General features: G+C 59.9%; 51 protein-coding genes. 23 read left to right on the top strand and 28 right to left on the bottom strand.

Features of this window, described 5'->3' with window-relative positions; all coding sequences use genetic code 11:
* Positions 1-19 precede the first annotated feature (19 nt).
* Positions 20-883 (bottom strand): translation elongation factor Ts, encoded by an 864-nt coding sequence (tsf, locus tag ACP7BN_RS22615; protein WP_420648333.1) that lies wholly within the window; start codon positions 881-883, stop codon positions 20-22.
* A gap of 191 nt (positions 884-1,074) precedes the next feature.
* Positions 1,075-1,812, bottom strand: coding sequence for a 30S ribosomal protein S2 (rpsB, locus tag ACP7BN_RS22610; RefSeq protein ID WP_426206161.1), 738 nt, complete (start codon positions 1,810-1,812; stop codon positions 1,075-1,077).
* A gap of 373 nt (positions 1,813-2,185) precedes the next feature.
* Here rpsB and map point away from each other — a divergent pair, with 373 nt between their 5' ends.
* The 4 genes from map to ACP7BN_RS22590 all read left to right on the top strand — a co-directional run bounded on the left by map (position 2,186) and on the right by ACP7BN_RS22590 (position 7,851).
* Positions 2,186-2,968, top strand: a complete 783-nt coding sequence (gene map, locus ACP7BN_RS22605; protein ID WP_426206160.1) for a type I methionyl aminopeptidase — start codon at positions 2,186-2,188, stop codon at positions 2,966-2,968.
* Between the two features lie 40 nt (positions 2,969-3,008).
* Positions 3,009-5,711, top strand: a complete 2,703-nt coding sequence (locus tag ACP7BN_RS22600; RefSeq protein WP_426206159.1) for a [protein-PII] uridylyltransferase — start codon at positions 3,009-3,011, stop codon at positions 5,709-5,711.
* A 42-nt stretch (positions 5,712-5,753) separates the two neighbouring features.
* The gene (dapC, locus tag ACP7BN_RS22595; RefSeq protein WP_426206158.1) at positions 5,754-6,953 is read left to right on the top strand and encodes a succinyldiaminopimelate transaminase; all 1,200 of its coding nucleotides are present in this window, start codon (positions 5,754-5,756) and stop codon (positions 6,951-6,953) included.
* Between the two features lie 169 nt (positions 6,954-7,122).
* Positions 7,123-7,851, top strand: a complete 729-nt coding sequence (locus ACP7BN_RS22590) for a matrixin family metalloprotease (protein ID WP_426206157.1) — start codon at positions 7,123-7,125, stop codon at positions 7,849-7,851.
* Between the two features lie 6 nt (positions 7,852-7,857).
* Here the strand turns inward: ACP7BN_RS22590 and ACP7BN_RS22585 are convergent, their stop codons facing one another.
* Positions 7,858-9,489, bottom strand: a complete 1,632-nt coding sequence (locus tag ACP7BN_RS22585; protein ID WP_426206155.1) for a Na+/H+ antiporter — start codon at positions 9,487-9,489, stop codon at positions 7,858-7,860.
* A 260-nt stretch (positions 9,490-9,749) separates the two neighbouring features.
* Here ACP7BN_RS22585 and ACP7BN_RS22580 point away from each other — a divergent pair, with 260 nt between their 5' ends.
* The 4 genes from ACP7BN_RS22580 to ACP7BN_RS22565 all read left to right on the top strand — a co-directional run bounded on the left by ACP7BN_RS22580 (position 9,750) and on the right by ACP7BN_RS22565 (position 12,861).
* Positions 9,750-10,058, top strand: coding sequence for an arsenate reductase (locus ACP7BN_RS22580; protein ID WP_426206221.1), 309 nt, complete (start codon positions 9,750-9,752; stop codon positions 10,056-10,058).
* Positions 10,059-10,089: 31 nt separating this feature from the next.
* A complete protein-coding gene (gene dapD, locus ACP7BN_RS22575) occupies positions 10,090-11,124 on the top strand; it encodes a 2,3,4,5-tetrahydropyridine-2,6-dicarboxylate N-succinyltransferase (protein WP_420648340.1) in 1,035 nt (344 codons plus the stop codon).
* Positions 11,125-11,254: 130 nt separating this feature from the next.
* Positions 11,255-12,460, top strand: a complete 1,206-nt coding sequence (locus ACP7BN_RS22570) for an aminotransferase class V-fold PLP-dependent enzyme (protein ID WP_426206154.1) — start codon at positions 11,255-11,257, stop codon at positions 12,458-12,460.
* The gene (locus tag ACP7BN_RS22565; RefSeq protein ID WP_426206153.1) at positions 12,457-12,861 is read left to right on the top strand and encodes a SufE family protein; all 405 of its coding nucleotides are present in this window, start codon (positions 12,457-12,459) and stop codon (positions 12,859-12,861) included. The genes ACP7BN_RS22570 and ACP7BN_RS22565 overlap by 4 nt, the downstream gene beginning before the upstream one ends.
* Positions 12,862-12,993: 132 nt before the next feature.
* Here ACP7BN_RS22565 and tcdA read toward each other — a convergent pair whose 3' ends face one another.
* Positions 12,994-13,812, bottom strand: a complete 819-nt coding sequence (gene tcdA, locus ACP7BN_RS22560; RefSeq protein ID WP_426206152.1) for a tRNA cyclic N6-threonylcarbamoyladenosine(37) synthase TcdA — start codon at positions 13,810-13,812, stop codon at positions 12,994-12,996.
* 214 nt (positions 13,813-14,026) lie between these two features.
* Between tcdA and ACP7BN_RS22555 the strand changes: the two genes are divergently transcribed.
* From ACP7BN_RS22555 to ACP7BN_RS22540, 4 genes are all read left to right on the top strand, one after another.
* Positions 14,027-16,618, top strand: coding sequence for a glycosyltransferase (locus ACP7BN_RS22555; RefSeq protein WP_420648344.1), 2,592 nt, complete (start codon positions 14,027-14,029; stop codon positions 16,616-16,618).
* Positions 16,619-16,715: 97 nt separating this feature from the next.
* Positions 16,716-17,867 (top strand): succinyl-diaminopimelate desuccinylase, encoded by a 1,152-nt coding sequence (gene dapE, locus ACP7BN_RS22550; RefSeq protein WP_426206150.1) that lies wholly within the window; start codon positions 16,716-16,718, stop codon positions 17,865-17,867.
* On the top strand, positions 17,867-18,676 hold the full coding sequence (locus tag ACP7BN_RS22545; RefSeq protein ID WP_426206149.1) for a putative RNA methyltransferase: 810 nt from the start codon (positions 17,867-17,869) through the stop codon (positions 18,674-18,676). The genes dapE and ACP7BN_RS22545 overlap by 1 nt, the downstream gene beginning before the upstream one ends.
* 75 nt (positions 18,677-18,751) lie before the next feature.
* Entirely contained in the window at positions 18,752-19,129 is a 378-nt protein-coding gene (locus tag ACP7BN_RS22540) for a hypothetical protein (RefSeq protein WP_426206148.1), read from the top strand.
* Positions 19,130-19,263: 134 nt separating this feature from the next.
* Here the strand turns inward: ACP7BN_RS22540 and ACP7BN_RS22535 are convergent, their stop codons facing one another.
* On the bottom strand, positions 19,264-19,473 hold the full coding sequence (locus tag ACP7BN_RS22535; protein ID WP_426206147.1) for a cold-shock protein: 210 nt from the start codon (positions 19,471-19,473) through the stop codon (positions 19,264-19,266).
* A 235-nt stretch (positions 19,474-19,708) separates the two neighbouring features.
* On the opposite strand from ACP7BN_RS22535, the gene plsB reads away from it, so the two are divergent.
* The 4 genes from plsB to ACP7BN_RS22515 all read left to right on the top strand — a co-directional run bounded on the left by plsB (position 19,709) and on the right by ACP7BN_RS22515 (position 23,921).
* Positions 19,709-22,198 carry a glycerol-3-phosphate 1-O-acyltransferase PlsB gene (plsB, locus tag ACP7BN_RS22530; protein ID WP_426206146.1) on the top strand — a complete coding sequence of 830 codons (2,490 nt, stop codon included), beginning with the start codon at positions 19,709-19,711 and terminating at the stop codon, positions 22,196-22,198.
* Positions 22,199-22,316: 118 nt separating this feature from the next.
* The gene (locus ACP7BN_RS22525) at positions 22,317-22,661 is read left to right on the top strand and encodes a hypothetical protein (RefSeq protein ID WP_420648349.1); all 345 of its coding nucleotides are present in this window, start codon (positions 22,317-22,319) and stop codon (positions 22,659-22,661) included.
* Positions 22,662-22,810: 149 nt separating this feature from the next.
* On the top strand, positions 22,811-23,209 hold the full coding sequence (locus ACP7BN_RS22520) for a YbaY family lipoprotein (protein WP_426206145.1): 399 nt from the start codon (positions 22,811-22,813) through the stop codon (positions 23,207-23,209).
* Between the two features lie 34 nt (positions 23,210-23,243).
* A complete protein-coding gene (locus ACP7BN_RS22515) occupies positions 23,244-23,921 on the top strand; it encodes a DUF4197 domain-containing protein (protein WP_426206220.1) in 678 nt (225 codons plus the stop codon).
* A 721-nt stretch (positions 23,922-24,642) separates the two neighbouring features.
* On the opposite strand, the gene ACP7BN_RS22510 is transcribed toward ACP7BN_RS22515, so the two are convergent.
* Entirely contained in the window at positions 24,643-27,711 is a 3,069-nt protein-coding gene (locus tag ACP7BN_RS22510) for an efflux RND transporter permease subunit (RefSeq protein ID WP_426206144.1), read from the bottom strand.
* A gap of 6 nt (positions 27,712-27,717) precedes the next feature.
* Entirely contained in the window at positions 27,718-28,818 is a 1,101-nt protein-coding gene (locus ACP7BN_RS22505) for an efflux RND transporter periplasmic adaptor subunit (protein ID WP_426206143.1), read from the bottom strand.
* 94 nt (positions 28,819-28,912) lie between these two features.
* Here ACP7BN_RS22505 and ACP7BN_RS22500 point away from each other — a divergent pair, with 94 nt between their 5' ends.
* Entirely contained in the window at positions 28,913-29,548 is a 636-nt protein-coding gene (locus ACP7BN_RS22500) for a TetR/AcrR family transcriptional regulator (RefSeq protein WP_426206142.1), read from the top strand.
* A 133-nt stretch (positions 29,549-29,681) separates the two neighbouring features.
* Here ACP7BN_RS22500 and ACP7BN_RS22495 read toward each other — a convergent pair whose 3' ends face one another.
* Complete coding sequence (locus ACP7BN_RS22495; protein WP_426206140.1) at positions 29,682-30,464, bottom strand: class I SAM-dependent methyltransferase; 783 nt, start codon at positions 30,462-30,464, stop codon at positions 29,682-29,684.
* 92 nt (positions 30,465-30,556) lie between these two features.
* Between ACP7BN_RS22495 and ACP7BN_RS22490 the strand changes: the two genes are divergently transcribed.
* Positions 30,557-31,177, top strand: coding sequence for an energy transducer TonB (locus tag ACP7BN_RS22490; protein WP_420648356.1), 621 nt, complete (start codon positions 30,557-30,559; stop codon positions 31,175-31,177).
* 4 nt (positions 31,178-31,181) lie between these two features.
* Here ACP7BN_RS22490 and ACP7BN_RS22485 read toward each other — a convergent pair whose 3' ends face one another.
* The 7 genes from ACP7BN_RS22485 to ppc all read right to left on the bottom strand — a co-directional run bounded on the left by ACP7BN_RS22485 (position 31,182) and on the right by ppc (position 38,585).
* Positions 31,182-31,874: an extensin family protein gene (locus ACP7BN_RS22485; protein WP_426206138.1), complete on the bottom strand. Its 693-nt coding sequence runs from the start codon at positions 31,872-31,874 to the stop codon at positions 31,182-31,184.
* A gap of 10 nt (positions 31,875-31,884) precedes the next feature.
* On the bottom strand, positions 31,885-32,736 hold the full coding sequence (locus ACP7BN_RS22480) for an isocitrate lyase/PEP mutase family protein (protein ID WP_426206136.1): 852 nt from the start codon (positions 32,734-32,736) through the stop codon (positions 31,885-31,887).
* A gap of 33 nt (positions 32,737-32,769) precedes the next feature.
* On the bottom strand, positions 32,770-33,630 hold the full coding sequence (locus tag ACP7BN_RS22475; protein WP_420648359.1) for a DUF72 domain-containing protein: 861 nt from the start codon (positions 33,628-33,630) through the stop codon (positions 32,770-32,772).
* Positions 33,630-33,941 (bottom strand): hypothetical protein, encoded by a 312-nt coding sequence (locus ACP7BN_RS22470; RefSeq protein WP_420648360.1) that lies wholly within the window; start codon positions 33,939-33,941, stop codon positions 33,630-33,632. Before ACP7BN_RS22470 ends, ACP7BN_RS22475 begins: the two co-directional genes overlap by 1 nt.
* A gap of 308 nt (positions 33,942-34,249) precedes the next feature.
* Entirely contained in the window at positions 34,250-34,924 is a 675-nt protein-coding gene (gene tsaB / locus ACP7BN_RS22465; RefSeq protein ID WP_426206134.1) for a tRNA (adenosine(37)-N6)-threonylcarbamoyltransferase complex dimerization subunit type 1 TsaB, read from the bottom strand.
* Positions 34,925-35,018: 94 nt separating this feature from the next.
* Complete coding sequence (gene adk / locus ACP7BN_RS22460) at positions 35,019-35,666, bottom strand: adenylate kinase (RefSeq protein WP_420648362.1); 648 nt, start codon at positions 35,664-35,666, stop codon at positions 35,019-35,021.
* Between the two features lie 288 nt (positions 35,667-35,954).
* Positions 35,955-38,585 (bottom strand): phosphoenolpyruvate carboxylase, encoded by a 2,631-nt coding sequence (ppc, locus tag ACP7BN_RS22455; RefSeq protein ID WP_426206133.1) that lies wholly within the window; start codon positions 38,583-38,585, stop codon positions 35,955-35,957.
* 216 nt (positions 38,586-38,801) lie between these two features.
* Between ppc and ACP7BN_RS22450 the strand changes: the two genes are divergently transcribed.
* The 3 genes from ACP7BN_RS22450 (at position 38,802) to ACP7BN_RS22440 (ending at position 40,668) form a co-directional block, all read left to right on the top strand.
* Positions 38,802-39,146: a pilin assembly protein gene (locus ACP7BN_RS22450; RefSeq protein ID WP_426206132.1), complete on the top strand. Its 345-nt coding sequence runs from the start codon at positions 38,802-38,804 to the stop codon at positions 39,144-39,146.
* A 273-nt stretch (positions 39,147-39,419) separates the two neighbouring features.
* Positions 39,420-39,824 carry a DUF4398 domain-containing protein gene (locus ACP7BN_RS22445; RefSeq protein ID WP_426206131.1) on the top strand — a complete coding sequence of 135 codons (405 nt, stop codon included), beginning with the start codon at positions 39,420-39,422 and terminating at the stop codon, positions 39,822-39,824.
* Between the two features lie 55 nt (positions 39,825-39,879).
* Entirely contained in the window at positions 39,880-40,668 is a 789-nt protein-coding gene (locus ACP7BN_RS22440) for an OmpA family protein (RefSeq protein WP_420648366.1), read from the top strand.
* A 305-nt stretch (positions 40,669-40,973) separates the two neighbouring features.
* Here the strand turns inward: ACP7BN_RS22440 and ACP7BN_RS22435 are convergent, their stop codons facing one another.
* From ACP7BN_RS22435 to ACP7BN_RS22375, 13 genes are all read right to left on the bottom strand, one after another.
* Entirely contained in the window at positions 40,974-41,303 is a 330-nt protein-coding gene (locus ACP7BN_RS22435; protein ID WP_420648367.1) for a hypothetical protein, read from the bottom strand.
* Complete coding sequence (locus ACP7BN_RS22430) at positions 41,300-42,205, bottom strand: alpha/beta hydrolase (RefSeq protein WP_426206130.1); 906 nt, start codon at positions 42,203-42,205, stop codon at positions 41,300-41,302. Before ACP7BN_RS22430 ends, ACP7BN_RS22435 begins: the two co-directional genes overlap by 4 nt.
* A 24-nt stretch (positions 42,206-42,229) precedes the next feature.
* Positions 42,230-43,507, bottom strand: a complete 1,278-nt coding sequence (locus ACP7BN_RS22425; protein WP_420648369.1) for a flavohemoglobin expression-modulating QEGLA motif protein — start codon at positions 43,505-43,507, stop codon at positions 42,230-42,232.
* A gap of 86 nt (positions 43,508-43,593) precedes the next feature.
* A complete protein-coding gene (locus ACP7BN_RS22420; protein WP_426206219.1) occupies positions 43,594-44,298 on the bottom strand; it encodes a TetR/AcrR family transcriptional regulator in 705 nt (234 codons plus the stop codon).
* A 114-nt stretch (positions 44,299-44,412) separates the two neighbouring features.
* Entirely contained in the window at positions 44,413-45,915 is a 1,503-nt protein-coding gene (lysS, locus tag ACP7BN_RS22415; RefSeq protein WP_426206129.1) for a lysine--tRNA ligase, read from the bottom strand.
* Between the two features lie 77 nt (positions 45,916-45,992).
* A protein-coding gene (prfB, locus tag ACP7BN_RS22410) for a peptide chain release factor 2 (protein ID WP_157214382.1) occupies positions 45,993-47,088 on the bottom strand; the annotation gives its coding sequence in 2 pieces (ribosomal slippage) (positions 45,993-47,015 and positions 47,017-47,088; 1,095 coding nt in all).
* Between the two features lie 313 nt (positions 47,089-47,401).
* Entirely contained in the window at positions 47,402-48,403 is a 1,002-nt protein-coding gene (locus tag ACP7BN_RS22405; RefSeq protein ID WP_420648371.1) for a diguanylate cyclase domain-containing protein, read from the bottom strand.
* Positions 48,404-48,451: 48 nt separating this feature from the next.
* Positions 48,452-49,462 carry a chemotaxis response regulator protein-glutamate methylesterase gene (locus ACP7BN_RS22400; RefSeq protein WP_426206127.1) on the bottom strand — a complete coding sequence of 337 codons (1,011 nt, stop codon included), beginning with the start codon at positions 49,460-49,462 and terminating at the stop codon, positions 48,452-48,454.
* On the bottom strand, positions 49,459-51,732 hold the full coding sequence (locus ACP7BN_RS22395; protein ID WP_426206126.1) for a hybrid sensor histidine kinase/response regulator: 2,274 nt from the start codon (positions 51,730-51,732) through the stop codon (positions 49,459-49,461). Before ACP7BN_RS22395 ends, ACP7BN_RS22400 begins: the two co-directional genes overlap by 4 nt.
* Positions 51,729-52,412 (bottom strand): chemotaxis protein CheW, encoded by a 684-nt coding sequence (locus tag ACP7BN_RS22390; RefSeq protein ID WP_426206125.1) that lies wholly within the window; start codon positions 52,410-52,412, stop codon positions 51,729-51,731. Before ACP7BN_RS22390 ends, ACP7BN_RS22395 begins: the two co-directional genes overlap by 4 nt.
* Complete coding sequence (locus tag ACP7BN_RS22385; protein WP_426206123.1) at positions 52,409-53,677, bottom strand: CheR family methyltransferase; 1,269 nt, start codon at positions 53,675-53,677, stop codon at positions 52,409-52,411. The genes ACP7BN_RS22390 and ACP7BN_RS22385 overlap by 4 nt, the downstream gene beginning before the upstream one ends.
* Positions 53,674-54,210, bottom strand: coding sequence for a chemotaxis protein CheW (locus ACP7BN_RS22380; RefSeq protein ID WP_426206122.1), 537 nt, complete (start codon positions 54,208-54,210; stop codon positions 53,674-53,676). The genes ACP7BN_RS22385 and ACP7BN_RS22380 overlap by 4 nt, the downstream gene beginning before the upstream one ends.
* Complete coding sequence (locus ACP7BN_RS22375) at positions 54,210-55,832, bottom strand: methyl-accepting chemotaxis protein (RefSeq protein WP_426206121.1); 1,623 nt, start codon at positions 55,830-55,832, stop codon at positions 54,210-54,212. Before ACP7BN_RS22375 ends, ACP7BN_RS22380 begins: the two co-directional genes overlap by 1 nt.
* A 423-nt stretch (positions 55,833-56,255) precedes the next feature.
* Between ACP7BN_RS22375 and ACP7BN_RS22370 the strand changes: the two genes are divergently transcribed.
* Together ACP7BN_RS22370 and ACP7BN_RS22365 are read left to right on the top strand one after the other, a co-directional pair.
* Entirely contained in the window at positions 56,256-56,771 is a 516-nt protein-coding gene (locus tag ACP7BN_RS22370) for an Hcp family type VI secretion system effector (protein ID WP_007919523.1), read from the top strand.
* A 132-nt stretch (positions 56,772-56,903) separates the two neighbouring features.
* Positions 56,904-57,349: contractile injection system protein, VgrG/Pvc8 family (locus tag ACP7BN_RS22365; protein WP_426206120.1), on the top strand; the 446-nt coding region annotated here is incomplete at its 3' end.

Here is a 57,349-nt window from a genome sequence, read left to right as displayed (position 1 = left end):
GCGACAGTTGAAAACTGTCTTATTGCTTGGCGGCAGCCAGCTGGGCAGCAACTTCTTCAGCGAAGTTGTCGACCGGCTTCTCGATGCCGTCGCCTACTTTGAAGTAGGTGAAGGAAACGATTTCAGCACCGGCTTTCTTGGCCAGGTCGCCGACCTTGATTTCAGGGTTCTTGACGAACGCCTGCTCAACCAGGCTCGCTTCAGCCAGGAATTTGGCGATACGACCTTTGACCATGTTTTCAACGATGTTTTCCGGCTTGCCGGCGATCTTGTCAGCGTTCAGGCTCAGGAAGACGCCTTTCTCACGCTCGACCGCTTCAGCGGAAACTTCCGATGGCAGCAGGAATTCAGGGTTGGTCGCCGCTACGTGCATAGCGATGTCCTTGGCCAGCTCAACGTCGCCGCCTTTCAGGACAACCGCAACACCGATCTTGTTGCCGTGCAGGTAACCACCGACAACATCACCTTCAACGCGCGCCAGACGACGGATGTTGACGTTTTCGCCAACTTTGCCGACCAGTACCAGGCGAGCAGCTTCTTGAGCTTCGATCAGCGGAGCAACGTCAGTCAGTTTGTCGGCGAACGCTTTTTCAACGCTTGCAGCAACAAAGGCCTTGAAGTCGTCCTGCAGAGCCAGGAAGTCGGTCTGCGAGTTCACTTCCAGCAGAACGGCAGATTTGCCGTCTTCTTTCAGAGCGATAGCGCCTTCAGCAGCTACGTTGCCGGCTTTCTTGGCAGCCTTGATGGCGCCCGAAGCACGCATGTCGTCGATGGCTTTTTCGATGTCGCCGTCAGCCTTTTCCAGGGCTTTCTTGCAATCCATCATGCCTTCGCCGGTACGCTCACGCAGTTCTTTGACCAGCGCTGCAGTAATTGCTGCCATTTTCAAATTCCTCTTGGATAGGTTTTCAACCATTCCACCCGATCTATCGGGCGTTCAATTCTTCTCGACCCCATCTTGTAGCCGCTGCAGGTTACAAATACTGCAACTGCGCTGCCGACAATTGGTTTTCGAGGTGGCAAAAAGGGGGCCAAGCCCCCTTTTTGCTTACTGAGTCAACGCCAGGGCGTCAATTACTCAGCTGCAGCTGCCGGAGCTTCTTCGGCGAACTGCTCGGTGCCACCAGCAACGTGGTTGCGACCGCGGATTACAGCGTCAGCCATCGAACCCATGTACAGCTGGATAGCGCGGATGGCGTCATCGTTGCCTGGGATGATGTAGTCAACGCCTTCCGGGCTGCTGTTGGTATCGACTACGCCGATAACCGGGATGCCCAGCTTGTTGGCTTCGGTGATAGCGATGCGCTCGTGGTCAACGTCGATCACGAACAGTGCGTCTGGCAGACCGCCCATGTCCTTGATACCGCCCAGCGAACGATCCAGCTTCTCAAGATCACGAGTGCGCATCAGCGCTTCTTTCTTGGTCAGCTTGGTGAAAGTACCGTCTTCGGCTTGCACTTCAAGGTCACGCAGACGCTTGATGGAAGCACGAATGGTTTTGAAGTTGGTCAGCATGCCGCCCAACCAGCGGTGATCGACGTACGGCGAACCGCAACGTGCTGCTTCTTCAGCAACGATCTTGCCAGCGGAACGCTTGGTGCCGACGAACAGAATCTTGTTTTTGCCCTGGGCCAGACGCTCTACGAAAGTCAGAGCTTCGTTGAACATTGGCAGGGTTTTTTCAAGGTTGATGATGTGAATCTTGTTACGCGCGCCGAAAATGTATTTACCCATTTTCGGGTTCCAGTAACGGGTTTGGTGACCGAAGTGCACACCGGCCTTCAGCATATCGCGCATATTGACTTGGGACATGATAGTTCCTTGATAAGTCGGGTTGGGCCTCCACGCATCCCAATGACCAACCAGTGATCCGAAGATCAAAGGCACCCAGGCCATCGTGTCGACACGTGTGTGGGTTAGTGCTCTCGGAGGTATCCCCGGAAAGCGGCGCATTTTATACCACAGCGATGGCAGAAACGGAACACGGAATCTGCATTCGCGTCAGGCACATGCGCGCCGGCCCCTTGGAATCGGCACAAGGCGCACCATTGTATAGGGACAAGCGATGCACGCAGGGGCGGATTTGCCCCTTTGGTCTGTTAGAATCGCGTTTTTCAGGGTCGCAAAATGCACACCCGCACCCTATCCGTATCAGCCAGCGCCGCCGAGCGCAGAGAGAGCCTGTATGACCGTCACCCTCAAAACCCCCGAGGACATCGCTGCCATGCGTGTCGCCGGCAAACTGGCCGCCGAAGTGCTGGAAATGATTGCCGAACACGTCAAACCGGGCATTACCACCGATGAGCTGAACCAGATCTGCCACGACTACATTGTCAATGTGCAGCAGGCCATCCCTGCCCCGCTCAACTACAAGGGTTATCCGAAGTCCATTTGCACCTCGATCAACCACGTGGTCTGCCACGGCATTCCGAATGACAAACCGCTGAAAAACGGCGACACACTGAACATCGACGTGACCGTGATCAAGGACGGCTACCACGGCGACACCAGCCGCATGTTCCACGTCGGCACTGTCCCGGTGTGGGCCGAGCGTCTGTCGCAAGTGACTCAGGAATGCATGTACAAGGCGATCGAAATCGTCAAACCCGGCTGCCGCCTCGGCGACATCGGTGAAGTGATCCAGAAACACGCGGAAAAAAACGGTTTCTCGGTGGTGCGCGAGTTCTGCGGCCACGGCATCGGCAAGGTGTTTCACGAAGAACCGCAGATCCTGCACTACGGCCGCGCCGGCACCGGCATGGAACTGAAGGCCGGCATGACCTTCACCATCGAGCCGATGATCAACCAGGGCAAGGCCGACACCAAAGTGCTGGGCGACGGCTGGACCGCGATCACCAAGGATCGCAAGCTGTCGGCGCAGTGGGAACACACCCTGGTGGTGACTGACACTGGCTACGAGATCTTCACCTTGCGCAGCGATGACACCATCCCGCGCGTATCGGCCTGATCCACACACCGCTCCCAGCCTATAGAAGGAAAGCCAATCGATGCCGCAGGTGGATCCCGAACTCTTCGACCGCGGCCAGTTCCAGGCTGAACTGGCCCTGAAAGCGAGCCCCATCGCGGCGTTCAAGAAGGCTATCCGCCAGGCCCGCGAAGTGCTCGACGCACGTTTTCGCAGCGGCCGTGACATTCGCCGGCTGATCGAAGACCGCGCTTGGTTCGTCGATAACATCCTGCAAAAGGCCTGGAGCCAATTCGACTGGAGCGAAGACGCCGACATCGCGCTGGTCGCGGTCGGCGGCTATGGCCGTGGCGAGTTGCACCCGTATTCCGACATCGACTTGCTGATCCTGCTGGACAGTGCCGACCACGAAGTTTTTCGTGATTCCATCGAGCGTTTTCTGACGCTGCTGTGGGACATAGGCCTGGAAGTCGGTCAGAGCGTTCGTTCGGTGGATGAATGCGCCGTTGAGGCCCGCGCCGACCTGACGGTGGTCACCAACCTGATGGAAAGCCGCACCATCTGCGGCCCCGAGCGCTTGCGTCAGCGCATGCTCGATGTCACCAGCACCGCACATATGTGGCCGGCCAAGGAATTCTTCCTGGCCAAACGCGCCGAGCAAAAAGCCCGCCACCACAAGTACAACGACACCGAATACAACCTCGAACCCAACGTCAAAGGCTCGCCCGGTGGACTACGCGATATTCAGACGATTCTCTGGGTCGCGCGGCGTCAGTACGGAACCTTGAACCTGCGCGCACTGGCCGGCGAAGGCTTTCTGGTCGAGAGCGAAAACGCTCTGCTCGCCTCCTCCCAGGAATTTCTGTGGAAAGTGCGCTACGCCCTGCACATGCTCGCAGGGCGTTCCGAAGATCGGCTGCTGTTCGATCATCAGCGCTCGATCGCTACGCTGCTCGGCTTTGAAGGCGATGACGCCAAGCAAGCCATCGAAAACTTCATGCAGCAGTACTACCGGGTGGTGATGAGCATCGCCCAGCTCAGCGACCTGATCATCCAGCACTTCGAGGAAGTCATTCTCGCGCCGGAAGACGAAGCGCCGCCGCAGCCGATCAATTCGCGTTTCCAGTTGCATGACGGTTACATCGAGGCACGCAACGACTACGTGTTCCGCCGCACCCCGTTCGCCATGCTCGAGATTTTCGTGCTGATGGCGCAGCAGCCGGAAATCAAAGGCGTGCGCGCCGATACCATCCGTTTGCTGCGCGAAAACCGCCATCTGATCGATGACGATTTTCGTAATGACATCCGTAATACCAGCCTGTTTATCGAACTGTTCAAATGCAAGATCGGCATTCACCGCAATCTGCGGCGGATGAACCGCTACGGCATTCTCGGGCGCTACCTGCCGGAGTTCGGCTTTATTGTCGGGCAGATGCAGCACGACCTGTTCCACATCTATACCGTCGATGCGCACACGCTGAATCTGATCAAGCACCTGCGCAAGTTGCAGTACACACAGGTCTCGGAGAAATTCCCGCTGGCCAGCAAGCTGATGGGCAAACTGCCGAAACCCGAGCTGATCTATCTGGCCGGCCTGTATCACGACATCGGCAAGGGCCGGCATGGTGATCACTCGGAAATCGGCGCAGTCGATGCCGAGGCGTTCTGCCAGCGCCATCAGTTGCCGTTGTGGGACAGTCGCCTGATTGTGTGGCTGGTGCAAAACCATCTGGTGATGTCGACCACCGCTCAGCGCAAGGACCTGTCCGACCCGCAGGTGATTCACGATTTCGCCCTGGCGGTGGGCGACGAAACGCGCCTCGACTACCTGTACGTGCTGACCGTCGCCGACATCAACGCGACCAACCCGACGCTGTGGAACTCGTGGCGCGCCAGCCTGTTGCGCCAGCTCTACACCGAGACCAAGCGTGCCTTGCGTCGCGGTCTGGAGAACCCGGTGGATCGCGAAGAGCAGATCCGCCAGACCCAGAGCGCAGCGCTGGATATTCTGGTACGCGGCGGCACCGATCCGGACGATGTCGAGCAGTTGTGGTCGCAGTTGGGCGATGACTACTTCCTGCGCCACACCGCTGGCGACGTGGCCTGGCACAGTGACGCAATTTTGCAGCAACCGGCCGACGGCGGGCCGCTGGTGCTGATCAAGGAAACCACCCAACGCGAATTCGAAGGCGGCACGCAGATCTTCATCTACGCCCCGGATCAGCACGACTTCTTCGCCGTGACCGTGGCGGCGATGGATCAGCTCAACCTGAACATTCATGACGCGCGCGTCATTACTTCCAGCAGCAAGTTCACCCTCGACACCTACATCGTGCTCGACACCGAAGGCGAATCGATCGGCGACAACCCGACACGGGTCAAACAGATCCGCGAAGGTCTGACCGAAGCGCTGCGCAATCCGGATGACTACCCGACAATTATCCAGCGCCGCGTGCCGCGCCAGCTCAAGCATTTCGCGTTCGCACCGCAGGTGACAATCCACAACGACGCGCAACGCCCAGTGACAGTTCTGGAACTGACTGCGCCTGATCGTCCTGGCCTGTTGGCGCGGATCGGCGGGATTTTCCTTGAGTTCGATCTGTCGCTGCAAAACGCCAAGATCGCCACGCTGGGCGAACGGGTGGAAGACGTGTTCTTCATCACCGACGCGCACAACCAGCCGCTGTCCGACCCACTGCTGTGCAGCCGTTTGCAGGATGCGATCGTCGACCAGTTGAGCGTCAATCAGGAACCCGATATCAAACTGTCGCGCATCAGTATCTGACTGCGCGCCCGGATTAACCGCTTTGCACGAGACCCCGCACCGATGAACAACGCTCTGAACCAGTTGCAGCCCTACCCGTTCGAAAAGCTCCGCGCCCTGCTCGGTACCGTCACGCCAAACCCGGACCAGCGCCCGATCGCGCTGTCCATCGGTGAGCCGAAACACCGCTCGCCAAGCTTTGTCGCCGAGGCGCTGGCGAGCAATCTGGATCAGATGGCCGTGTACCCGACCACGCTGGGCGTTCCAGCCCTGCGCGAAGCCATCGCCGGATGGTGCGAACGTCGCTTCAACGTGCCAGACGGCTGGCTCGACCCGGCACGCAATGTACTGCCGGTCAACGGCACCCGCGAAGCGCTGTTCGCCTTCACCCAGACCGTGGTCAACCGTGGCGACGACGCGCTGGTGGTCAGCCCGAACCCGTTCTATCAGATCTACGAAGGTGCAGCGTTCCTCGCCGGGGCCAAGCCGCATTATCTGCCGTGCCTGGATGAAAACGGCTTCAACCCGGATTTCGATGCAGTCTCGCCAGACATCTGGAAACGCTGCCAGATCCTGTTCCTGTGCTCGCCGGGCAACCCGACCGGCGCGCTGATTCCGGTCGATGTGCTGAAGAAACTCATCGCGCTGGCTGACGAATACGACTTCGTGATCGCCGCCGACGAGTGCTACAGCGAACTGTATTTCGACGAGCAAACTCCGCCGCCGGGCCTGCTCACCGCGTGCGTTGAACTGGGCCGTACAGACTTCAAGCGCTGCGTGGTGTTCCACAGCCTGTCCAAGCGCTCGAACCTGCCGGGCCTGCGTTCGGGTTTCGTTGCCGGTGATGCCGACATCCTCAAGGGTTTCCTGCTGTACCGCACTTACCACGGCTGCGCGATGCCGGTGCAAACGCAACTGGCCAGCGTTGCCGCGTGGAATGACGAAGCCCACGTTCGTGCCAACCGTTCGCTGTATCGCGAGAAGTTCGACGCGGTGCTGGCGATTCTCAGCCCGGTGCTGGATGTTCAGCGTCCAGACGGCAGTTTCTATCTGTGGCCGAACGTACAGGGCGACGATGCAGCGTTCTGTCGCGACCTGTTCGAGCAAGAACACGTGACCGTGGTGCCGGGCTCGTACCTGTCGCGCGATGTCGATGGCGTCAATCCGGGCGCCGGGCGCGTGCGCATGGCACTGGTTGCGCCGCTGGCCGAGTGTGTTGAAGCGGCCGAGCGCATCCGCGATTTCATTCTGCGTCGCAAGTAATCCGCTTAAATCCCATGCCGGACAATCCGGCATGGGATGTTCAAATATGACGTAACAGTTCACACAACTTTGCATTGCACTTCCCTGTCGGCCAGACGTTAGTCTTGAGCCGCGCAGTATGCTGCGCCTGAAAAACGACTGACCCTCAACTTCAAGGATGAAGTTCACCATGTCCAAATTAACAGACTGCCAACTCATTCAATGGCCGGACGATCAAGCGGCTTACATGGCCGCCGTAAATGAAAACCCGGCCAATGCCGGAATAACCAGCGGCACCCGGCGTAAACGCTCGGTATTCAATTATTCAAAACTATGGGCGAATGGTCGGACGTTGAAGATTGCCTTCATGGACGAGCCAGAAGCAGATCTTAAAAACAAGATCATCTCGGCGGCCAGTCAATGGTTGCCGTATATCAACCTCAAATTCGAGTTCGTCGACGACCTCAAGGGCGACATCCGCATTGCCACCCGAAACAATGACAACAGCTCAATGCTCGGTACTGACGCACTGCTGATTCACCCGGACTACCCAACCATGAACCTTGGTGTAAAACCGGAGCACGCAGACTTTGAAGTCATCGTGATCCATGAGTTTGGTCATGCACTGGGCGCGATGCATGAGCACCAGCACCCGCAGGCGAACATTCCATGGGATAAGCCCAAAGTTTACGAGTTCTATCAGAATCGCGAGATGAATCCACTGACGCCGGAGCAAGTCGACAGAAATCTGTTTGCCTCTTTCGACACACTGGACGCGATCTACACTTCTTATGATCGCAGGTCGATCATGCACCACCCAGTGGCGAATACATTGACACTCGGGGACTGGGAAGTGCCGATCAACCGCAAGATCAGCAAGAAAGACAAGCGCCTGATGAAGTTGCTCTACCCGAGATAACAGCCGCTATTTGACCTGTCCCAAGTTGGCCTCGCTCAGATCCAGCTCAGCCAAAACCTCCCGCAGCACATCATCGCCAATCTGGTGCTGGCGACTCAAGTTGTACAACTCAAGGCGCTGCGCCCGCAGCGCCTTGAGTCGCAAGCGGCGTTCCAGCAAATCCATCTGAAACGCCAGCGCCTGCGCTTCGTCCGAATCGTTGAAGACTTCGAGCTGATGACGGTATTCGGACATGATCCGCGCCTTGAGTTCAGCCGCCAGCGCCGCCTCAGCCGCATCTGCCGGCTTGGCTTCTTCGACTTCCAGCGCATGAATAGCCGCTTCGGCAGTCTTGCGCCAGGCGTCACGCACTTCCTGGTGGCGTTTGTCGTCCGGGCTTTTTTCGATGCCGCGCAGCAACAGCGGCAGTGCGATGCAGGCCGCCACCAGCGACAGCAGAATCACCCCGGCGGCGATGAAGATCAGCAGGTCACGCTCGGGAAATGCATCGCTGCCCATCAGCATCGGTACCGACATCACACCGGCCAGCGTCACCGCGCCGCGCACACCGCCAACGGTCAGCAGCCAGCAGGAACGCGCCGTCGGCACTTGCGTCAGATCGCCCTTGCCGCGCAATCGGCGCAACAGAACCGACAAGCGCCAGATGCTTTGCACCCAAATGAATCTCAGCAGCACCAGCGCCAGAAAGATCGCCACCACATCGAGGCAGCGATAGAACAACGTCGGCCACAGCGAGGTTTCGTGGCTGGCCACGGCTTTGATGATGTCCGGCAATTGCAGGCCGAGCAGCAGGAAGATCAGACCGTTGAAAGCAAATTCCAGCAGCGACCACACGCTGCGGTTGAGCAAGCGCGTGCTGGTCTGACGCGGCAGCAGATCAAGCCAGCTCTGCATCATCCCCGCCGCCACCGCTGAAAGAATCCCCGATGCGCCGAGCCGCTCGGCCAGCACATACGCGGCGAATGGCAGCAGCAACATGAACACCACGTGTGTCGCCGGGTCGTCCCAGCCACGAGCGATCATCCAGGCGCGCAGACGCCCGACCAGCCAGCTCAGGGCCACGCCGACCGCCAGTCCGCCGACCGCGACCAGCACAAAAGTCAGGCTGGCATTGGCCAGCGAGAAGGCGCCAGTGATCGCCGCCGCCAAAGCGAACTTGAACGTCACCAGGCCCGATGCGTCATTCATCAGCGCCTCGCCTTGCAACATGTGCATCAGCGGCGTCGGCAAGCGGTTTTGCGCGATGGCGGAAACTGCCACGGCATCCGTTGGCGAAAGCACGGCGGCCAAAGCGAACGCCACTGGCAGCGGAATCGTCGGCAATAACCAATGAATGAAATACCCGGCGCCCACCACCGTGAACAACACCAGCCCCACCGCCAGCGTCAGAATCGGCCCACGCAGCTTCCACAACTCGCGTTTGGGCATGCGCCAACCGTCGGAGAACAGCAGCGGCGGCAGGAACAGAAACAGAAACAACTCGGGATCGAGGGCCACGTGCAAGCCGAGGGTCGGCCAGGCCAGCAAGGCGCCGGCGGCGATTTGCACCAATGGCAGCGGCAGCGGGATAACGCGTCCAACCAGCCGCGAGACGCTGACCAGCATCAACAGGATCAGGACGGTATAAGCGGTTTGCATAAAGCGCAGATCTCAGACAATCGACAGCGTTGAACTGCCATATTAGCGGCTTAGGCTGTGGCTGGCCGTTGCACCTAGGTCGCACAATCGCGAGATCAGGCCGGCAACAACGGGACAAACCCCGGCCAGCGGCGACGCCGAAACCGTTTGGTCATGGCATAATCCGTCACCTTTTCTTTCCGACAACCTGTAAAGGGGGCAATTCCTTGACCGTTTCAAGCAAAACGTTGCACCTTTTCGGCATCAAAGCCTGCGACACCATGAAAAAGGCGCGCACCTGGCTCGATGATCACGCTGTCAGCTACGATTTCCACGATTACAAGACCGCCGGCATCGACCGTGAGCACCTGACCCAATGGTGTGACGAACATGGCTGGCAAACGGTGTTGAACCGCGCAGGCACGACCTTTCGCAAACTCGAAGACGAACGCAAAGCCGATCTCGACCAAGCCAAAGCCATCGAACTGATGCTCGCTCAACCCTCGATGATCAAGCGCCCGGTGCTCGATCTCGGTGACCGAACCCTGATTGGCTTCAAGCCAGATATCTACGCGGCCGCCCTCAAGTAAGCAGCCCGTCATTCTTTGTAGAGGTATTCACATGTCCAATTCCCTGTTCAGTATCGCTTTCGGCGTCGGCACCCAGAATCGTCAAGGCGCGTGGCTGGAAGTGTTTTACGCACAGCCGCTGTTGAATCCGTCGGCCGAGCTGGTTGCGGCTGTTGCGCCGATCCTCGGTTACACCGAAGGCAACCAGGCCATCACCTTCACCACCGCGCAGGCTGCGCAACTGGCTGAAGCGGTGAAGGGCATCGACGCAGTACAAGGCAAACTGCTGACCCGCCTGGCTGAAAGCCACAAGCCGTTGGTCGCCACCCTGCTGGCCGAAGACGCACAACTGACTTCCACGCCGGAGGCTTACCTCAAGCTGCACCTGCTGTCGCATCGTCTGGTCAAGCCGCACGGCGTAAGCCTGGCCGGGATCTTCCCGTTGTTGCCGAACGTAGCGTGGACCAGCCAGGGCGCGATCGACCTGGCCGAACTGGCTGAAATGCAACTCGAAGCGCGTCTGCGCGGCGAGCTGCTGGAAGTGTTCTCGGTGGACAAATTCCCGAAAATGACCGACTACGTGGTTCCGGCTGGCGTGCGTATCGCTGACGCCGCGCGTCTGCGCCTGGGCGCCTATGTCGGTGAAGGCACCACCGTGATGCACGAAGGTTTCATCAACTTCAACGCTGGCACCGAAGGCCCAGGCATGATCGAAGGCCGCGTATCCGCCGGCGTATTCGTCGGCAAGGGTTCGGACCTGGGCGGCGGCTGCTCGACCATGGGCACCCTGTCGGGCGGCGGCAATATCGTGATCAAGGTTGGCGAAGGCTGCCTGATCGGCGCCAACGCCGGTATCGGTATTCCGCTGGGCGACCGCAACACCGTCGAGTCGGGCCTGTACGTGACCGCCGGCACCAAAGTCGCGCTGCTGGACGAGAACAACAATCTGGTCAAAGTTGTAAAAGCACGTGATCTGGCTGGTCAGACCGACCTGCTGTTCCGTCGCAATTCGGAAACCGGTGCCGTGGAATGCAAAACCCACAAATCGGCCATCGAGCTGAACGAAGCGCTGCACGCTCACAACTAAGCAGCTGCGTTGCCTATGTAGAAGTGAGCTTGCTCGCGAATTTTCGGCGTCCTCAAGGACGCCATCGCGGGCAAGCCCGCTCCCACAGGGTTCGGCGTTAACCCGCCCATCTTCACAAGGGCTAGAAACCGTGATGATTCCCTCCCCGTGGCGCGCCGATTTCCCGGCCATCGCCGCTCTGCAACGGCAAGACCAGACCTATCTGGACAACGCCGCCACCACGCAAAAACCCCAAGCCCTGCTCGATGCGTTGACGCATTACTACGCCAACGGCGCAGCCAATGTGCATCGCGCACAACACCTGCCCGGCGCCCACGCCACGCAGGCCTTCGAGGACAGTCGGCTCAAGGTTGCGCAATGGCTGAATGCCGGAGACAGCGGGCAGATCATCTTCACCCACGGCGCCACCAGTGCGCTGAATCTCCTGGCCTATGGCCTGGAACATCTATTCCATCCGGGCGATGAAATTGTCATCAGCGCTCTGGAGCATCACGCCAATCTGCTGCCGTGGCAGCAACTGGCACAACGTCGTGACCTGAAACTGGTGGTCCTGCCGCTGGACGCTGACGGCGTGATCGACCTTGGCGCCGCGCTGCGCCTGATCACCCCGCGGACGCGCTTGCTGGCGGTCAGTCAGTTGTCCAACGTACTCGGTGCCTGGCAACCGTTGCCGGCCCTGCTGGCGATGGCCAAGGCGCAGAACGCGCTGACCGTGGTCGATGGTGCGCAAGGCGTCGTCCACGGCCGGCATGACATGCAGGCGCTGGGTTGCGATTTTTACGTGTTTTCCAGCCACAAGTTGTATGGCCCTGATGGCGTCGGCGTGCTGTTCGGGCGCAACGCTGCGCTGGAGCGACTGCGCCCGTGGCAATTCGGCGGCGAAATGGTGCTGGAAGCCAATTATCACGATGCGCGTTTCCGTGCGGCACCGCTGGGTTTCGAGGCCGGGACGCCGCCGATTGCCAGCGTGATCGGCCTCGGCGCAACGCTCGATTATTTGACGGGCCTGGATCAGGACGCGGTGTCAGTCCACGAGGCGGCGCTGCATGACTACTTGTTGCGTGGCCTCGCTGCGCGCAATGGCATTCGTCTGCTGGGCAAGCCGCAACTGGCGCTGGCAAGTTTTGTCGTCGCAGGTGTGCATAACGCCGATCTCGCGCATTTGCTGACCGAGCAAGGCATTGCCGTGCGCGCCGGGCATCACTGCGCGATGCCGCTGCTGAAAAGTTTTGAATTGGCCGGGGCGATTCGGGTTTCGCTGGCGCTGTACAACGATTCCGAGGATCTGGAGCGCTTTTTCGAGGCGTTGGATCAGGCGCTGGAGTTGCTGCGATGAGTTTGCCGGTCGAGGCCGCAGAAGCATTACAGACTTTTCAAAACGCCGCCGGCTGGGAACAACGCGCGCGACTGCTGATGCAGTTTGGTGATCGTCTGCCAGCGTTGAGCGATGCAGACAAGGTTGAGGCCAACCGTGTGCATGGCTGTGAAAGCCAGGTATGGCTGGTCGGTGAGTTGCACGACGGGCACTGGCAATTCAGCGCCAGCAGCGATGCACGGATGATTCGCGGGTTGGTGGCGTTGTTGCTATTGCGGGTCAACGGGCTGACGGCTACCGAGTTGCAGCAGGTGGATTTGCCGGAGTGGTTCAATCACCTCGGCCTTTCGCGCCAGTTGTCGCCTTCACGCAGTAATGGCCTGAATGCTGTGCTCAAGCGGATGAATGAGTTGGCCGGTTAATCGCCATCGCTGGCAAGCCAGCTCCCACAGGATTCTATGGTGCTCACAGATCCAGTGAACTCACTGCAATACCTGTGGGAGCTGCGGTGCGACGATTCGACTTGCCAGCGATGAGGCCATTAGCCTCAGCACTTAAGCTTCAGGTTTAACCCGCTCTGCCGGGCGTCGCACGCCCGCCACAATCTTATCCACAGCCTTGGTCGCCGCGACCATACCAAACGTCGCCGTGACCATCATCACCGCACCAAACCCTCCGGCGCAGTCGAGCTTCACCCCGTCACCGACAAAACTCTTTTGCAAACAGATGCTGCCATCCGGTTTCGGGTAGCGCAGTTGCTCTGTGGAAAACACGCACGGCACGCTGTAATGGCGGGTCATGGTGCGCGAGAAGCCATAGTCGCGACGCAACGTGGAACGGACTTTCGAGGCCAGCGGATCGTTGAACGTGCGGTTCAAGTCGCAGACCTGGATCAGCGTCGGATCAATCTGCCCGCCCGCGCCACCAGTGGTGATGATCTGGATCTTGCGCCGCTTACACCAGGCGATCAGCGCAGCCTTGGCGTTGACGGCGTCGATGCAATCGATCACACAGTCGATGTTCGGCGTGATGTATTCGGCCATCGTGTCGCGGGTAACGAAGTCCGCCACTGCGTGCACCGTGCAATTCGGGTTGATCCCGCGCAGGCGCTCGGCCATCACTTCGACCTTGGGTTTGCCGACCGTGCTGTCGAGTGCGTGCAACTGACGGTTGGCGTTGCTCACGCAAACGTCGTCGAGGTCGAACAGCGAAATCTCGCCCACGCCGCAGCGGGCCATGGCTTCCGCCGCCCAGGAACCGACGCCACCGACGCCGACGATCGCCACATGGGCCGCACGCAGGCGCGCCAGGCCCTCGATGCCATACAAACGGGCGATGCCTGCAAACCGCGGATCTTCTGTACTCATGACCATTACCCCAAAAACCGGCGCGCATTATAGGGCTACCCGGCGACAAGTATTAACCTTCGAGCTAAAAGTGTAAGAACTTAAGTCAAAGTGGATTGCCCAACGTCAGGCATTTCCCTGCGTGTTGTATGACTCTGGGAAGTGCCGGTGTAGGATGCGCGCCCTCTTGGCGTCATCCAGCCGATCCTTCGTTCCACAGCCTTTGGAACCTGATACAGCTATGTCATCGCGTAAATTTGGACTCAACCTGGTGGTGGTTCTGGCAATCGCCGCCCTGTTCACCGGCTTCTGGGCGCTGATTAACCGCCCGGTCTCCGCGCCCAACTGGCCGGAGCAGATATCCGGTTTCTCTTATTCGCCGTTCCAGCAGGGCCAATTCCCACAGAAGGATCAGTTTCCTTCTGACGAGGAAATGCGCCGCGATCTGGAAATCATGAGCAAGCTCACGGACAACATCCGGACTTACTCGGTCGACGGCTCGCTGCAGGACATCCCGAAACTCGCCGAGGAATTCGGCCTGCGCGTGACCCTGGGAATCTGGATCAGTCCGGACCAGGAGCGCAACGAACGCGAGATCGTGCGCGCCATCGAACTGGCCAATACTTCGCGCAGCGTAGTGCGTGTGGTGGTGGGTAACGAGGCGATTTTCCGCAAGGAAATCACCGCCACCGAACTGGCGATGATTCTCGACCGCGTGCGCGCGGCAGTCAAAGTGCCGGTGACCACTTCCGAGCAGTGGCACGTCTGGGAAGAACACCCGGAACTGGCCAAGCACGTCGACCTGATCGCCGCCCACGTTCTGCCCTACTGGGAGTTTATTCCGGTGGACAAGGCCGGGCAGTTCGTTCTCGACCGCGCCCGCGATCTGAAAAAGATGTTCCCGAAAAAACCGCTGCTGCTGTCCGAGGTCGGCTGGCCGAGCAACGGGCGCATGCGCGGTGGCGCCGATGCGTCGCCGGCAGATCAGGCGATCTACCTGCGCACGCTGGTCAACAAGCTCAACCGCCAAGGCTTCAACTACTTCGTGATCGAAGCGTTTGACCAGCCGTGGAAGGCCAGCGACGAAGGTTCGGTGGGCGCCTACTGGGGCGTGTTCAACGCCGCGCGTCAGCAGAAATTCAACTTCGAAGGTCCGGTGGTCGCGATTCCGCAATGGCGCGTGCTGGCGGTCGGTTCGGTGGTATTGGCGCTGTTGTCGCTGACCCTGCTGATGATCGACGGCTCGGCCCTGCGTCAGCGCGGTCGCACCTTCCTGACCTTTACCGCGTTCCTGTGCGGTTCGGTGCTGGTGTGGATCGGTTACGACTACAGCCAGCAATACAGCACGTGGTTCAGCCTGACCGTGGGCTTCCTGCTGGCGCTCGGTGCGCTCGGGGTGTTCATCGTGTTGCTCACCGAGGCGCATGAACTGGCCGAAGCGGTCTGGACGCACAAGCGCCGCCGCGAGTTTCTGCCGGTGCTCGGCGACTCGGACTATCGACCGAAAGTCTCGATCCACGTGCCGTGCTACAACGAGCCGCCGGAGATGGTCAAACAGACTCTCGACGCCCTGGCCGCGCTCGATTACCCGGACTACGAAGTCCTGATCATCGACAACAACACCAAGGACCCGGCAGTGTGGGAGCCGGTGCGCGATTACTGCGAAACGCTTGGCCCGCGCTTCAAGTTCTTCCACGTTGCGCCATTGGCCGGGTTCAAGGGCGGCGCGCTGAATTACCTGATTCCGCATACCGCCAAGGATGCCGAAGTGATCGCGGTGATTGACTCCGATTACTGCGTGCACCCGAACTGGCTCAAGCACATGGTGCCGCACTTCGCCGACCCGAAGATCGCTGTGGTGCAGTCGCCGCAGGATTATCGCGACCAGAACGAAAGTACCTTCAAAAAGCTCTGCTACGCCGAGTACAAAGGCTTCTTCCACATCGGCATGGTCACCCGCAACGACCGCGACGCGATCATCCAGCACGGCACCATGACCATGACCCGCCGCTCCGTGCTCGAGGAACTTGGCTGGGCTGACTGGTGCATCTGTGAAGACGCCGAACTCGGTCTGCGCATTTTCGAAAAAGGCCTGTCGGCGGCGTACTACCCCGACAGCTACGGCAAGGGCCTGATGCCGGATACCTTCATCGACTTCAAGAAACAGCGTTTCCGCTGGGCTTACGGTGCGATCCAGATCATCAAGCGTCACACCCGCAGCCTGCTGCGCGGCCAGGACACCGAACTGACGCGCGGCCAGCGTTATCACTTCCTCGCGGGCTGGTTGCCGTGGGTCGCGGATGGCATGAACATCTTCTTCACCGTCGGCGCCCTGTTGTGGTCGGCGGCGATGATCATCGTGCCGCAGCGGGTCGATCCGCCGTTGCTGATTTTCGCGATCCCGCCACTGGCGCTGTTCGTGTTCAAGGTCGGCAAGATCATCTTCCTTTATCGTCGCGCGGTTGGCGTGAATCTGAAGGATGCGTTCTGCGCGGCACTGGCCGGGTTGGCGTTGTCGCACACCATCGCCAAAGCGGTGTTGTACGGGTTCTTCACCAGCAGCATTCCGTTCTTCCGCACGCCGAAAAACGCTGACAATCATGGTTTCTGGGTAGCGATTTCCGAAGCGCGCGAAGAGATGTTCATCATGCTGCTGTTGTGGGGCGCGGCGCTGGGGATCTTCCTCGTGCAGGGCCTGCCGAGCAACGACATGCGCTTCTGGGTGACGATGTTGCTGGTGCAGTCGCTGCCGTACCTGGCGGCACTGATCATGGCGTTCCTGTCGTCGCTGCCAAAACCGGCGCCGGCGCCTCAGCCTGTGCCGGCCGTCTAAATCCTCACCGATGCACTAAACGGCGGCCAATGGTCGCCGTTTTGCTTTAAGATAACCGCCATTTTGCGCGCCTTGCCCCCAGCTTTCGGAGTTTTCCATGACGGCCCACGCCGACCTTTCGCCGACCCTTCAACTCGCCATCGACCTGATCCGCCGTCCGTCCGTGACGCCGGTCGACGCCGATTGCCAGAAGCAGATGATGCAGCGCCTGGGCGATGCCGGTTTTACCCTCGAACCAATGCGCATCGAGGATGTGGATAACTTCTGGGCCACTCACGGCAATAACGACGGCCCGGTGCTGTGCTTCGCCGGCCACACCGACGTGGTACCCACCGGCCCGGTCACCGCGTGGCAGATCGACCCGTTCAACGCGCTGATCGATGAACACGGCATGCTTTGCGGCCGTGGCGCGGCGGACATGAAAGGCAGCCTGGCGTCGATGACCGTCGCCGCTGAGCGTTTTGTCGCCGACTACCCGAACCACAAAGGCAAGGTCGCGTTCCTGATCACCAGCGACGAAGAAGGCCCGGCGCATCACGGCACCAAGGCTGTGGTCGAACGCCTCGCCGCGCGCAACGAGCGTCTGGACTGGTGCATCGTCGGCGAACCGTCGAGCACCACGCTGGTTGGTGACGTTGTGAAAAACGGTCGTCGCGGTTCGCTGGGCGCCAAGCTCACCGTCAAAGGCATTCAGGGCCACGTCGCCTACCCGCATCTGGCAAAAAACCCGATCCACCTCGCGGCCCCGGCGCTGTCTGAGCTGGCCGCCGAGCATTGGGATCACGGCAACGATTTCTTCCCGCCGACCAGTTTCCAGATTTCCAACGTCAATTCCGGCACCGGCGCGACCAACGTGATTCCGGGTGATCTGGTGGCGGTGTTCAACTTCCGTTTCTCCACCGAATCCACCGTCGAAGGCCTGCAAAAGCGCGTTGCCGATATCCTCGACAAGCATGGTCTGGACTGGCATATCGACTGGGCATTGTCCGGTCTGCCATTCCTCACCGAGCCGGGCGCGCTGCTCGATGCCGTGGCATCGAGCATCAAGGACATCACCGGTCGCGAGACCAAGGCGTCTACCAGCGGCGGCACGTCCGATGGCCGCTTTATCGCGACCATGGGTACGCAGGTTGTCGAACTGGGGCCGGTCAACGCGACCATTCACCAGGTCAATGAACGCGTGCTGGCCGCCGATCTCGACGTGTTGACTGAAATCTACTACCAGACCCTGATCAAGTTGCTCGCCTGATGCTCGCGTGCCCGATTTGCAGTGCGCCGCTGAGCGCGGTGGACAACGGCGTGGCCTGCCCCGCCGGACATCGCTTCGACCGAGCGCGCCAGGGTTACCTGAATTTGCTGCCGGTGCAGCACAAGAACAGCCGCGATCCTGGCGACAATCAGGCGATGGTCGAGGCGCGCCGCGACTTCTTGAATGCCGGCCATTACGCGCCGGTGGCCAAGCGTCTGGCCGAACTAGCGGCGAGTTATGCGCCTGATCGCTGGGTCGACATCGGCTGTGGCGAGGGTTACTACACCGCGCAAATCGCCGATGCACTGCCAAATGCCGATGGTTACGCTTTGGACATTTCGCGCGAAGCGGTCAAGCGCGCGTGCAAACGTAATCCGGCCCTGACGTGGTTGATCGCCAGCATGGCCCGCGTGCCGTTGGCGTCCGGCAGTTGCCAGTTTCTGGCGAGTGTTTTCAGTCCACTGGATTGGGAGGAAGCCAAGCGCTTGCTCAGCGTCGGCGGCGGTCTGATGAAAGTCGGCCCGACCAGCGGCCACCTGATGGAACTGCGCGAACGCCTGTACGACGAAGTGCGCGAGTACACCGACGACAAGCACTTGGCTCTGGTGCCGCAAGGCATGACGCTGGCGCACAGTGAAACCCTGGAGTTCAAGCTGACGCTGGATAAACCTCAGGATCGCGCCAACCTGCTGGCCATGACCCCGCACGGCTGGCGCGCGAGTGCCGAACGTCGCGCGGCAGTGATCGAGCAGGCCGAGCCGTTCGAGACCACGGTCTCGATGCGCTACGATTATTTCGTTCTTCAATAACTTTTGGTCTCGGGCCAATGCCCGGGGCCGGCTAAATCCGCGAATGGATTTTTCAGACCCGCAGTGAGGACATCCATGCGCCAACCGGACATCGAGATTTACCTGAAAGACGCCGACGTCGACCACAAGGCCATTGCGGCCTGGCTCGGCGCAGCACTGGGCCCGTGCACCGACTGGGTACAGAGAGGCCAGACCTACAAGTGCAAGGCCGGCAACGTCCCGGTGACCTGGCTGCCGAAAGCCGTGGGCAAGTGGAACAGCTTGTTCCTGGAAAGCGACCAGACGCCATGGGATGACGACATCGCCTGCGCCCGCGCCGCGTTTGCTGCGCTGAACGTTGAAGTGCGCTGCGCGCCGGGCACGTGGGTCGAGGAAGAAGGTGAAGAAACGGCGGATCGCTGGATGCGTATCAGCGAAGACGGTGAAGAAGAAATCACCTGGAAAACTGCGTAAGAATCTACACAAAACCTGTGGGAGCGGGCTTGCCCGCGATGGCGGTAGATCAGTCACATCGATGCTGGATGTGCCGCCGTCTTCGCGGGCAAGCCCGCTCCCACAGTGTTTATGTGTGATCCACAGGTCTGCGCTTACAACCCTACAACATCCTCAGCCTGCAAACCCTTGTCACCGGTGACCAGCGCATATTCCACCTGCTGACCTTCCGTCAGCGAGCGATGGCCTTCGCCACGAATGGCGCGGTAATGCACGAACACGTCCACCCCGTCCTCGCGCTGAATGAAGCCGTAGCCCTTGGCGTCGTTGAACCACTTCACGTTGCCGGTTTCACGTGTTGCCATCTGTTCATACTCCTTTTTTATTATTGGTCGGGCTTTTCGCAGGAAAGCCTCAGGAACGTCAGCCTGCATCCGACGTCCATAAAGGGCCCCGGCGACAGAGCGCCGAGTATATGACAGGCGCGAAAACTCTCAACAGGAGTTTACTTCGCGGCTTTTTTGCCGATTTTCCGCTAATCCGGCACACTATCGACCGCCCGAGCAAACGCTCGGTTTTATCCACTCACGCAGAAGCCGTATGACCCGCTCCCCGTTCCGTCGTCTTGTGTTCGGCACCTTGCGCCGACTGTTGTACCTCTGGGTTCGCTCGGAGACGATCAACCAGTCGTCGTTCACCCTCAACCTCGACCGCAGCCGTCCGGTGTTCTACGTCCTGCAAAATCCATCGCTGACCGATCTGGCGGTGCTCGATACCGAGTGCACCAAGGCCGGATTGCCACGGCCGGTGCTGCCGGTGTCGGTGGGTAATTTGATGGAACCGGCGGCGTTCTTTTACCTGACGCCGGAGCCGGACTGGCTCGGGCGCCAGGACAAACGCGGCGCACCGCCGGCGCTGACCCGCCTCGTGAGCGCCCTGAGCCAGAATGCTGCCGAAGACGCGCAGATCATTCCGGTCAGCGTGTTCTGGGGCCAGTCGCCGGATAGCGAATCGAGCCCGTGGAAACTGTTGTTCGCCGACAGCTGGGCGGTCACCGGGCGTCTGCGTCGCCTGTTGAGCATCATGATTCTCGGGCGCAAAACCCGCGTGCAGTTCTCCGCGCCGATCCACCTGCGCGAGCTGATCGAACACAACAAGGGCCATGAACGCACCGTGCGCATGGCCCAGCGCATCCTGCGCGTGCACTTTCGCAACCTCAAAGCTGCCGTGATCGGCCCGGACATTTCCCACCGCCGGAATCTGGTCAAAGGCCTGCTCAACCAGCCGCTGGTCAAGCAAGCGATCCTCGACGAAGCCGAACGCGAAAATATCTCCCCGGAAAAAGCCAAGGCTCAAGCCTTGCGCTACGGCAACGAGATCGCCTCGGACTACACCTACACCGCGATCCGTTTTCTCGAAGTGATGCTGAGCTGGTTCTGGAACAAGATCTACGACGGGGTCAAGGTCAATCACATCGAGGGCGTGCAGAAGGTCGCTCAGGGTCACGAAGTGATCTACGTACCGTGCCATCGCAGCCACATCGACTATTTGTTGCTGTCGTATCTGCTGTTTCGCAACGGCCTGACCCCGCCGCACATTGCCGCCGGGATCAACCTGAACATGCCGGTGATCGGCAGCCTGCTGCGCCGGGGTGGCGCGTTCTTCATGCGCCGCACGTTCAAGGGTAATCCGCTGTACACCTCGGTGTTCAACGAATACCTGCACACGCTGTTCACCAAAGGTTTCCCGGTCGAGTACTTCGTCGAGGGCGGCCGCTCGCGCACCGGGCGTATGCTGCAACCGAAAACCGGGATGCTCGCAATTACCCTGCGCAGCTTCTTGCGCTCATCGCGGATGCCAATTGTGTTTGTGCCGGTGTATATCGGTTACGAACGTGTTCTCGAGGGTCGTACCTACCTCGGCGAACTGCGCGGCGCGAGCAAGAAGAAAGAATCGATCTTCGACATCTTCAAAGTCATCGGCGCGCTCAAACAACGCTTCGGCCAAGTAGCGGTGAACTTCGGCGAGCCGATCAAACTTGCAGAATTCCTCGACAGCGAGCAGCCGGACTGGCGCCTACAGGAACTCGGTCCGCAATTCAAACCGGCGTGGCTGAATGAAACCACCAACCGCCTCGGCGATAAAGTCGCCCAGCATCTGAACGAAGCGGCGGCGATCAACCCGGTCAACCTCGTAGCGCTGGCACTGCTGTCGACCACTCGCCTGGCGCTGGATGACCGCGCCATGGAACGCGTGCTGGATCTGTATCTGGCATTGCTGCGCAAAGTCCCTTACTCGCCGCATACCACGCTGCCAGAAGGTGATGGCCGCGCGTTGATCGAGCATGTAAAGGGCATGGATCTGTTGGCCGAGCAGAACGATGCGCTGGGCAAAATCCTGTATCTGGACGAACAGAACGCCGTCCTGATGACGTACTACCGCAACAACGTGTTGCACATCTTCGCCCTGCCGTCTCTGTTGGCGAGCTTCTTCCAGAGCACCTCGCGCATGAGCCGCGAACAGATCCTGCGCTACACCCACGCGCTGTATCCGTACCTGCAATCGGAACTGTTCATTCGCTGGAAAACCGAAGAACTCGACGCCGTGGTCGATCAGTGGCTGGAAGCATTTGTCGAACAAGGCCTGCTGCGTTTCGAAAAAGACGTGTACCTGCGCCCGGCGCCGAGCTCACGGCACTTCGTGTTGCTGACCCTGCTGTCGAAGAGCATTGCGCAGACGCTGCAACGCTTCTACATGACCGTTTCCCTGCTGCTCAACAGCGGCCAGAACAGCATCAGCGCCGAAGAACTGGAAGACCTGTGCACAGTCATGGCCCAGCGTCTGTCGATCCTGCATGGTCTGAACGCACCGGAGTTCTTCGACAAGAGCCTGTTCCGCCACTTCATCCAGACCATGCTCGATCTGGGCGTACTGCGTCGCGACGAAGCGGGCAAGTTGAGTTATCACGAACTGCTCGGTGAACTGGCTGAAGGCGCGGCGAAACGCGTGTTGCCGGCGGATATACGTTTGTCGATCCGACAAGTAGCGTTACATGGAAACGAACAGGCCGCAGAGACAGCCCCAAGTTAACAACTACACGAAAGTTCTCCACGCAGAAATAAACGGATGTATTTCTGCGGCGAACACACTTTCAAACAACGCTAGTATCTCCGGGCCTGACAACAGGCCCATATAAAAGGAGATCAACATGAACAAATATATCTCAGGGAAAGTTCTTTTCAGCAACACGCCTTACGTAGTTAGCAAGAGTTTCAAAACAAGCACCAGCCTTTACAAACTTGTTAACTCTGCCGAGTACGAACTGGTAAAAACCAACTCGCAAAACTCACTTGTTCATGATTGGTGGGAGTTCGAATTTTTGATCGAACAAGCGCCTGGCGAAGCTTCACAACACCAATACCAGATTGTTGCCGAGGTATTTATCGAGCAGGGCGAACTTCTTGCCAGTGCAAAAACCATCATCAAAGTCGACTTCAATTACGGTAGTCGGCACCACGAGGATCTTTATCTGGAACCGGTTCTGATTATTTGAGTCCAGTCCAGCCACGCGATTGGCTTTGACCGACGGGGTCCCCCTCAGCAGGCACGGGCTAAAAATTCGCAGACGAAATTGCTGGTGAAATCCGCTAGATTGTCATTGGCGCTGGCCTTCTTCAGGCGCCGATGACAAGGATTCAATGCATGAAAAGAATTACTCTACTGGCCGCGGCCACCCTGCTCAGCGCCTGCCAATCAACTTCACCAGCCGGCAAAGTCAGCCTCGAAGGCGAAGTGTTCTACCTGCAACGCATCGCTTTGCCGCCGAGCGCGACCCTGAGCGTGAGCCTGCAAGACGTCTCACTGGCCGACGCGCCTGCCGTGGTACTCGACGAACAGAAAGGCCCGGTCAAAGGCCAGGTGCCGCTGCCGTTCCACTTGAGCTACGATCCGGCCCAGGTCAAACCCGGGCACCGTTACTCGGTCAGCGCACGCATCGAAGTCAACGGCGAACTGATGTTCATCACCACCGAGCATCACGCCGTACAACTCGACGGCAACGATCCGCAGCCGCTGAAAATCCGCGTCGACGCCGCCCGCTAATTTTTCGAACAAGGAAGCTGCCATGCTCCGCCCCATCCTTCGCTTCTCCGCCCTGTGCGCCGGCCTGATGATCTCCGCCAGCGCTCTGGCCCTGTCGCTCAATGACCTGTCGCAACAAGACGCCACCGGCGGCCTCAAAGACGCCCTGACCCAAGGCGCGCAATTGGCCGTCAAACAGCTCGGCACTCCGGGCGGCTTCAGCAACAACCCGGAAGTCAAAATCGAACTGCCGGGCAAACTCGGCAAAGTCGCGAGCAAGATGAAAGCCTTCGGCATGGGCGCCCAGGTCGATGAACTGGAAACCGCCATGAACAAAGCGGCAGAAAACGCCGTGACCCAGGCCCAGCCAATCCTCGTCGACGCCGTGAAGAAAATGAGCGTGGCCGACGCCAAAGGCATCCTCAGCGGCGGCAAGGATTCGGCCACCCAATACCTCGACAAATCCAGCCGTGAACAGATCCGCGCCAAGTTCATGCCGATCGTCAAACAGGCGACCGACAAAGTTGGCGTGGCGCAGAAGTACAACTCGTTCGCCGGCCAGGCAGCGACTTTGGGCGTGGTGGACGCGAAGAGCGCCAACATTGAGAGCTACGTGACTGAACAAGCGTTGAACGGCTTGTTCGAGATGATCGGCAAGCAGGAAGAGACTATTCGCCAGAACCCGGCTGCTGCAGCGACGAGTCTGGCGAAGAAGGTGTTTGGGACGCTTTAATTTCACCGTTTGATGAAAAGCCCGCTGACCTTAGAGGTTCAGCGGTTTTTTTTGTATGTGTTGTCCATTGCCATGGATCAGGTGTTTTGCGAGATCGGTGTTGCCACTGACAACTTGCCCTCACCCTAGCCCTCTCCCAGAGGTAGAGGGGACCGACCGTGAGATGCTTGGGAAATACGCCGACCTGAAAGAGCTCTTGTGAATCCATAATCGATACACAAATTCAGGTCGATGTAAGTCCGGAGACATCTCGGTCGGCTCCCTCTCCCTCGGGAGAGGGCTGGGGTGAGGGACGAGTCCAACACAAAATCCAGATCAGACCACCCCACCACTACATCCCCAAGCGGCGCAACCGCCCCACTCAACACAATGAGCGTTAGCTCGAGTACCGCTTTTGATCTCAAGGCCCCTTCGGCAGGCTGAGTGGAGGGATTCATCCGGGGCTGGCGCGTAGCGCCGTTCGACGCAGTCGAACACATCGAGAGGAGGTGCAGCGCAGCAAACCGGAGGCGATGCCCCCGGATGAAACCCGTAACGAAGGAACCCCGAGCCATAGCGAGCGGGCCGAACGCCGGGGCCCAGCGTTTTGCTTACTTTGGGGCGTTTGCCAAAGGGAGTCGCTGTAAGAGCGAAACCGCCAGCAAAGACACCCCAAAAAACGGATATACACCCAAAACCCCAAGAGCCTGGACGGCCCAGAGGCCGCCACGCTCAAAAAAACTCAACCCTCCTTACGCACCCGAAACCACCCCGCATACAACGCCGGCAAAAACAAAAGCGTCAAAGCCGTAGCCACAATCAACCCCCCCATGATCGCCACCGCCATCGGCCCAAAGAAAACGCTACGAGACAAAGGAATCATCGCCAAAACCGCCGCCAGCGCAGTCAACACAATCGGCCGAAATCGCCGCACGGTCGCCTCGATAATCGCATCCCAAGGCTTCAGCCCAGCCGCAATATCCTGCTCGATCTGATCCACCAGAATCACCGAATTACGCATGATCATCCCCGACAGCGCAATCGTCCCGAGCATCGCCACAAACCCGAACGGCTGGCGGAACACCAGCAAAAACAGCGTCACCCCGATCAGCCCCAGTGGCGCCGTCAGAAACACCATCGCCGTGCGCGAAAAACTGCGCATTTGCACCATCAGCAACGTCAGCACCACCACGATAAACATCGGCACGCCGGCATTCACCGACTTCTGCCCACGCTCGGAATCCTCAACCGTGCCGCCGACATCGAGCAAATAGCCGTCGGGCAATTCAGCGCGAATCGGATCAAGCGTCGGCATGATCTGTTTCACCAGCGACGCCGGCTGCTCCTTGCCATAAATGTCCGCACGCACGGTCACAGTCGGCAGGCGATTACGGTGCCAGATGATGCCTTCCTCAAAGCCATATTCCAACGTGGCAATCTGCGACAGCGCCACGCTGCGGCCGTTATCGGTCGGCACCGCCAGACTCGGCAGCAACGACAATTCAGTACGCTCATGCACGGTGCCGCGCAGCAGGATCTCGATCAATTCGTTGTCTTCGCGGTACTGGCTGACGCTGGAGCCCGTCAGCGAACTCTGCAGGAATTTCGCCAGATTGGCCGTACTCACACCCAGCGCCCGGGCGCGATCCTGATCGACGTTCAGGTATACGACCTTGCTCGGCTCTTCCCAGTCCAGATGCACGTTGACCACATGCGGATTCTCGCGAACCTTGGCCGCGACTTTGCGTGCCAGCGCGCGGACTTCTTCGATGTGTTCGCCAGTCACGCGGAACTGTACCGGATAACCAACCGGCGGGCCGTTCTCCAGCCGCGTGACACGCGAGCGCAGCGCCGGGAATTGTTCGTTGAGCGTGTCGATCAGCCAGGTGCGCAGGGTTTCGCGCTCCTCGATGGTCTTCGCCAACACCACAAACTGCGCGAAGCTCGCCGCCGGCAATTGCTGATCCAGCGGCAGGTAGAAACGCGGGGAACCGGTGCCAACGTAAGCCACGTAATTGTCGATACCGGCGTGATCTTTGAGCAGCGCTTCGAGGCGTTTGACCTCGCCAGCGGTGTTGCTCAGCGACGCGCCTTCGGCAAGCTTCAGATCGACCATCAACTCCAGCCGTCCGGAAGCCGGGAAGAACTGCTGCGGCACAAACCGGAACAACGCCACCGAGCCGATAAACAGCAGCACCGTCAGCACGATCACGGTTTTACGCCGACGCACGCACCAACCGACCAGACGCCGCACCCGCTGGTAGAACGGCGTGCCATAAGGGTCCGTCTGCCCGTCAGACGTGCCGTGTTTGGCTGCGTGAATTTTCGCCAGATCCGGCAGGAGTTTTTCCCCCAGATACGGCACAAACACCACCGCCGCCACCCATGAAGCGAGCAAGGCGATGGTCACTACCTGGAAGATCGAGCGGGTGTATTCGCCGGTGCCGGACTGAGCGGTAGCAATCGGCAGGAAGCCTGCGGCAGTGATCAACGTACCGGTGAGCATCGGGAACGCGGTGCTGGTCCAGGCGTAGCTTGCGGCTTTGATCCGGTCGAAGCCCTGCTCCATTTTGATCGCCATCATCTCCACCGCGATGATCGCGTCGTCCACCAGCAACCCCAGCGCCAGCACCAACGCGCCGAGCGAGATTTTGTGCAGGCCGATGTTGAAGTAGTACATGCAGGCGAAGGTCATCGCCAACACCAGCGGAATGGTCAGCGCCACCACCATGCCGGTGCGCACGCCGAGGGAGAAGAAGCTCACCAGCAACACAATTGCCAGCGCTTCGACCAACACCTGAACGAACTCGCCAACCCCGGTTTTCACCGCAGCCGGCTGGTCGGAAACCTTGCGCAACTGCATGCCGGCCGGGAGGTTTTTCTGGATGCGGTCGAACTCGATTTCCAGCGCCTTGCCCAGCACCAGAATGTCGCCGCCACTCTTCATGGCTACCGCCAGACCAATCGCGTCTTCGGCCATAAAGCGCATGCGTGGTGCCGGTGGATCATTGAAACCGCGCCGCACGTCGGCGACATCGGAGATGCGGAACGTACGATCACCGACGCGGATCGGGAAGTTTTTTATCTCGTCGACTGTCTGAAAGTTACCCGAGACCCGTAGCTGCAAGCGCTCGCTGCCCGTTTCAAAGAACCCCGCAGTCGATACCGCGTTCTGCTCCTCCAGCGCCTGCTGCACCGCCGCCAGCGGTAAGCCGAGGGTGGCGAGTTTGACGTTGGACAGCTCGACCCAGATTTTTTCGTCCTGCAAGCCGAGCAGTTCGACCTTGCCCACGTCCTTGACCCGTTGCAGCTGGATCTGGATGCGGTCGGCATAATCCTTGAGCACTGCGTAGTCGAAACCGTCGCCGGTCAGCGCGTAGATGTTGCCGAAAGTGGTGCCGAACTCATCGTTGAAGAACGGCCCCTGAATCCCCGGTGGCAGGGTCTGGCGAATGTCGCCGACCTTCTTGCGCACCTGATACCAGAGATCGGGGATTTCCACCGAATGCATCGAGTCGCGGGCAATGAACGTGACTTGTGATTCTCCGGGACGCGAGAACGACACGATGCGCTCGTACTCGCCGGTTTCCATCAGCTTCTTTTCGATACGCTCAGTGACCTGGCGCGAGACTTCTTCAGCGGTCGCACCCGGCCAACGGGTCTGAATCACCATGGCCTTGAAGGTGAACGGCGGATCTTCACTCTGGCCGAGTTTGGTGTAGGACAACGCGCCGACAATCGCGAGCAAAAGCATCAGGAACAGTACGATCTGACGATTGCGCAGCGCCCAGGCGGAAAGATTGAAATCCATCGGGACTTACTCCTTGTCCGCCAGATTGACCACGCGGTTGGAGCGATCCACCGGGCGTACCTGTTGCCCGTCGAGCAGCACATGCACACCGGCCGCCACCACCCAATCAGTGGCGTTCAGCCCTTCGAGGACCGCCACGGTTTTTTCGCCAAACGCGCCAACGCGCACCGGGGTTTTCTTCAGAGTGTTATTGGCGTTCACAACCCAGACGTAGGTCGCGCCGTTTTCGGCGGTCAGCGCCGAGAGCGGCACTGACAGCGGAATGACGCCGGCCGTCTGCACAAACACTCGGGCGCTTTGACCGAGTTCGGCCGGGACTTTGCCGGCGGTGAAAGAGATGCGTGCTGCGAAGGTGCGGGATTTCGGGTCGGCGGCTGGTGACAGCTCCCGAATCTGCCCGGCGAAGCGCTGGTTCGGCTGCGTCCATAACTCAACCGACACCGGTTGGCCGACCTTGAAGCGGCCGAAACTCTGTTCCGGCAGGCTGATCAACACCTCGCGCTCGCCATCGGTGGCGAGGGTAAACACCGTTTGCCCGGCAGCGACCACTTGCCCGACTTCCACCGAACGCTTGGCAACCACGCCGTCCTGTGGCGCACGCAGCACGGCGTAGCTGGCCTGATTGGTCGAGACGTTGAATTCGGCTTTGATCTGTTTAAGACGCGCTTCGCCGGAGCGATAGAGGTTCTCGGCATTGTCGTAAGCCGAACGGCTGACCATTTGCCGATCCATCAGGGTCTTGTAGCGATCGCGCTCGGCGCGTACCAGATTCAGATTGGCCTCAGCGGCACTGACCTGGGCGCGGGTGGCTTCGAGTTGCAGGCGTACATCTTGCGGGTCGAGTTCGGCCAGAGGTTGATCGGCCTTCACCCGCTGGCCTTCTTCGACCAGCCGTCGGCTGACTTTGCCGCCGATGCGGAACGCCAGATCCGGCTCGAAGCGGGCGCGTACCTCGCCGGGATAACTCTCCATCGCCTGCGCTGAAGGCTCTGGCTGCACCACCATGGCCGGTCGCACGGCGACTGGCGTCACCTCTTCCTTGCCACACGCCGATAACAACAACGCCAGACTGACTGGCAACGCAAAGGACAACGCATGGCGGAACATGGTGACGGACCTTTCGCTAATGGTGCTTGGAATAATTATACTGGCCGGTATGTTATTAATAGCAAACTCACCAGTCCAGTATTAAAAGCGAAGAATGTCGAACAATCTTTCCACTTCAAACGGCCCGGGCCGTCCCAAGGATCTGGCCAAGCGCCAGGCAATCCTCGAGGCGGCGAAAATCCTGTTTCTGAGTAATGGCTACGCCAACACCAGCATGGACGCGGTGGCCGCTGAGGCTGGCGTGTCCAAGCTGACGGTCTACAGCCATTTCAACGACAAGGAGACGCTGTTCTCCGCCGCCGTAATGGCCAAATGCGAGGAGCAATTACCGCCGTTGTTTTTCGAATTGCCGGAAGGCATCGCCGTCGAAAATGTGTTGCTGAACATTGCCCGGGGCTTTCATCAACTGATCAACAGCGATGAATCGGTGAATCTGCATCGCTTGATCATGGCGCTCGGCAGTCAGGATCCGAAACTGTCGCTGATCTTCTTCGAAGCGGGTCCGCAGCGCATGGTGGACGGGATGTCGCGTCTGCTGACGAAGGTTCACGAGACGGGCGTGCTGAGCATCGACAAGCCGCGCAATGCGGCCGAGCACTTTTTCTGCCTGATCAAAGGGGCGGGGAATTTCAGATTGTTGTATGGCTGCGGTGAGCCACTGGATGCCGAGGCGGCACAGAGTCATGTGTTGGAAGTGGTTGAGCTCTTCATGCGCGCGTATCGGCCCTGAGTTCTTTGGTGTCAGGGCTGATGCCATCGCTGGCAAGCCAGCTCCCACAGGTTTTAGCGGTGTGCACACAAGTTGTGAACACACTGCAAATCCCTGTGGGAGCTGGCTTGCGAGCGATCGGGTCAACTCGGTCTCAGGACTTCAACGCTTTCTTCGGATAGATGTCATAGCGGCTCGACTTTCCATCCAGCGCATGACTCGGCTTCGGCCCTTCAATGCACGGTGCCTTGCGCGGGCGCTTCACCACTACCCGATGCGTGGCCAACGCCAAAGCAGCTTCGAGCAAGGCCGGCGCATCCGGATCATCACCGACCAGCGGCCGGAACAGGCGCATTTCCTTTTTCACCAGCGCGGTTTTCTCCCGGTGCGGGAACATCGGATCGAGATAGATCACCTGTGGCGCCTCGCCTTCCCAGTTGCGCATCACCTCGATCGAGTTGCCCTTGAGCAGCTTCATCCGCGCGACAATCGGCGCCACCTCGAAATCTTCCGCGCCACGCGCCAGACCATCCTCAAGCAACGCGCCAATCAGCGGCTGACGCTCGATCAGGCTCATCTCGCAGCCGAGACTCGCCAGCACGAACGCATCCTTGCCCAGCCCCGCCGTGGCATCCAGCACTCGTGGACGCACGCCTTGCGCGACGCCGACAGCCTTGGCGATCATCTGGCCGCTGCCGCCACCGTACAACCGGCGATGCGCCGCGCCGCCCTCGACGAAGTCCACGCGCACCGGCCCCGGTGCGTCCGGCCCCAGCTGTTGCAGTTGCAAACCCTGCTCGCCGAACTGCACGGCGAACTCGGCGTCGGCGATCTGCAACGGCAGATTCAGGCGTTCGGCCCATTGTTCGGCCTGCGCTGCATACGTCGGGCCGAGGGCCTCGACATGGATGCGGCTGGCCGCGGGTTGCTCAATCATGGAAAACACGCTCAAAAAGTTAAGGATCGGCAAAAACGGCCGATAACTCATTCAACGTGCATTTTGCCAGAGCTGAGCGGCATCCGAAAAAAATGTCAGGCATTCTTCCCACTTCGATTGGCTACATTTCGCCCCATGGCGATTTCAGCCGTCACAATACTCAAGCACTGAGCGGCGTCAGTCATCTGTGGCAGGATTTCTTTGCCCAGGCGCTGGCCGAGCAGTCGAGTGATGTGGTGCCCGCCTGCGGCACGTTCCCACCGGTTGATCTGGCCAGTGCTGAAGAGCCGACCGTCGGCAGCGAATTGCACGCGCACATCATCAGCCAGCGCGAATGCGATGTGGTCGAAACTCAGGTGCGTCCCCCGGAGCCGCTGTTCCTGCCGATCGCAGAATTCGAAATGGAGCTGGCTGACAAGCCGTTCCCACCGTTCCCGCCGGAAGAAATCCAGGCCCAGCAAAAGGCTCAGGATTTCGACAGCAGCTGGGTTCGTCCGATTGTGGTCAATAACGGTCAGCCGCTGCCGGAGCCTGGCGTCGCGCCGCAAAAACGTCCGCTGTACCTGCCGATTGCCGAATTCGATCTCGACTTGCTCGACAAGCCATTCCCGCCGTTCACGCCAGAAGAAATCACTGAGCAACAAAAAGCCCTGGATTTCGACAACGGCTGGGCACGCCCGATCGTGCTGCAGAACCTGCGCATCGCCGCCTGATCCCTTAGCGACACACGCTCCAGCGCCCGACATCAACATGAAAGTGATTGCGATGCGCTGTGTTGTAGTCCGGACTCAACACCACACTGAACGCCGCGCAGGCGCCGTCACGCACTCTGCGCAAAAACTGTGCGTCCTGATTTTGCTTGGGCCAGCCCTTGAGCACGCTGATGGTGCGGCCATCGGCCAGACGAAACCCGGCGATATCCAGCGCATTGGCGCTCGCGTGCAGGCTGAGCGCGCCATTCTCACGGTTGTACATATTGCGACAGGCAAAGCTTCCGAGATGATCGACGCGCGTTACTTTCTGGCCGTAAGTGGCTTGCGCCGCCGGTTGCAGGCTGTGGCGTTCGAACATCGCGTAGGCGACCGCCAGAGGGCAACTGGCGAGGAAACTGCTGCTCAGCGCCACCTCGCCGCCCTGCACGCGCAAAGCGCCGATCAAAGGACACTTGGCGTCAGGGCTGTTGGCCTGAGGCGCAACGCGCAGCTCAGAACTGCTCAGCGCCTGTTCACACAACTGCGCATCGCTGCGCAGGCGCATCAGTTTGTAGCCGGTCAGCCAGTTAGGCGTTGCCTTGACGTCGAGCGGCGCCCAGGGATTCCACTCGGGCGGCACGTCGAGCCAACCGCGCCAGACAGCGACGACCGCACATGCGATGCTCAGCAACAGCAGCGGTAGAAACCAGCGCCTCATGCCTTAAAGCTCATGTTTTGAAAAAAGCGTTGGCCTTGGCGTACGGCATCGAATGTCCGGTGAAAGCGAACGTGCCCGATTGCTGGATTTCTTCAGCCGCGCGGAAAAACTCGCCATACGCCGCCAGCGCCAGTGCGGAGCCAGTGCTGATGCGCTTCACGCCCATTTCTTCCAGTTGCTGCACGGTCAATTTCAAGCCGCCGGACATCAACACATTGACCGGTTTCGGCGCCACCGCGCGCACTACCGCCAGCACTTCTTCAGCGTTGCGCAGGCCCGGTGCGTAAAGCACGTCGGCGCCAGCCTCGGCGAAGGCCTGCAAGCGGCGAATGGTGTCATCGAGATCGGGATTGCCGTGCAGGTAGTTTTCCGCGCGGGCGGTCAGGATGAAGGGAAATGGCAGCGTGCGCACCGCGGCGACCGCGGCTTCGATGCGCGCCACGGCATGGTCGAAACAATAGATCGGCGCATCCGCGCGGCCGGTAGCGTCTTCGATGGATCCGCCAACGGCGCCCGCCTCGGCTGCGCGGATCAGACTGAGCGCGGATTCTGCCGGAGCGTCGGCAAAGCCGTTTTCCAGATCCACCGCCACTGGCAGATCGGTCGCCGCAACAATGGCACGGACATTGGCCAGCGTATCTTCCAGGCCCAAACCGCCGTCCGCCTTGCCTTGGGAAAACGCATAACCGGCGCTGGTAGTCGCCAATGCCGCGTAGCCCAGACTGGCGAGCATCTTCGCCGAACCGGCATCCCACGGATTGGGAATGACGAAAATCCCCGGACGCTCATGCAAGGCTTTGAAGGCTTCGGCTTTACGCACTTGTTGTTGAAGGGCTTGTTGTTGACGGGCTTGGGCGTCCATCGGCAGGCTCCTGGGCAGGAAAAGAAATCCGCCTCAGAGCAGGCCAAGTTGCTCGGCGGCGGGTTCTCTATATAGCTCAGGCAGGGGTGGCAAGCCAGGCAAACGTTGCATCAGTTGTGCGTGGAAACGTTGCGCCAGCTTCGCCGCCAGCAGATTGTCGGCGGTGTGCAGAAAGATATACGGCGTGCGGCCTTCTTCGATCCACTCGGCGATTTTCGCCACCCACGGCAGCAGAAACGGGTCGTTGGCTTCAAGCTCGGGATGGCCGATGAAACGCACCTGCGGAAACTGCGTGAACGCTGCCGGGCGTGTCGGAACTCGCGGCTTTTTCGACTGCGCGTGAATGACCGAGGACTCGGTCGACAGGCAACTGAACAGCGCGCGCGGATCAAGACAAATGCGCTCGACGCCACGATCCAGCAGCAGCCGATTGAGCAGGCGCTCGCTCTCACCTTTGGCGAAGAACTGCTCGTGCCGCACTTCCACCGCCAGCGGTCGGTCCAGCGCGTCGATGAACGCGGTCAATTCGGGCAAGCGTTGCGGAGTGAAGCTTTTCGACAGTTGCAGCCACAGCGGCGCCACGCGCTCGCCGAGCGGGCTGATCAATTGCGTGAAGGTTTCGGCGGCGGTCAGTTGATCGCGCAAGTCGCCGCCGTGACTGATGTCACCAGGGAACTTGGCAGTGAAGCGAAAGTGCGCGGGCATGACCTCGGCCCAACGCTGCACGGTGGCCGGCGACGGACTCGCGTAGAAGGTCGTGTTGCCTTCCACGGCGTTGAACACTTGCGAATAGAGGCCGAGGAAATCGGAAGTCTTGGCGTCTACCGGATACAGATACTCGCGCCAGGCATTTTCGCTCCAGGACGGGCAACCGAGGTAGTAAGGCAGATCCATCAGATGTACAGATCGAGGCCCAGCACGTCTGCATCCCAATCGACAAAACCGGCAGTGCTCAGGTAGCTGGCCAGAGCCATGGCCACGCTGCGCTTCATTGCGCGGTGATAAATCATGTCTTGTTGACGGGCAGGCAGATTGCTCAGGCGTTGCGCTGTTTCTTTAGCGGTACGACGGGCAGCGAGTTGCTCTTCGGTGGGAAATTCCAGTTCGCCGTCGATATCGTCGACGGACTCATCCAGCGCCGGATTGCCTTTGCGAGGCTTGCGCTTGATGGGGTAGGAATGAGAGGAAACGCCGTCTATACGCATAAAGTCATGCTCGGAATCAATGATGGCAATTTAGCGGCACTTGACCGACTTAGCAAACTGCCGAGTGATAACTAGAACACATAAAGCGCAAAAGGTTTAAAGCGCGGGGTTAGAAAGTGACGGTTGGCAGCGAAGCGCACGGTATTAAGTCGTCGGGGCAGGTTTTTGTGGCGAGGGGATTTATCCCCGTTCGGCTGCGAAGCAGTCGTAAATCCAACAAATGCGGTCTGCCTGATGCACCGCGATTGGTGATTTGGGGGCTGCTGCGCAGCCCAACGGGGATAAATCCCCTCGCCACAGGGGAATATTCAGCGGGCTTTGGGGGTGGCCACTTTGTCGCGCAGGTAGACAGGCTGAGCATCGTCGGCCGGAACCGATTCGCCGCGTTCCCAAGCGAAGCGCGCCAACGTCAGCAAGTCTTCGGCGTGGGGCAACATGCCGGCGTCCGAGCCTGTCAGATCGACCGCAATGCGCTCTGCGTAACTCCAACCAGTACCGGCGCCAAACCATTCGCCACTGGTATCAGCCGGCAACGCCGCCACTTCCGGCGGCAGCACAGCCTCGACACCCACCAGACGCATCTCCCCCGCCGTTTCGCGATAGCAGCCCCAATACACTTCATCCATGCGCGCATCGATGGCCGCCGCGACCTGGCTCACGCCGTGTTCACGCAAGGCACGTTGGGCCAGCACCGCCAGGTTCGACACCGGCAGCACCGGACGATCAAGCGCAAACGCCAAACCCTGCACCACGCCAATGGCAATCCGCACACCGGTAAACGCACCCGGCCCGCGACCAAACGCGATGGCATCGACCGCTTGCAGCGTGGTGCCCGCATCGGCCAGCAATTGCTGAATCATCGGCAGCAGTTTCTGCGCGTGCAGGCGCGGGATCACCTCGTAATGGCTCGTGACCTTGCCGTCATGCAGCAAAGCAACGGAGCAAGCTTCAGTCGCGGTGTCCAGGGCCAGCAAGGTGCTCATCGATGTGTCCGTAAATCAGGAAGGGAAAAAGTGCGCCAGTATAAACAACTACGGCCCGCAAGCGGGCCGTGGATGATGCAGCAAATCAGGTTTTTCAGCTCAGCGCTTCAAGTACCTTGGCGGTGATTGCTTCAACCGAACCGACGCCAGGGATGTGGCTGTACTTCGGCTTGCCGTTGGCAGTCGAAAGCTTCTGGTAGAAATCCACCAGCGGCTTGGTCTGCGAGTGGTAGACCGACAGACGATGACGCACGGTTTCTTCAGTGTCGTCCTTGCGCTGCACCAGCTCGTCACCGGTGATGTCGTCTTTACCGGCAATTTTCGGCGGGTTGTAGACGATGTGGTACACGCGGCCGCTGGCTTCGTGAACGCGACGACCGGCGATACGCTGAACGATTTCTTCGTCTTCAACGGCGATTTCGACCACGGCATCCAGTTCAACACCGGCAGTGACCAAGGCTTCAGCCTGCGGAATGGTGCGCGGGAAACCGTCGAACAGGAAACCGTTGGCGCAGTCAGCTTGAGCGATGCGGTCTTTGACCAGCGCGATGATCAGGTCATCCGACACCAGGCCGCCAGCATCCATGATGCCCTTGGCTTGAACGCCCAGCGGGGTGCCGGCCTTGACCGCAGCACGCAGCATGTCGCCGGTGGAAATTTGCGGAATGCCGAATTTCTCGGTGATGAACTTAGCCTGAGTACCTTTACCGGCCCCGGGAGCTCCCAGCAGAATGACGCGCATCGATGTGCTCCTCAATTTTTTATATAAAAAACAACAGACTTGCCTCGTGGGGCGAATCTTGAAAAATAGGGTCGTGGCCGCCCAAACGGCCAAAGGCTGATCAAGATACACAGCAGGCTGCGCCCACACAAGACGCCAAAAGTCGGAGAAACCGACGCCCGCCGCGACCTTGCGACGCGGTTGCCCTGGTCGCAACCCCATCATTAACTGTCGCCTGCCCGCACATAATCGGTGCCGATCAAGCGGCGCCCGAGTCTCCCCTCGGGTGCCCCGCCCGTGCAGGAAACCTTAGCCGGTATTTCGCAAACCGGCGGCGATCCCCGCTACAGACACCAGCAGCGCCTGTTCCACCGGGCTGCCCTGCTCCACTTCCTGCTGCCGCGAGCGTGCCAACAGCTCAGCCTGCAATAGATGTAGCGGATCGAGATAAGTGTTGCGCAGACGAATGAATTCCAAGGTGTCCGGGCTATGCGCCAGCAGCTGCGACTGGCCAGTCAGGCCAAGTACCACGGAACATGCCTGCGACAATAGGTCGCGTAAATGCACACCTAAAGGTAACAAGCCCGACTCGACCAGACGATCGTCGTAGGACTGCGCGATATCCGCGTCAGCCTTGGCCAGGACCATTTCCAGCATGTCGATGCGCGTGCGGAAGAACGGCCACTGCTCGCGCATCTGCCCCAGCAGTTCCCCCTCGCCACGCTCCAGCGCTTTGCTCAGCGCCGATTCCCAGCCGAGCCACGCCGGCAGCATCAGCCGCGTTTGAGTCCAGCCGAAGATCCACGGGATCGCGCGCAGGCTTTCGATACCACCGGCACGGCGCTTGGCCGGGCGACTGCCGAGCGGCAAGCGACCCAGCTCCTGCTCCGGCGTCGACTGGCGGAAATACTCGACGAACTGCGGATTCTCGCGCACCACGGCGCGGTAGGCGCTGACACCGTCTGCGGCCAGTTCGTCCATCAGATGGCGCCATTCAGGCGTCGGCGGCGGCGGTGGTAACAACGTCGCTTCGAGCACTGCCGCGAGGTACAGATTGAGGTTCTGCTCGGCGATGTCCGGCAGGCCAAATTTGAAACGAATCATTTCCCCTTGCTCGGTAGTGCGGAAACGTCCGGCCACTGAGCCCGGCGGCTGCGAGAGAATCGCCGCGTGCGCCGGACCACCGCCACGGCCCACGGTGCCACCGCGACCGTGGAACAACAGCAGTTCGACTTGTTGCTCGCGGCAGATTTCCACCAGACGTTCCTGCGCCCGATATTGCGCCCACGCCGCAGCTGTGGTGCCGGCATCCTTGGCCGAATCGGAATAACCGATCATCACTTCCTGGGGGCCGTGCAGGCGTGCGCGATAACCCGGCAGCAGCAACAGACGTTCGATCACCGGACCGGCGTTGTCCAAATCGGCGAGGGTTTCGAACAGCGGCACCACGCGCATCGGCCGCAGCACGCCGGATTCTTTGAGCAGCAGTTGCACGGCGAGAACATCGGACGCCGCACCTGCCATCGAGATGACGTAGGAACCCAGCGAAGCAGCCGGCGCCGCCGCGACTTCCTTGCAGGTCGCGAGTACTTCGGCGGTGTCTGCAGAAGGTTTGAAATGCGCCGGCAGCAATGGCCGGCGATTGGCCAATTCACGGGTCAGGAAGTTGATGCGGGCTTCTTCGTCCCATTCTTCATACTTACCCAAACCAAGGTAATCGGTGATTTCAGTCATGGCCGCGCAGTGCCGCGAAGAATCCTGACGCACATCGAGACGCACCAGGAACAGACCGAACGTCACCGCCCGACGCAGGCAATCGAGCAACGGCCCATCGGCGATCACACCCATCCCGCATTCGTGCAGCGAGTTGAAACACAGCTCCAGCGGATCGAGCAGATCGCGGTTGTCGTGCAGGACATCGGCCGGTGCCGTGGTCGTTGCGGTCAAGGACGCATGCGCCCAGTTGCGCGTAGCACGCAGGCGTTCGCGCAATTGCTTGAGCACTGCGCGATAGGGTTCAGCGCTGTCGCCAGCCTTGGCCTTGAGCGCATCGCTGGCCTGTTGCATCGACAATTCGGCGGCGAGGTGATCGACGTCGCGCAAATACAGATCGGCAGCCATCCAGCGCGCCAGCAGCAACACTTCGCGGGTCACCGCAGCGGTGACATTCGGGTTGCCGTCGCGGTCGCCGCCCATCCACGATGCGAAGCGAATCGGCGCAGCTTCCAGCGGCAAACGCATGCCAGTCGCGGCATGCAGTGCCTGATCGGCCTTGCGCATGTGGTGCGGAATCGCCTGCCACAGCGAATGCTCGATTACCGCAAAACCCCACTTGGCTTCATCGACCGGTGTCGGGCGAGTGCGGCGAATTTCTTCGGTGTGCCAGGCTTCCGCGATCAGCCGTTGCAGCGTGGTGTGGATCTGATCGCGCTCGGCACTGGTCAGGTCGCGATGATCCTGTGCGGCTAGTTGCGCGGCGATGGCGTCGTACTTCTGGATCAGCGTGCGCCGCGCAACTTCGGTCGGGTGCGCGGTCAGCACGAGTTCGATTTCCAGCCGCGATAGCTGACGAGCCAGCGAATCGGCGCTGTGCCCTTCGCTGCGTAAACGCGCGAGCAACTCCGGCAGCACGCGCGATTCGAACGGCGCGGCTTGAGTTTCTTCGCGACGATGAATGAGTTGGTATTGCTCGGCGATGTTCGCCAGGTTGAGAAACTGGTTGAACGCCCGCGCCACCGGCAGCAGTTCGTCTTCGCTCAATTGATTGAGGCTGGCGCTGAGTTCGGCGTCCATTGAACCGCGTCGGTCAGCCTTGGCGCCCTTGCGGATCTGCTCGATCTTGGCGAGAAATTCCTCGCCATATTGGTCACGGATGGTGTTGCCCAACAGCTCACCGAGCAGGTGAACGTCCTCGCGCAAGCGTGCATCAATATCGGTCATCAGCAGAGCTCCAGCAGTTATCCCGGTTGCATGGAAAGTAGCGTCTCGAACAGGGAGAGTGCCGCTCTGGAGCGCTTCTTACAAGCAGGCGACGAAGGGACTTCTAACCTTGCGGCTTGAAGCTAGTCTTAAGAGAGAGCCCCACAACGGCTTGTCGCCGGCTCGCGCCGGACACTCACCAGGACTTGCCACGAGCAGGTACGCCATGAGGTTTTTATGAAAATTCGTGAACTCGCCCAGCATTGGGAAGAAAACGCCAAGGGTCGCCTGACCGACACTGGCTACACGATCCAACTGGATGTGGAAGCCGCGGCACGGCTGGCGGCGATTGCCGAAATGTATCCCAAACGTCACCCGGAAGAACTGCTCGGCGAACTGATTGGCGCCGCCCTCGAAGAGTTCGAAGCGAGCCTGCCGTACATCAAAGGCTCGACCGTGGTTGCGACGGATGAGGAAGGCGATCCGCTGTATGAAGACGTCGGCCCTACCCCGCGTTTTCTGGCCCTGTCGCGGCGTCATCTGCATGATCTGGCCAGCGGCAGCGACAAGCAAAAACACTGAATTGCCCCACCCTTCCCCGCGCTGAAAACCTTCTGCCCGAGCCGCAAATGGCTCGGGCATACACCTGCAAACCGCCAAAGTTCCCGATTTAGAGCCTTGTCCACTCGATCAGGATTTTTTTTGGCGATTAGCCATCTTTTCTGAACTTTTGAAAAACGCCACCGGTCGGAAGCATTAACCACGCCTGGGACGAGCGTTTCAAAACGCGCCAGCTACATGACGGTTGCGGCTCCGCTACCAGGATGGAATTCGCAGTTCTTAAGGAGTTAACCAATGGAGTTGAAGACCATGAAGACCCAAACCTCGTTCTCACACCTGCGCGGTCTGAAACTGGCCGCTCTCGCCATCGGCACCAGCTTCGTGCTGGCCGGTTGTGCCGGCAATCCACCGTCCGAGCAGTACGCCGTGACTCAATCTGCAGTCAACAGCGCGGTCAGCGCCGGTGGTACCGAGTTCGCTGCTGTCGAGATGAAGCAGGCGCAGGACAAACTCAAACAAGCCGAAATCGCCATGCACGACAAGAAGTACGAAGAAGCTCGTACCTTGGCCGAGCAGGCTGAGTGGGACGCTCGTGTAGCAGAACGCAAAGCTCAGGCGGCCAAGGCTGAACTGGCTGTGAAGGATTCCCAGAAAGGTGTTCAGGAACTGCGTCAGGAAAGTCAGCGCACTGTGAAGTAAGCGCGCATCCCGATCGCAACGCTGAAACTCTTATCGATAGAAAGGACGAACGATTATGCGTAAACAACTGATGATTCCTGCTCTGCTGGCTGCAAGCGTTGCACTGGCTGCCTGCTCCACGCCGCCAAATCCGAACCTGGAAAACGCTCGCACCAACTACTCCGGCCTGCAAGCCAACCCGCAGGCGAGCAAAGTCGCGGCACTGGAAACCAAAGACGCCAGCGACTACCTGGACAAGGCCGACAAGGCTTATATGGACAAGCAGGACGCGGCCAAGGTTGACCAACTGGCTTACCTGACCAACCAGCGTGTTGAAGTGGCCAAGCAGACCATCGCTCTGCGTACCGCTGAGAACAACCTGAAGAACGCCGCCGCCGCACGTGCTCAGGCCCGTCTGGATGCTCGCGATCAGCAGATCAAACAGCTGCAGGACAGCCTGAACGCCAAGCAGACCGATCGCGGTACGCTGGTGACTTTCGGTGACGTGCTGTTCGCTACCAACAAGGCTGATCTGAAATCCAGCGGTCTGGTGAACATCAACAAACTGGCGCAGTTCCTTCAGGAAAACCCTGATCGCAAAGTGATCGTCGAGGGTTACACCGACAGCACCGGTGCCGCTAGTTACAACCAGAGCCTGTCCGAGCGTCGCGCCAACTCCGTGCGTACTGCACTGGTGAAAATGGGCGTTGATCCAGCGCGCATCGTCGCTCAGGGTTATGGCAAGGAATACCCGGTTGCCGAGAACGGCAGCGTTTCCGGTCGTGCGATGAACCGTCGTGTGGAAGTGACCATTTCCAACGACAACCAGCCAGTGATGCCGCGTTCGGCTATCAGCTCGAACTAAGCTTCACGCTGTAACGCAAAAGCCCCGCCTGAGTGATCAGGCGGGGCTTTTTGCATTTGCTTCAGGGTGCTCGGCTTACGGGGTGTGGCGTGCTTGAGACCGTAGCCCCTCACCCCAGCCCTCTCCCGAGGGAGAGGGAGCCGATCGGGGGATGCTTCAGGCATACGTCGATCTAAGAGTGCTTCGCCGAATCCATAATCGCCATAATCTTTCAGGTCGATGGATAGCGTCAGACACTTCGGTCAGTCCCCTCTCCCTGTGGGAGAGGGTGAGGGCTGAGCCTGCAGAATCACAACTCCCGCGAACTACTGCTCAAGTTTTTGCGGGGTCTCTTCCCCCATGCAGCGCACAGCTTTTTTCTGCGCGTTGACCAAGACTCCGGTCAAACCTTTCTGCTCGGTATCAAACAACACCAGCACCCCGTCAATGCACTGCGCGACTTGCGGTGCCGGGGCCAGGGAGATTTTGTAGTCTTCGCCCGGAACGGTCTTGAGCATGGTGAAATCGCTCAGCAGCAGTGCATCTTCAGGCTTGGCGAAATGCAGGTAGCCGTAGAACCACAGCGCACCGACGGTGCCGAGGATGGTGCCGATACCGGTGATGATCAGGGGGATGGCGTTACGTTCTTCACTCATTGCGGACTCTCATCTTCAGAATTCGGGGGTTGCGGGTAATTGGGGATCTCACCGAGGCGGCGCAGGCCGTTGAAATGCTCGGGATCGTCGAGGTAACGCAGCATCACCTGACGCCAGACCGGATCGCCGAAGGTCTGCACATGGCCGCCACGGGTCAGTTGCAGCACGCGCGGTGGCGGCGCAGCTTGATACAGACGGATCGCGTTGGAAAGCGGCACGAGCGGATCGTCGAGACTATGGAAGATCAGTTTCGGCACGCCGTTGAGTTGCGCGATCGAGTTGATCGGGCTGTCGGCATCCGGCACCAGCCATGACAGCGGCACCTGCAATGGCCAGGTCAGCCATGAGGTGCTCAATGCATATTGGCCGACGCTGCGATAACTCGCAGGTACGCCGTCGAGCACCAAGGCCTTGAGCTGCTTTTGCCGCTCAGGATGTTGCACCAGCCAATGTACCGCCATCGCGCCGCCGAGGCTTTGACCGAGCAAAACCAGGGGTTTGCCTTTGACTTCTGGCGCCTTGTCCAGCCAGGCGAATGCAGCGTCGATATCCTGATAGATCGCCGGCAGACTCGGTTCGCCCTCGGACAGACCATAACCGCGATAGTCCACCAGCAGCACCTGATAACCCTGTTCTGGCAACCACCAACTGCCGCCCAGGTGCATCGGCAGATTGCCGCCGTTGCCATGCAGATGCAGCACCGTGCCTTTGACTTCAACATCGGGTTTGACCGGCAACCACCAGGCATTCAGCTTGAGGCCGTCGGCGGTGGTGAGGGTTACGGCGCGGTATTCGAGCTTGGCCTTTTCCGGGGTGAACAACTGGCCCGGCTCGGGGTAGAACAGCAGCGAGCTGCAACCGCCAAGCGTCAGGAGCAGGCAAAGCATGCCGAGGATTCTCATCCGGTGAAACCTCGCAGTGATTGCTCAGAGGATGTTCGAGTAGTCCGCTTCGATCCGGTCCAGGCTCAGGTGATTGAGGAAGTTGGAGAAGCACATCCACGCCGACAACGCGTTCAGATCGCGGAACTGATCCGGCAGATACTTCGGCGCCACCACCAGACCTTCATCGACCAACTGACGCAAGGTGCGCATGTCCTCAAGCGTGGTCTTGCCGCAAAACAACAGCGGGATCTGCTCAAGCTTGCCCTTACGCACGGCCAACTGAATGTAGTTGTAAACCATGATAAAGCCCTTGAGATAGGACAAGTCTTTGGTAAATGGCAGGCCGTTCGGCACCGATCCACGGAACACCCGACTGGCATTGCCGTAGCTCTCGGCCATTTCAAAGCCTTGCTCGCGGAAGAACTCGAACACCTGCAAGAAGTCCGCGCCCTCCTCGACCATATGAATCGCGCGGGTACGGTTGGTCAGTTTGCGCAGACGGCTCGGGTAGGAGGCGAAGGTGATGATTTCCATCAGGATCGCCAGACCTTCCTGGGTCACTGTCGACGACGGCGGACCTTTGGACAGGAAGGTGCAGATCGGCTGGTTCAAACCGTTGAGCGTGGTGCCGACGTGCACCAGGCCTTCGTGAACTTCCAGCGCACGCACGTCGCGGTCGTTGAACATCGCGTCGGTGCGGATCTTGATGTAGTCGGCACCCGCCGCCGCATCGGCGACGATGCCGTCGGACTCGAATACGCGGATGGTTTCCTCGGCCTCGCCGAAGACCTTGTTCAGGCGGGTTTGCAGCAGGTGTACGGCATCCTTGGCGGTGAGGATTTTCGGTTCGTCCTTGAGGTCGCCACGGCCGTCGATGTTATTCAGGTAGTCGGACATCATCAGGCCGAGGTCGGCCAGGGTCGGGTCGCCGGCGTGGAACGCATCGGACGCCGCGCCATACAGTTCCTGGGAGATCAGGCCGAAATCCTCGGTGCCGCGCGCTTCGAGCATGCGCACCACCATCCGGTATTCCTTGCACATCCGGCGCATGATCTGGCCAACCGGGTTGAACTGGCCGAGCTGGCGGGTGATGTCGCGCTCGATGTTCTGGAATTCCAGTTTGACCTTGCTCGAATCGAACGCCAGCGGCCGATTGAGGTAGTAGTCGCGATCCACCGCGGGCATTTCCTTGCCCTTGGCCTTGAGGAACCCCTTGCGAATGCTCTCGTCCCACTTGACCGCGTCAAGGACACGGATCGGCGTCTGCGCCAGCACTATGCGATCGGACAAAATGCGTATCGTCTGCTGGTAATCGTCCACCCGAAACTCCTGTAGAAAACCTGATGTACATAGCCTGATTGGCTTTCATGCAAAACTCCCTATGCACACGCTTTCCCCGCCGGGGATCACGCCGACGCGAGCACCAGATGCATGTAGCGCGTCAGAATGCCGAGCATTTCTTCTTCGGCCAAAGGCTCGGCGTCGTTGAGCAGGCCCTGATATTCCATCCGACCGATAATCGCCGTCAACACCTTGGCATCCTGCTGCGGCTCACGCGAGCCCAATACCTGGAACAACTGGCAAGTGCCCTGCAACAGAATCTGCTGATGCGAACGCACCAACACCGCCAGACGCGGGTTGAGCAGCGCTTCCTGACGGAACGCCTGCTCCGCCATCAGATGCTCACGCCGATTGACCAGTTGCCGATGCACATAGTCCGCCATCAGCCGCGCGATGTCGTCCGCCAGTTGCGAGCGCGACTCCGGGCTGCCATCGGCGCTGACCACCATGTCACGCAGCAGGCCTTCGTTGTTGTTCCACAACTTGGCCATGTACTCGGCACTGCGTTCCACGTATTGGGCGAAGGTATCGGTGAGCAGGTCATCGATGTCCTTGAAGTAATAAGTGGTCGCCGACAGCGGCACCGCAGCCTCGGCCGCCACTGCCCGATGGCGTACGGCCCGCACGCCATCACGCACGACAATGCGCATCGCTGCGTCGAGAATATCCTGTCGACGCTGCTCGCTGCCCTGCCGGCTGGCCTTGCGGCCTTGGTACTGAACACTTTCGGCAACCGCCGTAGCGATCCCCGCTGCACCTTCTTGAGCCATTGCACCAATCACGACAGGCATTCCTCTGTTATTTCAAAAGTAACCATTTGATACGTTTGTACCAGACAGGCAATAAAAAGCCGCCTGTTTTAGGCGGCTTTTTTACTGAAACGTTTACGCTTGCGGTCGCATGTGCGGGAACAGGATCACATCGCGGATCGACGGTGAGTTGGTCAGCAACATCACCAGACGGTCGATGCCGATACCTTCACCCGCCGTTGGCGGCATGCCGTACTCCAGCGCACGCACGAAGTCGGCGTCGTAGTGCATGGCTTCGTCGTCGCCGGCGTCCTTGTCGGCCACCTGCGCCATGAAGCGCTCGGCCTGGTCTTCCGCGTCGTTCAACTCGGAGTAGGCGTTGGCGATTTCACGGCCACCGATGAACAGCTCGAAGCGGTCGGTGACGTTCGGGTTGTCATCGTTGCGACGGGCCAGTGGCGACACTTCGAACGGGTATTGAGTAATGAAGTGCGGCTGCTCGAGTTTGTGCTCGACCAGTTCTTCGAAAATCATCACTTGCAGCTTGCCCAGCCCTTCGAAGCCCAACACCTTGGCGCCGGCCTTCTTGGCGATGGCGCGGGCCTTGTCGATGTCGTTCAGATCATCGGCCGTCAGCTCAGGGTTGTACTTGAGGATCGAGTCGAACACCGACAGACGCACGAACGGCTCGCCGAAGTGGAAGACTTTGTCGCCGTACGGCACGTCAGTGCTGCCCAGAACCAGCTGCGCCAGTTCGCGGAACAGCTCCTCGGTCAGGTCCATGTTGTCTTCGTAGTCGGCGTACGCCTGGTAGAACTCCAACATGGTGAACTCAGGGTTGTGACGCGTCGAAACGCCTTCGTTACGGAAGTTGCGGTTGATCTCGAACACTTTCTCGAAACCGCCGACAACCAAGCGCTTCAGATACAGCTCTGGCGCGATACGCAGGAACATTTCCATGTCCAGCGCGTTGTGGTGCGTTTCGAACGGCTTGGCTGCCGCGCCGCCAGGAATGGTCTGCAGCATCGGCGTTTCGACTTCGAGGAAGTCACGCTGCATCAGGAAGCTGCGGATGTGCGCAATCACTTGCGAACGTACGCGGAAAGTCTGACGCACGTCTTCGTTGACGATCAAGTCAACGTAGCGCTGACGGTAGCGCTGTTCGGTGTCGGTCAGGCCGTGGTGCTTGTCCGGCAGTGGGCGCAGGGACTTGGTCAGCAGGCGCACGCTGGTCATTTCTACGTACAGGTCGCCTTTGCCGGAACGGGCCAGGGTGCCTTCAGCAGCAATGATGTCGCCCATGTCCCAGGTTTTCACCGCGGCCAGGGTGTCTTCGGACAGGGTTTTACGGTTGACGTAAACCTGAATCCGGCCGGTCATGTCCTGAATCACCATGAACGAGCCACGGTTGAGCATGATGCGACCCGCAACCTTGACCGGAATCGCAGCTTCTGCCAGCTCTTCCTTGGTCTTGTCCGCGTACTGTTTCTGCAGTGCATCGCAGTAGTTTTCGCGGCGGAAGTCATTGGGGAAGGCGTTACCCTTGGCGCGCTCGGCAGCAAGCTTTTCCTTGCGCAGGGCGATCAGGGAGTTTTCTTCCTGTTGCAGGGCTTGCGGATCGAGTTGTTGGTCGCTCATGTCTTTAAATATTCCATCAGGTTCGTTGCCCCCAGCCTGCGGCTGAGGGTCGCCGGCAAGCCGGCTCCCACAATTTTTTACAGCCCGGATTTCAGGCTGGCTTCCAGGTATTCGTCGATATCGCCGTCGAGCACCTTGTCGCAGTCGCTGCGTTCGATGTTGGTGCGCAGGTCCTTGATTCGCGACGCGTCGAGCACGTAGGAGCGAATCTGATGACCCCAGCCGATGTCCGACTTGGTGTCTTCCAGCGCTTGCGAAGCGGCGTTGCGCTTCTGCATTTCCTGCTCGTACAACTTGGCCCGCAGCATTTTCATGGCGGTGTCCTTGTTGGCGTGCTGGGAACGTTCGTTCTGGCAGCTGACCACAGTGTTGGTCGGTACGTGCGTGATACGTACGGCCGAGTCGGTGGTGTTTACGTGCTGACCACCGGCACCCGAGGAACGATAGGTGTCGATCCGCAGGTCTGCCGGGTTGATCTCGATTTCCACCTTGTCATCGATCTCTGGCGAGACGAATACAGCGGAGAACGAGGTGTGGCGACGGTTGCCAGAGTCGAACGGGCTCTTGCGTACCAGACGGTGCACGCCGATCTCGGTACGCAACCAGCCAAAGGCGTATTCACCCTTGATGTGCACGGTGGCGCCTTTGATCCCGGCAACTTCACCGGCCGACAGTTCCATGATGGTCGCGTCGAAACCGCGTTTGTCAGCCCAGCGCAGGTACATGCGCAGCAGGATGTTGGCCCAGTCTTGAGCCTCGGTGCCGCCGGAACCGGCCTGGATGTCCAGGTAGGCGTTGTTCGGGTCCATCTCGTGGCTGAACATGCGGCGGAATTCGAGCTTGGCGAGGTTTTCCTCGAGACGGGCCAGCTCGGCGACAACATCGCCTACTGCGCCTTCGTCATTCTCTTCAACGGCCATGTCCAGCAGGTCGCGGCAATCGGCCAGACCGGTGTTCAATTCGTCGAGGGTGTCGACGATCTGCGCCAGCGCAGAGCGCTCGCGGCCCAGCTCCTGGGCGTATTCAGGTTTGTTCCAGACACTCGGATCTTCAAGCTCGCGATTGACTTCGGTCAGACGCTCATGCTTTTGATCGTAGTCAAAGATACCCCCGAATAGTTTCGGAGCGCTCGGACAGGTCCTTGATGGTGTTCAGGATCGGGTTGATTTCCATGGCAGGCAGCACTCGTTGGCGAACTTTTGAAAGCCGGCGAGTATAACGTAATCGGGCTGGGACGGCAGCCCGTCTGGCGGGTGTTGGGGGAATGTCTTGCGGGTTGGTGTCTGGCTTGAGATTGCCTGCCCTCACCCTAGCCCTCTCCCAGAGGTAGAGGGGACCGATTCGGGGTTGCTTGAGAGATTCGGCGACCTGAGCGATCTTCAGTGAATCCATAATCGCCAGGATTTTTCAGGTCGAAGTTTGACGAAAGACACCTCGGTCGGCCCCCTCTCCCTCCGGGAGAGGGCTGGGGTGAGGGGGAAGGCCGTTACTCAATCCCAACTTGGTTGCGTCCATTGTTCTTCGCCAGATACAACCCGCGATCCGCCGCCGAAATCAGCAACCGGCAATCACTGCCCGCCTCCGGCACCATGGTCGCCAGGCCGATGCTGATGGTCAGGATCGCGCCATCATCCGGCGAATGATGCGGAATTTTCAGCGCGGCCACGGTCTGGCGCAGCTTCTCGGCCACCAGGCGTGCGCCGCCCGGTGAAGTATTCGGCAGCACCAGCGCAAACTCCTCGCCACCGTAGCGCGCAGGCAAGTCCGAAGGCCGGGCGCTGGCGTCGCGGATGGCGGTGGCGACCTTGCGCAGAGCTTCGTCACCCTCAACGTGGCCGAAGGTGTCGTTGTACGACTTGAAGTAATCGACGTCGATCATCAACAGCGACAACTGAGTCTGATCGCGCAACGAACGGCGCCACTCCAGCTCCAGGTATTCGTCGAAGTGGCGGCGATTGGACAGCCCGGTCAAGCCGTCGGAGTTCATCAGGCGTTGCAGCACCAGATTGGTGTCGAGCAACTGCTGCTGGCTGACGCGCAGCGCGCGATACGCCGCGTCACGTTGCAGCAGCGTCATGTAGGAGCGCGAGTGATAGCGTATGCGCGCCACCAGTTCGATATTGTCCGGCAACTTCACCAGATAATCGTTGGCGCCGGCCGAGAACGCCGCGCTCTTGATCAGCGGGTCTTCCTTGGTCGACAGGACGATGATCGGGATGTCCTTGGTCGCCGGATGATTGCGGTATTCGCGCACCAGACTCAGGCCATCGAGGCCAGGCATCACCAGATCCTGCAGGATCACCGTCGGCTTGATCCGCACCGCATTGGCGATGGCCTGATGCGGGTCGGAGCAGAAGTGAAAGTCGATGTTCTCTTGATTGGCCAGCCCACGGCGCACCGCTTCGCCGATCATCGCCTGATCGTCCACCAACAACACCATGGCGGCGTTTTCGTCGGTCTTGATGCCATCGATCTGTAAGTCATTCATGGGCGGTCACCTGAGTGCTGCGGGGGCCAGGGTTGTGGAGGGATCGGTTCATTTGGGGAAAATCTCCAGCAAACGTGGCGCTATCTTTTCCAGTGGACGGATTTCTACGGCCGCATCGATCGCCGCAGCGGCCTTGGGCATGCCGTACACCGCACTGCTGTGCTGATCCTGCGCGATGGTCAGGTAACCCTGTTGGCGCATGAGCTTAAGCCCTTGCGCGCCATCGCGTCCCATCCCGGTCAATAAAACCCCGACTGCATCACCGTTCCAATAGCTGGCGACGCTTTCGAAAAACACGTCGATAGAGGGTCGGTAGATCTCGTTGACCGGTTCGGCGGTGTAGGCCAACGTGCCGTTTTTCAACAAACGGATATGGTGATTGGTGCCGGCCAGCAGCACTGCGCCACTCTGCGGCGGCTCGCCCTCGCGGGCCAGACGCACGTCAAGGCCGCTGGCACTCGCCAACCATTCAGCCATGCCGGCGGCAAACACCTGATCGACATGCTGCACCAGCACGATTGCCGGCGTGAAATTGCGCGGCAGGCCTTTGAGCAGCACTTCCAGCGCCGCCGGCCCGCCCGCCGAGGAACCGATTGCCACCAGCCGCTGACATGAACCGGAACTGCGTGGTGCAGCGGGCGCCTGTCGGGAGCGCGCAGGCTTCTCGCCGATCAGCCAGCCGATATTCAGAATCTTGCGCAACAGTGGCGCCGCGGCTTGCTGAGCATCACCAGCACCGATGGCCGGGGTATCGACCACATCCAGTGCGCCGTGGCCCATGGCTTCGAACACCCGGTGCACGTTCTGCTGGCGATCGACGGTGACGATGACAATCGCGCACGGGCTCTCGGCCATGATTCGCCGCGTCGCCTCAACGCCGTCCATCACCGGCATGATCAAGTCCATCAGGATCAGATCCGGGGTATTTTCCGCACACAGACGCACGGCCTCGGCACCGTTGTAGGCGACCCACACCACCTGATGCGCCGGCTCGAAAGCCAGCGCGCGGCGCAGCGCCTCCACGGCCATCGGCATGTCGTTGACGATTGCGATCTTCATGCCCGCGCTCCTCCTATAAGCTCAACCACCGCGTCGAGCAGGGCGTCGTCATGAAAACTGGCTTTGGCTAGATAATAGTCGGCCCCGGCGTCCAGTCCACGCCGGCGGTCTTCCTCGCGATCTTTGTAGGAAACCACCATCACTGGCAGCGATTGCAAACGGTTGTCGCGGCGCAGCAGCGAGACCAGTTCGATGCCGTCCATGCGCGGCATGTCGATGTCGGTAATCAGCAGATCGAAATCCTCCGAACGCAACGCGTTCCAGCCATCCATGCCGTCGACCGCCACGGCCACGTCGTAACCGCGATTGAGCAGCAGTTTGCGTTGCAGTTCGCGCACGGTCAGCGAGTCGTCGACCACCAGAATCCGTTTGCGCGCTGCTTCTGCTGCGTGATTACCGGTTCTGGCAATACGCTCCAGACGACCGGTGTTAAGCAATTTGTCCACCGATCGCAGCATGTCCTCGACATCGACGATCAGCACCACCGAGCCGTCGTCGAGCAAGGCTCCGGCGGAAATGTCCTGAACCTTGCCCAGCCGTTCATCCAGCGGCAGCACCACCAGCGTGCGCTCGCCGACAAAGCGCTCGACCGCCACGCCATAAATCGCGTCACGCTCGCGAATCACCACCACTTTCAGGGTGTCACCGCTGTTCTGACTGGCCGGACGTTGCAACAACTGACTGGCCGCGACCAGCCCGACGTGCCGCCCTTCGTGCCAAAAATGCTGGCGACCTTCAAGCTGAACAATGTCGTCCGGCGCCAGATCGCACATGCGTTCAATGTGCGCCAGCGGAAACGCATAAGCCTCGTCGCCGACCTCGACCACCAGACTGCGCACCACCGACAGGGTCAGCGGCACTTCCAGATGGAAACGACTGCCCTCGCCCGCCGTCTGCTCCAGCACCACGGCGCCGCGCAACTGCCGCACCATGTGCTGCACCGCGTCGAGACCGACGCCGCGGCCGGACACTTCGGTGACCTTGTCGCGCAGGCTGAATCCCGGCAGAAACAGGAAGGTCAGCAGTTCTTCTTCGCTCAACTGCGCGGCGGTTTCGGCTGGGGATAACTGCCGTTCGACGATGCTGCGGCGGACTTTTTCCAGATCGACGCCGTTGCCGTCATCGCTGAGTTCCAGCACCAGCAATCCAGCCTGATGCGAGGCGCGCAGGCGGATCAGGCCTTCTTCGGATTTGCCTTTGAGCAGCCGCTGTTCCGGCGCTTCGATGCCGTGATCGACCGCGTTGCGCAGCAAGTGCGTGAGCGGCGCTTCGAGTTTTTCCAATACATCGCGGTCGACCTGAGTCTTCTCGCCTTCGATCTCCAGTCGCACCTGTTTGCCGAGGCTGCGCCCGAGGTCACGCACCATCCGCGCCTGCCCCGACAGCACATCGGCGAACGGGCGCATGCGGCAGGCCAGTGCGGTGTCGTAGAGGACTTGTGCACGCTGGCTGGCTTGCCAGGCGAATTCGTCGAGCTCGGCGTTTTTCTCGGCGAGCAAGTGCTGAGATTCGGCAAGCAGGCGTCGCGCATCTTCCAGCGCTTCCTGGGCTTCGAGGCTCAGTGCGTGTTCTTTCAGATGGACGTTGAGGCTTTCGAGGGCACGCAGACCGTTGTTCTGCATGCGTTTGAGGCGTTGCATGGTCGCCAGATGCGGCTTGAGGCGCTGGGTTTCCACCAGCGATTTGCTCGACAGATCGAGCAGGCTGTTGAGGCGCTCGGCGGTGACGCGCAGCACGCGCTCGCCACCTTCGGTGGTGCGGCGGTTCTGCCGTGGCGTCGGTTCGGAGACTTCCACAGGTAACTCAACCAGCGGCGCAGCTTCGGGCACAGCAGGCGCTTCAAGCTGCAATTCAGCCATCGGTGGCGCGGCGAAGGGAACCGATGGATCCAGCAAATTACCCATCAACGCCACATAAGCTTCGATATCCGCCGGTTGCGGGCCGTTGGCCGGCGTGGCGATGCGCATCAGCAGATCGGTGCCTTGCAACAATGCGTCGATATGCTCCGGACGCAGAAACAGCCGCCCTTCCTGCGCGCTGACCAGACAATCTTCCATCACATGGGCAACGCTGACGCCGCTGTCGATACCGACGATCCGCGCCGCGCCCTTGAGCGAGTGCGCTGCACGCATGCACGACTCGAGTTGATCGGCCTGAGTCGGATTGCGCTCTAGTGCCAGCAATCCTGCGCTGAGCACCTGGGTCTGAGCTTCGGCTTCAAGGCTGAACAGTTCGAGCAACGAGGCGTCGCGCATTTGCTCGGGGGTCATGTGAGGCTCCGGGACACGGCGGACAACAACTGTTCTTCATCCAGCCAGCGCAGGCTGCGCCCCTTGAAGGGCAAAACCCCGCGAGTGTATTTGGCGCTAGCCTGAGTGCCTGAGCGTGAAGCGGCCTCAAGAATTCGCTCGTCGATGGCGTGAATACCGTCCACTTCGTCCACAGGTACAACCACCGGTCCGCCTTGCGCTGCGATGATCAGCATGCGCGGCATGATTCGCGCGCCAGTGGCCGGGGCGACGTTGCTGTCGAGGTCGAGCAGTTCAACCAGCGACAGGCACGCCACCAGCGCGCCACGTACATTGGCCACGCCGAGCAAGGCCCGCGAGCGCTGATGCGGCAGCGAGTGAATCGCTTGCAACGGCGCGACTTCCACCAGACTGCGCGTCGCCAGCCCCAACCATTCTTCGCCGAGCCGGAACATCAGCAGCGAACGGGTTTTCAGGTCGACTTCAACCGCCGTCGCCACCGGATCGCGCTCGTCCTGTTGCAACGCATAACGGTCGAGCAGCCGTGTGGCGGCGGCGGAATACACCGCGCAGTTGCGGCAATGAATATGGTCTTCGAGTAACGGGCAGGATTTGTCGCCGTGGATACCGATGCGGTTCCAGCAGTCGTCGATCGCGCGGGCGTCTTCGTGGGTGACGTTCAAGGTGTCGGCGATCATCATTTACGCTCACTGTCAGCGGTGCGGCCGCTGCGGGCGGCGCGCTCCTGCAATCGTCTGGCGCCCGCTGTGTCGCCCTGGGCTTGCAGCAACGCCGCCAGATGCATCAACGCGTCGGGGTGTTGCGGTTCGAGGTATAACGCCTTGCGATAAAAGCCCTGAGCTTCGAGGGTACTGCCGGCCACATCGCTGAGCAGACCGAGCCAATAGAACACCTGCGCGACCGGTTCGTGGCTGCGCAGATACTGTTCGCACGCGGCGCGGGCTTCGGCGCTTTTGCCTTCGTTGGCGAGTGCGGCGATGTTCGCCAGCAACGTCGCAGCATCGGGATTTTGCGCTTTGCCGGTAGTCGGCAATGGCGCCACCGAGGCGAACGGGCGACTGCGCACTGGCGGCGGTGGCGCACTGCGAATTGGCTGACGCATTGGCAGCGGTGCGGGCACCAGCGTCGGCAACGGTTCGGGTTGCGGCTCGGTGTGCCGACTGAACGCGAACGACTGCGGGATGCCAATCGAACGCATGCCCAGACGTCCAAGCAAACTGCCCTCGGCCGGTCCGATAAACAGTACGCCGTCATCGTGGGTGAAGCGCTTGAGCACTTCGAACACTTGCTTCTGCGTCGGCTGATCGAAGTAGATCAACAGATTGCGGCAGAACACGAAATCAAACGGCGGTTCATTCGCCAGCAGGGTCGGATCGAGCACGTTGCCAGACTGCAAACGCACCTGTTCACGCACGTATTCATTCAGGCGATAGCCATCATTTTCCGGCATGAAATGCCGATCGCGGTAGGCCAGATCATCGCCGCGAAACGAGTTCTTGCCGTACTGCGCACGCTTGGCCTTGTCCACCGACAGGGGGCTGACGTCCATGCCATCGACCTTGAACTGATGCGGCTTGAGGCCGGCATCAAGCAACGCCATGGCAATCGAATAGGGTTCTTCGCCGGTGGAGCACGGCAGGCTGAGGATGCGCAGCGCGCGCATATTGTTCAGCTCGTCCAGACGTTTACGTGCGAGTTTGCCGAGGGTCGCAAAGGATTCCGGATACCGGAAAAACCAGGTTTCGGGGACGATCACCGCTTCGATCAGTGCCTGCTGTTCATCGCGCGAACCTTGCAGGTTCAGCCAATACTCATCGGCTGTAGCTGATTGCGAAAGAGTGATGCGCTGACGCACGGCGCGCTCGATGATCGCCGGGCCGACCGAGGCGACGTCGAGGCCGATGCGCTCTTTGAGGAAATCGAAAAAGCGCTGATCGCTGCTCATGGTTGCTCCTCGAGCTGCGCAGGATCGCGCGGCGGACTGGGGAACAACAGCGTGCGCACCGCCTCATCGAGCAGGTCATTGACCCGCACCCATTGCACCAATCCGTGGGCGTCTTCGCGCACCGGGCCGAGGTACGGCGCCTGACGATTGTCGAGGCCGTACGGGCGGAAATCTTCCGGGCTGCAACGCAGGGTGTCGGTGGCCTGTTCGAGGATCAATCCGAGCCATTGCGCCGGTTGCGCATCGTCGCCGCGATAATTCACTAGCACCAATCGCGTGCTGGTGCGCGCCTCGGCGGGTTGGCCAAAAGTCAGCGCGCTGAGATCGATCACCGGCACCACTGTGCCGCGATAGGCGAACACGCCGGCGACCCACTCGGGCGCTCGGGCAATCGGCTTCAACGGCAGACGCGGCAATACTTCCGCCACTTCGGTGGCGCGCAAGGCGTAGCGCTCGCTGCCGATGCGAAACAGCAGAAACAGGGCCTGCTTCGCTAGCGGCGCCGCGCTGCGTTTGGCGATGATGTCGCTCATCAGACTTTGAATCGCGAAACGCCGCTGCGCAGACCGACCGCCACTTGGCTCAGTTCGTCGATGGCAAAACTCGCCTGACGCAATGAGTCGACGGTCTGGCTGCTGGCATCACCCAACTGCACCAGCGCATGGTTGATCTGCTCGGCGCCGGTAGCCTGGGCCTGCATGCCTTCGTTGACCATCAACACCCGCGGCGCCAGCGCCTGCACCTGATGAATGATCTGCGACAACTGCTCGCCGACCTGCTGCACCTCGGACATTCCACGGCGCACTTCTTCGGAGAACTTGTCCATGCCCATCACACCCGCCGACACCGCCGACTGGATCTCGCGCACCATCTGTTCAATGTCGTAAGTAGCGACGGCAGTCTGATCCGCCAGACGTCGAACTTCGGTGGCAACCACGGCAAAACCACGGCCGTATTCACCGGCCTTCTCGGCTTCAATCGCCGCGTTCAGCGACAGCAGATTGGTCTGGTCGGCGACCTTGACGATGGTCACCACCACTTGGTTGATGTTGCCGGCCTTCTCATTGAGGATCGCCAGTTTGGCGTTGACCAGATCGGCCGCGCCCATCACCGAATGCATGGTGTCTTCCATGCGTGCCAGGCCTTGCTGCCCGGAACCGGCCAGCACCGAAGCCTGATCGGCAGCGGTGGAGACTTCGGTCATGGTGCGAACGAGGTCGCGCGAAGTCGCGGCGATTTCCCGCGAGGTGGCGCCGATTTCAGTGGTGGTGGCAGCGGTTTCGGTGGCGGTGGCTTGTTGTTGCTTGGAAGTCGCGGCGATCTCGGTCACCGAGGTGGTGACCTGCACCGACGAACGCTGAGCCTGAGAAACCAGCGAAGTGAGCTCGGCCATCATGTCGTTGAAGCCGGTTTCCACCGCGCCGAATTCGTCCTTGCGGTCGAGATTCAATCGGCTGCTCAAGTCGCCGGTGCGCATGATGTCGAGAATCTGCACGATGCGATTCATCGGCGCCATGATCGCGCGCATCAACAGCAAACCGCAGAGGCCGGCCGCGACTATCGCGATCAGCAATGAGATGAGCATGCTGACCTTGGCCGCTGCCACCGCCTCGTCGATATTGGCCATGGCCTGGTCGGAGATTCTCTTGTTCTCACCGATGATGTCGTTAAGCTTCATCCGCCCGCTGTACCACGCCGGCGTCAGCTTCTCGTTGAACAGCTTGATTGCATCGGCTTCCAGATTGCGCTTGTGCAAATCCAGCACCGATTCCTGAATTTGCATGTAGACATCGTGGTACTTCTCGAACACCGCGAATTCGCTGCGATCCTTATCAGTGAACATGGTCGTGCGGTAACTGGCCATGTGTTCTTGCAGACGGTTCTCGAACGCCTTGTATTCGGCAGCGTCTTCAGTGCTGACGCCCTGACCTTCCTTGAGGCCGAGCAATTCCTGAGTCTGCAGATAACTGTCGACCCACGCGCCACGAATCATAGAGCTGTAGTAGACCCCCGGAATCGCGTCGTCACGCACGCTGCTCTCACTGGCTTCGATCTTCAACAGCCGTGAATACGAGACGACCACCATCAGCAACATGATGGCGATAATTACCGCAAAGCTCGCCAAAATGCGTTGGCGCAACGTCCAGTTCTTCACAGTAAATCCTCGTGCGGTCGGTCGAAATGCGGGGAGTATAGCTGAGGGCGGTGTTTCATTTATAAGACGCTTTTGCCGAATCCTGTAACGCCAGTTCGAGAATCGCCAGCAATGATGTCATCCGGCCATTGTGCGCAACTTCTTGCGCACTCAAATGTGGATAACCGTGTGGATACATTGCGGAGAGGCAAGCAGTGCGTCCCCTACAGACGAGTGCGCAACTTCTTGCGCAGTACTGCGCAAGAAGTTGCGCACTTTCAGCCTTGCGACTGATCAAAAAACACTCAATTTGTTGAGTCAGAGCGCTCTAGTCCCCGGCTCCCGGGGCTGCACCAAAAAGTGGCACGACTCTTGATAACAGTTCAGCCACCCACCGGGCGATTTCGCCTCCGGGCACTCTCAATTTCAGCAAGGAGCACACCCATGGCTACACCAGCGTACATGTCGGTTACCGGCGAAAAACAAGGCCTGATCACTGCCGGCGCGTTCACCGCTGACTCCGTTGGCAACACCTACCAGGAAGGTCACGAAGACCAGGTCATGGTTCAGGCGTTCAGCCACGACGTGATCATCCCGCGTGATCCGCAATCCGGCCAACCAACCGGTCAGCGCGTTCACAAGCCAGTTGTGATCACCAAGGTCTACGACAAGGCTTCGCCACTGCTGCAAGCCGCTCTGACTTCGGGCGAGCGCATGAGCGAAATCGTTATCCAGTGGTTCCGTACTTCGGCTCAAGGTACTCAAGAGCACTACTACACCACCAAACTGGAAGACGCGATCATCGTCGCCATCAACAACAAAATGCACAACTGCCAGGATCCAGGCAACTCGCACTTCACCCACCTGGAAGAAGTGCAGTTCACCTACCGTAAAATCACCTGGACCCACGAAGTATCCGGTACTTCGGGTTCCGATGACTGGCGTGCTCCAGTCGTTTAATTACGGCTGATCGCTACAAAACATCGGCCAGCTCTGCTGGTCGATGTTGTTTGCACCCCCCCAGAATTTCGCGCGCGTTGATCCGCCTGGCGGTCATCGACGAGCGCCGCTGTACAGCACGAGGAACAAGGGATGTTCGCGCCGGCCAATGAAACCCATTTTGCTCTGACCATTGAAGGTCTTTCCGCCGACTTTCAGGTGTTTTCCCTGCAAGGCCGGGAAGCCATCAGCCAGCCTTTTGTGTTCGAGGTGGAGCTGGTCAGTGAGCAGCCGTCGCTGGACCTCGAAACCCTGCTGCACAAACCGGCCTTTCTGCAGCTGTCGCCCGACGGCAGCGGCATTCACGGCCAGATCTACCGCGCCGCGCAAGGCGATTCCGGCAAGCGCCTGACCCGCTATGCCGTGACCCTGCGCCCGCAGTTGTCGTACTTGGCGCATCGCGTCAATCAGCGAATCTTCCAGAACCTCACGGTGCCGAAAATCATCGGCATGGTGCTGGAAGAACACGGCATCCAGAGCAACGCCTACGCCTTCCAGACCGGTTCGATCTACCCCGAGCGCATCTACTGCGTGCAGTA

Origin of the sequence: Pseudomonas sp. TWP3-1 (genome assembly GCF_049896625.1) — a bacterium.
Classification (GTDB): Bacteria; Pseudomonadota; Gammaproteobacteria; order Pseudomonadales; family Pseudomonadaceae; genus Aquipseudomonas.
The sequence above is the reverse complement of the archived record's forward strand: the minus strand, read 5'-3'. Positions and strand labels throughout refer to the sequence as shown.

Excerpts from the sequence above, each read along its gene's own strand:
- tsf (WP_420648333.1), bottom strand. The coding sequence starts at position 883 with ATGGCAGCAATTACTGCAGCGCTGGTCAAAGAACTGCGTGAGCGTACC.
- rpsB (WP_426206161.1), bottom strand. The coding sequence starts at position 1,812 with ATGTCCCAAGTCAATATGCGCGATATGCTGAAGGCCGGTGTGCACTTC.
- map (WP_426206160.1), top strand. The coding sequence starts at position 2,186 with ATGACCGTCACCCTCAAAACCCCCGAGGACATCGCTGCCATGCGTGTC.
- ACP7BN_RS22600 (WP_426206159.1), top strand. The coding sequence starts at position 3,009 with ATGCCGCAGGTGGATCCCGAACTCTTCGACCGCGGCCAGTTCCAGGCT.
- dapC (WP_426206158.1), top strand. The coding sequence starts at position 5,754 with ATGAACAACGCTCTGAACCAGTTGCAGCCCTACCCGTTCGAAAAGCTC.
- ACP7BN_RS22590 (WP_426206157.1), top strand. The coding sequence starts at position 7,123 with ATGTCCAAATTAACAGACTGCCAACTCATTCAATGGCCGGACGATCAA.
- ACP7BN_RS22585 (WP_426206155.1), bottom strand. The coding sequence starts at position 9,489 with ATGCAAACCGCTTATACCGTCCTGATCCTGTTGATGCTGGTCAGCGTC.
- ACP7BN_RS22580 (WP_426206221.1), top strand. The coding sequence starts at position 9,750 with ATGAAAAAGGCGCGCACCTGGCTCGATGATCACGCTGTCAGCTACGAT.
- dapD (WP_420648340.1), top strand. The coding sequence starts at position 10,090 with ATGTCCAATTCCCTGTTCAGTATCGCTTTCGGCGTCGGCACCCAGAAT.
- ACP7BN_RS22565 (WP_426206153.1), top strand. The coding sequence starts at position 12,457 with ATGAGTTTGCCGGTCGAGGCCGCAGAAGCATTACAGACTTTTCAAAAC.
- tcdA (WP_426206152.1), bottom strand. The coding sequence starts at position 13,812 with ATGGTCATGAGTACAGAAGATCCGCGGTTTGCAGGCATCGCCCGTTTG.
- ACP7BN_RS22555 (WP_420648344.1), top strand. The coding sequence starts at position 14,027 with ATGTCATCGCGTAAATTTGGACTCAACCTGGTGGTGGTTCTGGCAATC.
- dapE (WP_426206150.1), top strand. The coding sequence starts at position 16,716 with ATGACGGCCCACGCCGACCTTTCGCCGACCCTTCAACTCGCCATCGAC.
- ACP7BN_RS22545 (WP_426206149.1), top strand. The coding sequence starts at position 17,867 with ATGCTCGCGTGCCCGATTTGCAGTGCGCCGCTGAGCGCGGTGGACAAC.
- ACP7BN_RS22540 (WP_426206148.1), top strand. The coding sequence starts at position 18,752 with ATGCGCCAACCGGACATCGAGATTTACCTGAAAGACGCCGACGTCGAC.
- ACP7BN_RS22535 (WP_426206147.1), bottom strand. The coding sequence starts at position 19,473 with ATGGCAACACGTGAAACCGGCAACGTGAAGTGGTTCAACGACGCCAAG.
- plsB (WP_426206146.1), top strand. The coding sequence starts at position 19,709 with ATGACCCGCTCCCCGTTCCGTCGTCTTGTGTTCGGCACCTTGCGCCGA.
- ACP7BN_RS22525 (WP_420648349.1), top strand. The coding sequence starts at position 22,317 with ATGAACAAATATATCTCAGGGAAAGTTCTTTTCAGCAACACGCCTTAC.
- ACP7BN_RS22520 (WP_426206145.1), top strand. The coding sequence starts at position 22,811 with ATGAAAAGAATTACTCTACTGGCCGCGGCCACCCTGCTCAGCGCCTGC.
- ACP7BN_RS22510 (WP_426206144.1), bottom strand. The coding sequence starts at position 27,711 with ATGGATTTCAATCTTTCCGCCTGGGCGCTGCGCAATCGTCAGATCGTA.
- ACP7BN_RS22505 (WP_426206143.1), bottom strand. The coding sequence starts at position 28,818 with ATGTTCCGCCATGCGTTGTCCTTTGCGTTGCCAGTCAGTCTGGCGTTG.
- ACP7BN_RS22500 (WP_426206142.1), top strand. The coding sequence starts at position 28,913 with ATGTCGAACAATCTTTCCACTTCAAACGGCCCGGGCCGTCCCAAGGAT.
- ACP7BN_RS22495 (WP_426206140.1), bottom strand. The coding sequence starts at position 30,464 with ATGATTGAGCAACCCGCGGCCAGCCGCATCCATGTCGAGGCCCTCGGC.
- ACP7BN_RS22490 (WP_420648356.1), top strand. The coding sequence starts at position 30,557 with ATGTCAGGCATTCTTCCCACTTCGATTGGCTACATTTCGCCCCATGGC.
- ACP7BN_RS22485 (WP_426206138.1), bottom strand. The coding sequence starts at position 31,874 with ATGAGGCGCTGGTTTCTACCGCTGCTGTTGCTGAGCATCGCATGTGCG.
- ACP7BN_RS22480 (WP_426206136.1), bottom strand. The coding sequence starts at position 32,736 with ATGGACGCCCAAGCCCGTCAACAACAAGCCCTTCAACAACAAGTGCGT.
- ACP7BN_RS22475 (WP_420648359.1), bottom strand. The coding sequence starts at position 33,630 with ATGGATCTGCCTTACTACCTCGGTTGCCCGTCCTGGAGCGAAAATGCC.
- ACP7BN_RS22470 (WP_420648360.1), bottom strand. The coding sequence starts at position 33,941 with ATGCGTATAGACGGCGTTTCCTCTCATTCCTACCCCATCAAGCGCAAG.
- tsaB (WP_426206134.1), bottom strand. The coding sequence starts at position 34,924 with ATGAGCACCTTGCTGGCCCTGGACACCGCGACTGAAGCTTGCTCCGTT.
- adk (WP_420648362.1), bottom strand. The coding sequence starts at position 35,666 with ATGCGCGTCATTCTGCTGGGAGCTCCCGGGGCCGGTAAAGGTACTCAG.
- ppc (WP_426206133.1), bottom strand. The coding sequence starts at position 38,585 with ATGACCGATATTGATGCACGCTTGCGCGAGGACGTTCACCTGCTCGGT.
- ACP7BN_RS22450 (WP_426206132.1), top strand. The coding sequence starts at position 38,802 with ATGAAAATTCGTGAACTCGCCCAGCATTGGGAAGAAAACGCCAAGGGT.
- ACP7BN_RS22445 (WP_426206131.1), top strand. The coding sequence starts at position 39,420 with ATGGAGTTGAAGACCATGAAGACCCAAACCTCGTTCTCACACCTGCGC.
- ACP7BN_RS22440 (WP_420648366.1), top strand. The coding sequence starts at position 39,880 with ATGCGTAAACAACTGATGATTCCTGCTCTGCTGGCTGCAAGCGTTGCA.
- ACP7BN_RS22435 (WP_420648367.1), bottom strand. The coding sequence starts at position 41,303 with ATGAGTGAAGAACGTAACGCCATCCCCCTGATCATCACCGGTATCGGC.
- ACP7BN_RS22430 (WP_426206130.1), bottom strand. The coding sequence starts at position 42,205 with ATGAGAATCCTCGGCATGCTTTGCCTGCTCCTGACGCTTGGCGGTTGC.
- ACP7BN_RS22420 (WP_426206219.1), bottom strand. The coding sequence starts at position 44,298 with ATGGCTCAAGAAGGTGCAGCGGGGATCGCTACGGCGGTTGCCGAAAGT.
- lysS (WP_426206129.1), bottom strand. The coding sequence starts at position 45,915 with ATGAGCGACCAACAACTCGATCCGCAAGCCCTGCAACAGGAAGAAAAC.
- ACP7BN_RS22405 (WP_420648371.1), bottom strand. The coding sequence starts at position 48,403 with ATGAATGACTTACAGATCGATGGCATCAAGACCGACGAAAACGCCGCC.
- ACP7BN_RS22400 (WP_426206127.1), bottom strand. The coding sequence starts at position 49,462 with ATGAAGATCGCAATCGTCAACGACATGCCGATGGCCGTGGAGGCGCTG.
- ACP7BN_RS22395 (WP_426206126.1), bottom strand. The coding sequence starts at position 51,732 with ATGACCCCCGAGCAAATGCGCGACGCCTCGTTGCTCGAACTGTTCAGC.
- ACP7BN_RS22390 (WP_426206125.1), bottom strand. The coding sequence starts at position 52,412 with ATGATGATCGCCGACACCTTGAACGTCACCCACGAAGACGCCCGCGCG.
- ACP7BN_RS22385 (WP_426206123.1), bottom strand. The coding sequence starts at position 53,677 with ATGAGCAGCGATCAGCGCTTTTTCGATTTCCTCAAAGAGCGCATCGGC.
- ACP7BN_RS22380 (WP_426206122.1), bottom strand. The coding sequence starts at position 54,210 with ATGAGCGACATCATCGCCAAACGCAGCGCGGCGCCGCTAGCGAAGCAG.
- ACP7BN_RS22370 (WP_007919523.1), top strand. The coding sequence starts at position 56,256 with ATGGCTACACCAGCGTACATGTCGGTTACCGGCGAAAAACAAGGCCTG.